A 54,212-nucleotide genomic window follows, 5' to 3' on the forward strand; every position below is an offset into this window, starting at 1 on the left:
TCCCGGCGGCTTCGGAACGATGGACGAGCTCTTCGAGACGCTGACGCTGATCCAGACCCGCCGCATGGCGCGCATTCCGCTCATCCTCTTCGGTGAGCGCTTCTGGCGCGAGATCATCGATTTCGACTCGCTCGCCGATTTCGGCACCATCGCGCCGGAGGATATCGAGCTGCTGAACTTCGTGGATACGGCGGCGGATGCCTGGCGCATCATCCAGGACTTCTACGAGATCATAGAGGAATGATGCCATCCACGGAAAAGCCCGCCTCCCTTGCGGGGGCGGGCTCTCTTCCGGGCTTCGACGGATGGGGTCCGTCGCGAAAGGGCAGGGCGGGCCTGTCCTCGGGGTGGCGGCATCAGCCCGGGAAATCGTCGATGGAGACCGAGCCGTCCTGGTTGGTGTCCATGCGCTTCACCAGATTGGCTGCGCCGGCTTCCGCCTCCGCCTTGCTGATCTGGCCGTTTTCGTCCGTATCGAGGGCGCGCATCATGCCCGGTCCCATCATGCCGTGATGGCCCTTGCCGTGGTGGCGCATGCCCTTGCCCCAGCCGTGCTTCATCGGCTGTCCGTCGGGACCGGCCATGCTGTCCGGACCGTCACCGCCATCCGGGCCGCCCATGGCATCGTCCGGCGCATCGGACCCGCCCTTCATGGCGGCCTTCATCTCCGCACGACGGGCCTCGCGCCACGCGCGAAGTTCCTTCGGCGTGACGGCGCCGTCCTTGTCGGTATCGATCTTGGCGAACAGGGTATCCGCACCCGCCTTGGCTTCGTCTGCGGTGATCGTGCCGTTCTTGTCGGCGTCGAAGTTCTTCAGCATGAAGACGAAGGCCGCCGGACGCGCCATCGGCGGCAGGGGGCGATCGGCGTTCTGGCGTGCAGCAAGGGCGGCGGTGCCGAAGGCGCCTGCCACCAGGGAGGCCGAAAGAGCAGCCAGAATGAGTTTCCGCGTCATGTTGTTTCTCCTCGGGTTATTCGTTAGCCCACGGAGAAAACCTAAGGCCGGGCTTCGTTCCGGCCAACTTAACGATCGGTAAGGCAGATTAAATCTGCGTCATGTTGGGCGTTTGCCCTCAGGCCATGATCTCCGCGAGGAAGGCCCGCAGGTCGGCGGTCGCGTAATCGATGTAGTCGTCCTCGTCGGTCAGCCGCTCCCAGCTTTCTGTCACGACTTCCTCGAGATTGCGCGGCACCAGCAGAACGGTGCGCATGCCCAGCGCCTTCGGCACCACGAGGTTGCGCGGCAGATCCTCGAACATGGCGGCATGGGCCGTGTCCACGCGGTTGAGGCTCATGAACTTGTCATAGGTGCTGCTTGCGGGCTTCGGCGTGTAATCGGCAGCGACGATGTCGAAGATGTCGTCGAAATGCTCGAGGATGCCGAGCGCCCCGGCAGCCTTTTCCGCATGGGCGACGGTGCCGTTCGTCAGGATGAACTTGCGACCCGGCAGGGCCTTGATCGCCTCGCCGAGCTCCGGATGCGGCAGCAGTGCGCTGTAGTCGATCGCATGCGCCCGTTCCAGGAATGCCTGCGGATCGATGCCATGGTGCAGCATCAGCCCCGCCAGCGTCGTCCCGTGATCGTGATAGTAGCGCTTCTGCAGCTTCTTCGCCTCGACGGGGTCGAGCTGCAGGAGCTCCGAGACGAAGCCGGTCATGTTCTTGTCGATCTGCGCGAACAGGTCGACGTGGTGGGGGTAGAGCGTGTTGTCGAGATCGAAAACCCAGTCGCGGACGGTTTCGAAATCGGATTTGGCGGGGGTGTTCTTGATCCTGGTCATGCCGGTCTTATGCACTGTCGCGGGCGGGATGGAAATGCCCTGCTGCCGGTGGTGTCAATATTTCTGACGTGACACGGTTGCGGCCACGGTGCTAGCACGGCCTCACCATGGAACTCTGGGTCGTCATCACCATCGCCAGCGCATTTCTCCAGAACATGCGCTCGGTCTTCCAGAAACATCTCAAGGGGCAGATGGGCACGACGGCAGCGACCTTCGTGCGCTTCGGCTTCGGGGTGCCTTTCGCGATCCTCTACCTGGCGATCCTGCATCTCGGCCTCGGCCATCCGCTGCCCGTGCCGAACGGCGCCTTCTTCGCCTGGGGGGTCATCGGCGGGCTGGCGCAGATCGGCGCCACCTTCCTGCTCGTGCATCTCTTTTCCTTCCGGAATTTCGCCGTGGGCACGGCCTATTCCCGCACGGAGCCGATGCAGGCGGCCCTCATCGCCTATCTCTTTCTCGGAGAGCGGCTCAACGCCAACGATCTCGTTGCGCTCTGCCTGTCCATGGCGGGCGTGATGCTCATCTCGGTTGCGCGTACCGATATCAGCCCCCGTTCGCTGCTGGAATCCACCTTCAGCCGCACGGCGCGCATCGGCCTTCTGTCCGGCCTGCTCTTCGGCCTGTCCGCCGTGGCCTACAGTTCCGCTTCGGGATCGCTGGCCGCGGGCCTGCCTGCGCGGGATGCCGCCATGCAGGCGGGCTTCACGCTCGTCTATGTCATCCTGCTCCAGACAGCGGTGATGCTGGGGTGGCTCGCCTGGCGCGAGCCCGGCGAAATCAGGCGTATACGGTCGGCCTGGCGGGTCTCGCTGGCCACGGGCTTCGTCGGCGCCACCGCTTCCTTCGGCTGGTTCACGGCCATGACACTGCAGCAGGCGGCGCTCGTCCGTTCTCTCGCCCAGATCGAGATGGTCTTCACCTTCGCCTCCACGGCGCTCGTCTTCAAGGAGCGGGTGAACCGGCTGGAGGTCGTCGGCTGCGCGCTCATCGTCTCCGGCATTCTGCTTCTCTTCCTGCTGTGAAAAACCCGGCCGCGGGGCCGGGTTCAGAAAGAAGAAAGAGGGAAGGGGAAAGCAGTCAGGGCACCAGAAGCGTGCCCGCGCCGCCCTCGGTGAAGAGTTCGAGCAGCACCGCGTGAGCCGTCTTGCCATTGAGGATCACGACGCCCTGCACGCCGGCCTTGATCGCCTCGATGCAGGTCTCGACCTTGGGGATCATGCCGCCGGAAATCGTTCCGTCCTTGATCAGCGCCCGCGCCTCGGCCACCGACAGTTCCTTGATCAGCTCGCCGTTCTTGTTCAGCACGCCCGGAACGTCGGTGAGGAAGAGGAGACGGGTCGCGTTGAGCGCCCCGGCAATGGCGCCCGCAAAGGTATCGGCATTGATATTGTAGGTGTGGCCGTCGCGGCCGGGGGCTACGGGCGCAATGACCGGGATCATTTCCGAACGGGCCAGAAGATCGAGAAGCGTCCGGTCCACTTCCACCACCTCGCCAACGAAGCCGAGATCGAGCACGCGCTCAATGTTGCTGTCCGGATCGGTCACGGTCTTGGTGGCCTTTTCGGCAAACACCATGTTGCCGTCCTTGCCGCAGAGGCCGATGGCCCATTCGCCCGTCTGGTTGATGAGAGCCACGATCTCCTTGTTGATCGAGCCGGCGAGTACCATCTCCACGATCTCGACCGTCTTCTGGTCGGTGACGCGCAGACCCCCTTCGAATTTCGATTCGATGCCGAGCTTGGTCAGCATGGCGCCGATCTGCGGGCCGCCGCCGTGCACGACGATGGGGTTGACGCCCGACTGCTTGAGCAGTGCGATGTCGGCGGCAAAGGCCCGGCCGAGTTCCGGGTTGCCCATGGCATGGCCGCCATACTTCACCACGATGGTGGTGTTTTCGTAACGCTGCATGAACGGCAGCGCCTGCGCCAGAAGCCGTGCCTGCATTTCGCTTTCGGAAGTCGTCATCGCCTCAAAACCCTTCGCGCCTGGCGGCCTCCGCTTCGGCCGCGTCGAGCGCGCCTTTTATCGCAAGTTTCTGACAGTGGGAATAATCCATGGAAAAACTTTGCCGGCTCGCCTCGTCGGCAGAGGGGGCCTTCTCACGCTGCATTCTTTCCTCTAGGTTGCCCTTGCCGACTTGTAATTTCTACGCAAATCGCCGCCCGGGAGACCCGTTCGCAAGGCATCGGGGAAGGCCCGGCACAAGCATTCTGGAAGGGCGCATGGCCGTCGACGACCTGTCTGAACTCATTTCGCGTGTCGCGCTTCGCGACCGAGCGGCCTTTTCGCTGTTATATCAGCGATCCAGTCCGAAACTTTTTGCCGTCTGTCTTCGTATATTGAAGGACAGGACAGAGGCTGAGGAAGCGCTCCAGGAGGTATTCATCAAGGTCTGGCAACGCGCCGACCGGTTCGCCTCCGAAGGCAGAAACGCGTCGGGGTGGCTCACCGCCATCGCGCGCAACCATTCCATCGACCTCATCCGCACGCGCAAGCCGATCGCCGACCAGATCGAGGAGGAATACGACCTCGCCGATCCGTCGCCCGATCCCGAGCGCGAGGCAGAGCTGTCTGCCGAGGGGCGCCGCATCGATCGCTGCATGAACGAGCTCGATCCGGACCGCGCCACGGCCGTCCGCCGGGCCTATGTGGAAGGCCTGAGTTACCAGGAACTGGCCGACCAGTTCCGCGTGCCGCTGAATACGATGAGGACCTGGCTCAGGCGCAGCCTTATCAAACTGAGAGAGTGTCTGGACCGATGACAACGCCCGATCGCAGCAGTGGAGACCGTTCCCGCGACGAAGTCCTCGCCGGCGAATATGTGCTCGGCGTCCTGTCGGCCATCGACCGGCGAAAGGTCGAGGCGCGGATGGTGCTCGACCAGAACTTCGCCGCCATCGTCCAGCGCTGGCAGGAGAACCTCGCCTCCTTCGAGGCGGAATATGGTACCGAAGCGCCGCCCGCATGGATCTATCCCCGCATAGAACAGCGCCTTTACGGGGCGCCTGCCGCAAAACCCCCGGTGGGGCTGTGGCAGTCGCTGGCCTTCTGGCGGACCGTCACCGCCCTGTCTCTCGTGGTGGCCGTCGGTATCGGCCTCAGCCAGCTCAAGCTCGGCGGTGCAAGCGACAGCGAGCTTGTGGCATCGCTGGTGGGTGAGGGAAATGCCGTCAGCTATGCCTCGTCCTACGACCCCCAGACGGGCCTGTTCCGGATGACGCCGGTCGCCGCCGGCCCGGAGAAGGAGAAGTCGCTGGAACTCTGGCTGATCCAGGGCAGCAATCCCGCCATCTCGCTCGGCGTTCTGCCGCAGACGGGGGAGGGCGAGCTCATGGTACCGGCCGAGTGGCGTGACAAGATCAAGGAAGGCGATCTCTTTGCCATCAGTCTGGAAGCCTTCGGCGGGTCGCCCACCGGCAAGGCACAGGGACCCGTACTGGCGGTTGGTCCTGCCAAGGTCAAGAAGTAACGGACAGGAAAGACGTATACGAAAAGGGGGCTTAACGGCCCCTTAATTTTTTGCAGAAAAAATTTTGATCATTGAAACTAATTTTGAGCGCATCCCGTATATCCAGTATCCGGCACAACAGAATATCCGGATCAAGACATGCGCCATAGGGAGGTCCATGGCGCGTGAACCCCAATCATTACTTATGGAGACGTGCCATGAAGAAGGTATTCCTGCGCGCAATTCTTGCCGTTGCTCTCGCCGGTTCGGCCATGACCGCCGTCCAGGCCGCCAATCCCGAGGTGGGCGGCGCACCGATGTACGAAGACAAGAACATCGTGGAAAATGCCGTCAACTCAAAGGACCACACCACGCTGGTCGCGGCGGTGAAGGCTGCGGGCCTTGTCGAAACGCTGCAGGGCAAGGGTCCGTTCACGGTCTTTGCGCCCACCAATGCCGCCTTTGAAGCCTTGCCGGCCGGCACGGTCGAGACTCTCCTGAAGCCGGAGAACAAGGAACAGCTGACGAAGGTGCTGACCTGCCATGTGGTCGGTGCGGAAGCCATGTCCGACGCGATCGGCAAGATGATCAAGGATGATGGCGGCAAGCACCCGGTCAAGACGCTCGGCGGCTGCACGCTGACGGCGGAAGAGAAGGACGGGAAGATCACCCTGACCGACGAGAACGGCGGCGTTGCCACCGTGACCATCGCCGATGTCAAGCAGTCGAACGGCGTCATTGACGTCATCGACAAGGTCATCCTGCCGAAGATGTAAGCGAGGAGGCCGCCCGCTGCACCTGCGCGGGCGGCCATCCTTCAGTGTCCGATCGTTTCGAGGATCGCGGCCCGGAGGTCGTCGAGCCCCTTTCCTTTTTCCGACGACGTGGCGATCACGGCGGGATAGGCCGCCGGCCGCTTCTTGATCTTGTCCATGGTCTCCGCGATCAGGCGCGGCACGCCGGCTTCCTTGATCTTGTCCGTCTTGGTGAGCACGATCTGGTAGGATACGGCCGCCTTGTCGAGGAGCGTCAGCACGTCCTCGTCGTTTTTCTTGATCCCGTGCCGGCTGTCGATCAGCACATAGACGCGCTTCAGCGTCGCACGACCCCTCAGGTAATCGAAGACGAGCTTTGTCCAGGCGTCCACCTGTTCCTTGGGCGCCTGCGCATAGCCATAGCCGGGCATGTCCACCAGCGCCATCGGCGGCAGGTCGTCACCCTCGCCGGAATAGCCATCCGGTACGAAGTAGTTCAGTTCCTGCGTCCGGCCCGGCGTGTTCGAGGTGCGGGCAAGGCCCTTCTGGCCCGTCAGCGCATTGATGAGCGAGGACTTGCCGACATTCGAGCGGCCGGCAAAGGCCACTTCCATCGGGCCTTCCGGGGGAAGGAATTTGAGGGAAGGCACGCCGCGGATGAAGATCCACGGGTTTCCGAAGAGCGGCTTTTCGCCCTGCTCCGCATCATTGGCCATCGGCAGTCACTTTCCATGTCCGGCGTTCTTGCCACCGGCTTCACGGTTTTGGCCGGCAAAGTCAAGGATCAATGGCCCTTCAGCATTCGCTGCTGCCGCAGATATTCCGCCCCGAGATAGCTGAGGAGGGCGGCGAGGATGAGCGTGCCGCCGATGATCGCGCGGATATCCGGGACCTCGCCGTTGAAGATCGCGACCCAGACCGGGCTGAGCATGGTTTCCGCCGTGCCGAGGAGAGCGGCGAGCGCGGAGGGCACCAGGCGCGCTCCCGTGACGAAGAGCGCCATGCCGAGGCCGAGATTGAAGACGCCGAAACCGTAGAGGATCGCGAACTGTTCCGGCGAGACCGCCAGACTGACGGCCTGGGTAGAGGCGATGATGCTGGCGATGAAACCGCCCGTACAGGCCGCCGGCGTCATCCGCACATCGGGATAGCGCCGGGTCAGCACGGTGGTTGCTGCGAAGACGAGCGCGATGGCGAGGGCCAGCGCGTCACCCTTCGGCGAAATCGACCCGTCGAAGGATTTCGACATCATGATCGCCACTCCGGCGATCACGGCAGCGATCGCGGCCCAGGTCAGCGCAGAAATCCGCTCCTTGTAGACGATCCGGCTGAGCAGCGCCGCAAAGAGCGGCACGCCCGCCTGGATGAGCACCACGTTGGCAACCGTGGTGTACTGGATCGCCACGATGAAGCAGGTCGTCGCGATCGTGAAGCTCGAGGCAACGACGGCACCGGGCCATCCCATGTTGCGAAAGAGCGTCAGCGTGCCGCGCAGTCCGTCGCGGAACAGCATGAAGAAGAGCAGGAAGACCGCGGCGAACAGGCATCGCCAGAAGATGACGGCCCAGCTGTCGTCCATGGCAAGGAAGCGGGCGATGGCGCCGCCGAAGCTCCAGAAGAAGGCCGAACCGAAGACGAGGAGCGCGCCTGTCTTTTCCTGCGCTCCGAACTGCCCGGCTGCTGCCGGCATCACCTGGGACATGCTTGGCCTCTCCTCATCCTTCCGGCAGACTAGCAGCCGACACGCCGAAAACGGGACCGGCGGCGACATTTCCACGCCGCAGGTGAACAATTCCTTGCCGCAAATTCCTGAAAACGCGGGGTTTCAACGAAAAACCCCGGGCCGGGCCCGGGGTTTTCACGTTTACTCGGCTGGCTTGGGCTTTCGCCGGAAGAGCCCTGCCAGATTGTCGAAGAGCTCGATCTTGGCGCCGTTGCGCTTCATGATGATGCCCTGCTGGATGATGGAAAGGGTGTTGTTCCATGCCCAGTAGATGATGAGGCCGGCCGGGAAGGTGGCCATCATGAAGGTGAAGATGACCGGCATCCAGTTGAACACCATGGCCTGCGCCGGATCCGGCGGTGTGGGGTTCATCCGCATCTGCAGGAACATGGTGACGCCCATGATCAGCGGCCAGACGCCGATATGCAGGAAGGTGGGTGCGGTGAAGGGCAGGAGGCCGAAGAGGTTGATGATGCTCGTCGGATCCGGCGCGGAAAGGTCATGAATCCAGCCGAAGAAGGGCGCGTGGCGCATCTCGATGGTGACGTAGATGACCTTGTACAGCGAGAAGAAGATCGGAATCTGGAAGGCAATGGGCCAGCAGCCCGCCAGCGGATTGATCTTCTCGGTCTTGTAGAGCTCCATGGTGGCCTGCTGCAGGCCCATGCGGTCGTCGCCGAACTTTTCCTTCAGCGCCTGCATCTTGGGCTGCACCATCTTCATCTTGGCCATGGACGCATACTGCTTGTTGGCCAGCGGATAGAAGAGAGCCTTGACGACGATGGTCGTCGCCAGGATGGCGATGCCGAAATTGCCGAAGTAGCGATAGAAGAAATCCATCAGCTTGAACATCGGCTTGGTGATGAAATAGAACCAGCCCCAGTCGATCAGGCGGTCGAACTTCGGCACCTCGAACTTGGCGAAGTAGCCGTCGACGACAGGCACTTCCTTCGCGCCGGCGAAGATCATGTTCTTCACCTCTGCGCTCTGGCCGGGCGCGACCGTAACCGGATCTGCGCGGAAATCCGCCTGGAAGGAGGGCTGCGCCGCATTCAGGTGCACGAAACGCGACGAGAAGGCCACATCCTGCGGGGGAATGAGCGCCGCGGCCCAGTATTTGTCGGTGATGCCAAGCCAGCCGGTCGTGGTCTTGGCGTGCTCGACATTTTCCTTCTCGATGTCGGAATACTTGCTCTCGGTGAGCTTCTGGTCCTCGAGAACCCCGAGGAAGCCCTCGTGGAGCACGTAGACCGATGCGCCCTGCGGCTTGTTGTAGCGCGTCACGCGGCCATAGAGCGAGGCGGCCACCGGCGCGCCGGAGCCATTGGTGATCTTGTCCGTGACTGTGAACATGTAGCGGTCGTCAACGGCAAAGGTGCGTGCAAAGGTCACACCCTTCTCGTTGGTGAAGGTGAGCGTGACCGGCGTCTTGTCCGTCAGCTTGTCGTTGCCGGAGACGGTCCAGGCGGTGTCGGGGCCCGGCACCTTGCCGCTTTCTGGCGTCTCGATGTAGCCGAGTTCGGCAAAGTAGCCATCCTTGGTGTTGGACGGGCTGAAAAGCGTGATCAGCGGGCTCTTCGGATCGACGGTCTCGCGGTAGTTCTTGAGCTTCAGGTCGTCGAGGCGAGCGCCGACGAGACGGATCGAACCCTGCAGGGCCGGCGTGTCGATCGCCAGGCGGGGCGAGGGTGCAGCAGCGTCTGCCGTGCCCGAGGGGGCGGCCTGGGCGGTGTTTCCGGCCGCAGGAGCCGCGGCGGGCGCGCCTGCTGCATCGGCGGGCTTGGCGGCGGTCTGGCTGGTGGTCTGCTGCGCCTTGGCGGCAAGTTCAGCCTTGCGCTGGGCTTCCAATCGCGGGTTCATGTAGAAGAACTGCCATGCCATCACGATCAGCACGGACAGCACGATTGCCACGAGTGAATTGCGTTTGTTTTCCATCATACTTTCCTGGAGCGGCTTTCGCCCGGCCGCTTCGGCTGAGGCTTCGACTGGATGCGCTCTAACAACTGGGCCGTCAATTGCTCGAAGGAGACGTCGAGGACGTCCCGGCGGGCGACGATTACATAATCGTGGCCGGGCTGCATTGCAAACCCTGCCTTGAGGCGTACGGCCTCTCTGAGCCGGCGGCGCATCCGGTTGCGCTCCACGGCATTGCCCTGTTTCTTGGTAACGGTGAATCCGGCCCTCGCGGCCGTCTCGGGTTCCTGGCGGTCCAGCACTTCCAGCAGGAAGGTCCGCCCTTTCCGTTTCTCGCCCTTCTGAACGGCGAGAAACTGCGGCCGGCTTTTCAGCCGCCCGACAGTCTTTTCGTTACGCTTTGCGTCATCGCCCGCCATCGCGACCGGGCAATCCGGCCTTAGGCCGAAAGACGCTTGCGGCCACGGGCGCGGCGAGCAGAGAGGACCAGACGGCCGCCCTTGGTTGCCATGCGGGCGCGGAAGCCATGACGACGCTTGCGAACAAGCTTGGAGGGTTGGTAGGTACGCTTCATTTATTTGATTACCGCGGAGTGCGGCCCTTCTTGAATCTGTTCCCTGGGGAACAAGGAGCGTTTCGGATATTCATCAAGCCTGTTTCGCTGTCCTTGGACGGCTGAACTTGACGTGGCCGGGCTCTTAAGGGAGGAGCGGGCAAAAGTCAATCGCGCCCGGCCCTGTCGCAGATTCGGTCTCTCCTTCGCGATGTCCGGCATTGCCTCTCCGGCAGGGCGCCTATACCGTCGGATGTGACCCTCGCGCAACTGCGCGGGAGGGGTGCTGCATGACAAAGGGATCTGGTTCGGGCATGGATGGGCGAGAGTCAGCGGGAGTTGCGGCAGGTGCGCCGCGCCGGAAGGCTTTCCGCAGCCTTTCCGCCAAGCTTCTGGGGCTCACCATCCTCTTCGTGCTTCTGGCCGAAGTGCTGATCTTCGTGCCGTCCGTCTCCACGATGCGTCTGCGTTGGCTGAACGACCGGCTGAGTGCCGCCGCTGCCGCGGGCATCGTCATCGATGCCCTTCAGCCGGCAGACCTGCCCGAGAAGGCCCGGAACGAAACGCTGATGGCGGCCGGTGCGCGGGCGATCGCGCTTCGCCGCCAGGGTCAGTCCCAGCTTCTCGCGGCAAGCCCCATAGACCAGCCGATCGAAGGGGTTTTCGATCTTGGCAATACCCAGCCATTCGATGCCATGGGGGAGGCGGTGTGGACGCTGCTTTTCGGCGGGAACCGTCTGATCCGCGCCTTCGGGCCCGTCGGGGATAGCCACATGATCATCGACATGGTGCTCGACGAAACCGCGCTGCGACAGGCGATGCTCGTCTATTCCCGCAACGTGGCGCTGCTCTCCATCCTGATCTCGCTGATTACCTCGACGCTGATCTTCTTCGCCATCGACCGCCTCATGATCAGGCGCATCCGGCGGCTGACGCTGAACATGCAGACCTTCGCCCGCAACCCCTCCGATCCGTCCGCCGTGCTGGTGCCCGAGACGGGTGCGGACGAGCTTGCTCTTGCCGGCCGTCATCTCGCCAGCATGCAGTCGGACATGCAGGCGACGCTTTCGCAACAGAAGACTCTGGCCGAACTCGGGCTTGCCGTCTCCAAGATCAATCATGACATGCGCAACATTCTGGCGACCGCGCAGCTTCTGTCCGACCGGCTGACGGATGTGGACGACCCGATGGTGAAATCCTTCGCGCCGAAGCTGATCCGGACCCTCGACAGGGCTGTGGGCTACACGAGCGAGGTTCTCGCCTATGGCCAGATGGCGGAATCGGTGCCGCGCCGGACGCGCCTTGCCCTGCTCCCGCTTGTGCAGGAGGTCCGGGACAATCTCGGCCTGGATCCGCAAGGTCCCATCCGCTTCGTCGATTCGATTGACCCCGCGCTCGAGATCGATGCCGATGGCGAGCAGCTGTTCCGGGTCCTGCACAATCTCTGCCGCAATGCGCATCAGGCCCTGGCCTCAATGGGCGGCGGCTCGGATCTCGTGATCGAGGTCTCGGCAAGCCGGGATGGGCAGGGCGTCCGGCTGATCATCGACGACACCGGACCGGGAATGCCGGCGAAAGCGCGCGAGAATCTCTTCCTCGCCTTCCGGGGGGCGGCTCGCAGCGGGGGAACCGGTCTCGGCCTCGCCATCGCGCGGGATCTGGTGATCGCCCATGGCGGCACCATCGGCCTGGTGGAGAAGGACAGCCGGGGCACCCGATTCAGCATCTACATCCCGGACAGGCCCGGCGCCTAATTTCTGGCTGAGGGTAACCGGTTGTAAAATAAAAGCAAATTTCCTCCCTTCGAAAATCTCGCGGTCAAAATGGCACTTTTTTGAAGAAAGTCTCTTGCATTCGGGGGGTAACCGATTTAGAGGATCGCCACGCAAGCGGTTCCGCCGCACGGCACGCACCCGTAGCTCAGCTGGATAGAGCACCAGACTACGAATCTGGGGGTCAGGAGTTCGAATCTCTTCGGGTGCGCCATTTCCCCTCTTTCATAATTCGCTGCATGGTGCGCTTGAGGCTTCTTGTCTCAGCTCGCTTCCACAGCTGGCGTCTGCATGCCGGTATTGCGGGAAGCAGCCGGCGCAGGGCGAGCCGTCGCCCCGTCTGACGGTCACGCGATCCCGGACGAAATGCCCGATCCTTCTGTCGCGGATGGAGGCGCGGGGCGCACGCATCAGAATCCGGGTGGATTGATCTCCGTCCTCCAGGACATGCGGAAAAATCTTTTCCATTAATGTCTATAAAAAAGATAGAAAAACTGTAATTCCAGTCCCGTTCTGCCATTCTGCTGGCATCGAAACCCGGTGACGCCGGTCACCCGTTGCTAGCGAGGATATCCATGGGAAGCCTGAACGAAACCAGGATTGATTATTCCGTCCATCCCCGAGTGAATTCGACCGATCCGGTTCCGCCGCGGCCGCGCCCGTCGGTACCCGCACATGTCATCTCCTCCGATCAGGAAGCGATCGAGGTTGCCGAAGGGCTGGCCGCCCGCTTCCGGGAAGGCGCAGCGCTTCGGGATCGGGAAGGGCTTCTTCCCATCGCCGAGCTGGATGCCTATTCCCAGTCGGGCCTGTGGAGCATCAACGTGCCGAAGGCCTATGGCGGCCCGGAAGTATCCTATGCGACCCTCGCCCGTGTCATCGCCATCATCGCTGCCGCCGACCCGGCGATTGCGCAGATCACCCAGAACCACCTCGCCATCGTCGCGACGGTCGATCTCGACGGGACGGAAGAGCAGAAGAGGTTGTTTTTCGGCCAGGCGCTGGCCGGGCTGCGCTATGGCAATGCCTTCTCCGAGCTGAAGAGCAAGACGGTCGCCGCCTTCGAGACGAAGGTGCATTTCGATGGCGATGAGGCCGTGGTGAACGGAGAGAAATTCTACACCACCGGTGCGCTTCTTTCCCACATCGTGCCCATCGTCGGCGTGGACGAGGCTGGCCAAGGCTGGCTTGTCTTTGCCGATCGGGATCAGCCCGGGCTGACGGTCACCAACAACTGGTCGAGCTTCGGGCAGCGCACCACCGCGTCCGGTTCGGTGCGCATCGAGAATGTGCGGGTGCCGAAGGTGCGGGCGCTCAAGGTCACGTCCTTCGACCATCCGACGGTGGGTGGACCGGTCTCGCAGATCATCCAGTCTGCCATCGATGCGGGCATTGCCCGCGGTGCCATCGATGACACCATCGCCTTCGTCTCGACGCTCAGCCGCCCCTGGATCGACAGCGGCAAGGACAAGGCCGGCGAAGATCTGTTCACCATCGCCGCCATCGGCGATCTGAAGATCCGGCTGCATGCGGCGGAGGCACTGCTCGATATCGCCGGTCGGGCCATCGATGCGGCGCGGGCGGACTCGACCCTCGAGAAAGTCTCCAATGCGACCGTCCGGACGGCGGAATCCAAGGTTCTCACCACGGAGATCGCCATCCTCGCCACCAACAAGCTCTTCGAGCTTGCCGGCACCCGCTCGACGCTCGCCGAACATGGTCTCGACCGGCACTGGCGCAACGCCCGGGTCCACACCTTGCATGATCCGGTCCGCTGGAAATTCTTCCATGTGGGCAACTGGTACCTGAACGGCACGCATCCGCCGCGCCATGCGTGGAACTGAGGGGGCTGCCATGACGGAAAACGACCGCAGGCTCCACCGACAGGCCGCCCTGGTCAAGGGGCGGCCGGCGCCGCACATCGCGCCACGCCAGAAGGAGGCGCATCGCATCCGCGACGATGCGGAGGCCATCGCCATTGCCAGGGAGCTTGCCCGCGACTTTGCCGCGGGTGCCGTTGAACGCGACCGGGAACGTCGCCTGCCGCTCGACGAAATCGAGCGCTTCTCGCAATCGGGACTGTGGGCCATCACCGTGCCGAAAGAATATGGCGGGGCGGGGGTCTCGGCGGCGACACTGGCCGAGGTGACGGCGATCATATCGGCGGCGGACAGCTCGATCGGGCAGATCCCGCAGAACCATTTCTACATGGTGGAAGCCCTCCGTCTGGCGGGGAGCGAGGAACAGAAGCGGCACTATTTCAAGCGGATCCTCAAGGGCGACCGGCTGGGCAACGCCTTCACCGAAATTGGCACCCGGACACCGGTGGATTTTCGCACCCGCTTCGCGGAGAGGGATGGGCGGCTGCTGCTCAACGGGCAGAAGTTCTATGCCACCGGCTCGCTCTTTGCGCATGTCGTCGTGGCCGTCGCCAAGGACGCCGCAGACCGTGTCCACATCGTCTTCATCGACCGGCAGACGCCCGGACTTGACCTCGTCGACGACTGGTCGTCCTTCGGCCAGCGTTCGACGGGAAGCGGCACCGTCACCTTCGACGAGGTGGAGATCGAACCCTTCCAGGTAGTGGATCACGACGGTGTCTTCGAACGGCCGACGCCGATGGGGCCGCTGGCACAGATCATCCATGCGGCGGTCCAGGTCGGGATTGCCCGCGGTGCTCTGGAAGAGACGGTCGCCTATGTCCGGGCGCATGCGCGGCCCTTCTTCGAGCTCGACATCGAGCACGGCTATGAGGATCCTCATTCCATCCATGCCCTGGGCGACGTCGCAATCCGGGTTCATGCGGCGGAGGCGCTTCTGGCACGCGCCGGCGCCTTCCTGGACAGGGCGACAGCAGCTCCCGACGAAGCCACGGTCGCCGCGGCTTCCATCGCGGTTGCGGAAGTGAAGGCCTATGGCACGGAGGCCGCGCAGCTGGCGGCCAACAAGCTGATCGAGCTTGGCGGTGCCCGCTCCACGCTGGAAGGCTATGGCCTCGATCGGTACTGGCGCAACGCCCGCACCCATTCCCTGCACGATCCCGTGCGCTGGAAGTATCACCACATCGGCAATTTCTATCTCAACGGAACGCTGCCGCCCCGTCACGGCGCCCTTTGAGGGACGTGCGAAAAAGGATCAAATCGATGACATCAGCACCAAAGCCCCTCGATTTTCTCTGGTTCATACCCTCCTCCGGGGATGGGCGTTACCTGGGCTCGGACGATCAGTCCCGACCGGCGGATCCCGCCTATCTCAAGGAAATCGCGGTTGCGGCCGACCGGCTCGGCTATTCCGGCGTCCTCATTCCCGTCGGTGTGGCCTGCGAGGAAAGCTTCGTCCTGGCCGGCCATCTCGCGGCATACACGGAGAAACTGAAGTTCCTGGTCGCGATCCGCCCCGGCACGGCCTCGCCAGCCTATTATGCGCGTCTGGCGGCCACACTCGACCGGGTGTCCAACGGACGGCTGCTCCTCAATATCGTCGTGGGCGGCAGCGCGCAGGAACTCGCAGGCGATGGTGTGTTCCTGCCCCATGACGAGCGTTACGATCATGCGCAGGAATTCTTCCAGGTCTTCAACGATCTGCTGGAGAAGGGGCATGGTCATCTCGACGGAAAGTATATCAAGGCGCACGATGCACGGCTCGGCTTTCCGCCCGTGCAGGCACCGCGCCCGCCGCTCTATTTCGGCGGCTCCTCCGATGCGGCCATCGATTTTGCCGGTGGCCTTGTCGATACCTACCTGACCTGGGGGGAGCCGCCGGCGCAGGTCGCGGAAAAGGTTGCTGCGGTGCGCAAGGCCGCTGCTGCCCGGGGCCGCAGCGTCAACTTCGGCATTCGCCTGCATTTCATCGTGCGCGAGACGGACGAGGCGGCCTGGGCGGCCGCGGACGAGCTGATCTCGAAGCTCTCCGACGAGGCGATCGAGGCTGCGCAGGACGTGTTCCGCAAGCAGTCCGATTCCGTCGGCCAGGCGCGCATGGTGGCGCTTCACAATGGCCGGCGCGACAGGCTCGAGGTTTCGCCCAATCTGTGGGCCGGCATCGGGCTGGTGCGCTCCGGTGCGGGCACGGCACTGGTGGGATCACCGAAGACCGTTGCCGCTCGCCTGCGGGAGTATCAGGCGCTCGGCATCGATACGGTGGTCGCCTCGGGCTACCCGCATCTGGAGGAAGCCTACCGCGTATCGGAACTTCTGTTTCCCGAGCTGGGGCTCGAAAGCCCGCGCCACCAGATTCGGCATTCCTTCGGCGAACGCCAGGTGTTCGGTGGCGGCGGCCATGGGGGCAACGTGAAGCTGGCCTCGGGTTCGTAAGCGGCGGTCCCGCGTCGTTCCCCGGATGATGCGTTCGCGTTTCCGCCTGCCGGTAGAAGACCATTTCTTCCGGCAGGCCCGCCGTTCTGCAACAAGTCGGACAAGGAGACTGTGCCATGGGAACCATCTCTCATCTGCCACGCCGGGACCGTCCGCAGCCCGTCCGCCTCGGCTCGGACCGGGAGGCGGAAGCCGCGCTTGCCGCCCTCGTTGACGGCTGGCAGGGGGCGGAGCCCAGCCTTGCCCAGCGTCGCGAAGCCCTGAAGCTGAGCGGCTTGACCGCGATCAGCCTCTGCGCCGAAGCGGGCGGCCTTGATTGCTCGACGGCCCTTCTGGCCCGGGTGGTGCGGCAGATCGAGTCCGTCGATCCCGGCGCCGCGGAGGCACTGCACCGGCACTTCGTTCTCATCGACATGTTCCGCGAGGAGGGGGACGAGCGCTTCTACGGGCAGCTTGCCGAGCAAAGCCTTGCCGGCGATCTGCTGATGGGCGAAGCCGATGCAGCGCGGGGAACGCTCGACGTGCGGCAGGAGGATTTCCAGTCCACCGCGAGCGGTGAGGTCCTGCTTCCGCAGGCTGCCCTTTTTGCCGACTGGCTCTGGCTTCCGGCCATCAACGATGCGGCGGGTCATCTGGTGGAGGGATCGGCGCTGGTGCCCGTGCGTGCCGCCACCCTTGAAACACGGGTGGATGGCGAAGGCCGCGAGCATCTGGTCGCCCGGTTCCGATCGGCGCCCGTTGCGCACGGGCTTTGGGCGCGCGCCCGCCCCCGCCTGCGGACAGCCGTTGCGCTGGACCACCTTCTCGAGGCGGCACGGGCGAGCGTGCAGCTGGATCTTGCGGGCGGTGGCGCCTCGCCGCAGGCGGCCCTCCGGCTTTCGCTGGCACGCCGGGCCCTGCTCGCCCTGGTGCAGGAAGCTGCCGCCGCACTGGATCATGCACAGGTCGCCCCGTCCGTCGACAGCCTCGGCCAGGCTGACAGCCTCTGCCGGGACGCCGCGCTCTTCGCCGCCGATCTGACCGGGCACGAAGGGCGCTTCGAACACCTTGCAACCCTTGCCCCGGGACAGTGCTGACACCTGTGCCAACCGCACGGACGGAAAAATATTCCGCCCATAAATCTATAAAAATGATAGAATAACTGTATTATGGGGCCCGCCCCTCTATTCTGCCTGTGGAGCCGGTTGATCCGGCATCGTCACCAGTAAGAGGAGCCGGACGCCATGAGCCGTCACATCCGTTTCAATGCCTTCGACATGAACTGCGTCGCCCACCAGTCCCCGGGCCTGTGGCGGCATCCGAACGACCGGTCCCATGCCTACAAGGACCTGGACTACTGGCAGGATCTCGCCCGCACGCTGGAGCGCGGCATCTTCGACGGCATCTTCATCGCCGATGTCATCGGCTATTACGACGTCTACAAGGGCGGCAATGAAAACGCGATCCGCGAGGCGGCGCAGATCCCGGTCAACGATCCGCTGCAGCTTGCCGCGCCGATCGCGCTCGCAACCGAGCATCTGGGGATCGGCATAACCGCCTCCACCTCCTTCGAACATCCCTACACCTTCGCCCGGCGGCTCGCGACGGCGGACCACCACACGAAGGGCCGGATCGGCTGGAACATCGTGACCTCCTATCTGGAAAGCGGCGCGAAGAACATTTCGCAGGGCGGGCTTCGCCGCCACGACAACCGCTACGAGGTGGCAGCCGAATATGTGGAAGTCCTCTACAAGCTTCTGGAAGGAAGCTGGGAGGAGGGAGCGGTCATCCGCGATCGCAACCGGCGTATCTTCACCGATCCTGCCAAGGTGCACGAGATCGGCCACAAGGGCACCTATTTCGAGGTGCCCGGCTATCACCTTTCCGAACCTTCCCCGCAGCGAACGCCCGTGCTCTACCAGGCCGGCGCTTCCGGGCCGGGCAAGGCCTTCGCGGCGCTGCATGCGGAATGCGTCTTCGTGGCCGCACCCACCAAGTCGCTGCTGAAGCAGTATGTGAAGGAGATCCGCACGCTGGCCGCCGCGGCCGGGCGCGACCCGAAGAAGATCCTGATCTACAATCTCACCACGCTGATCCTCGACGAGACCGATGCCAAGGCGGAGAAGCGCTTCGAGGACTATGCGAGCTACACGTCCTATGACGGCTCACTCACCTTCATTTCCGGCTGGAGCGGCATCGATTTCGGCCAGTATGCGCCCACCGACCTGCTGAAGAAGGTGGAAACCAATGCCATTGTCTCCGTCGTCGAACATTTCGCCGGCAAGGACAAGCAATGGACTGTCGAGGAGCTGGCAAAATGGGGCGGCATCGGCGGGCTTGGCCCGGTCTTTGTCGGGTCGCCCTCGACGGTGGCCGATATCCTGCAGGACTGGCAGGAGGAAACCGACGTGGACGGCTTCAACCTCGCCTATGCCGTCACGCCGGAAAGCTTCGAGCAGGCCGTCGACCTGCTGGTTCCCGAATTGCAGAAACGTGGCGTCTATCCGACCGCCTACCGGCCGGGCACGCTGCGCGAGAAGCTGTTCGGGGAGGGGCGGCTCCTGCCAGCGACCCACCCGGCCGACCGGTATCGCGACATCGAGGCCTGGAAGGCCCGGGAAGCGGAGGCCCGGAAGGCCTCTGCCGGCCTGAAGGCCGTGCCCTGAATCCAGCGAAACGCAGCGGGCGGCAAAAGCTTTTCCTATAATGTCTATAAAATAGATAGACATACCTGATAAAGCGCCGCACCGCCCTGTAGCTTTGATCCATCGCAGAAGAGCGGTGGACCCCGAAAAACCACAAGGTGTTGTCATGAATATCAAAAATGCAATCGCAGCACTGGCTGCAACCGTTGCCGTCGCGCTTGGCGCCGTGAGCGCCGGAGCGGCGGACAAGAAGGTCGTCGTCGCCTACCAGACCGACGCGTTGCCCTCGTCGGTCGCCATCGCCAATGGCGACTTTGCCAAGGAAACCGGCTACGAGATCGATTTCCGAAAGTTCAATTCCGGTGCGGAGATCTTCGCCGCCATCGCCTCGGGTGACGTGCAGGTGGGCTATGTAGGCTCCAGCCCCTTTGCCGCCGCAACCTCCCGCGGGCTCGACGTGAAGGCCTTCTATCTCGCCTCCATCTCCGGCATCGACGAAGCGCTGGTCGTGCGCAACGGCTCCGGCATCGAGAAGCTCGAAGACCTCAAGGGCAAGAAGCTCGCCGCCGCGCCTGTCTCCACCGATCACTACCAGCTGCTGGCGCTGATCAAGTCGCTGGGCCTCACCGAGCAGGATGTGCAGGTGCTGGCCATTCCGCAGCCGGAAATCGTTGCCGCCTATAATCGCGGCGATATCGATGGCGGCTTCGTCTGGGATCCGGCACTGACCGAGCTGAAGAAGAACGGCAAGGTGCTGGTCACCTCGAAGGAGGTCGCCGAAAAGGGCGCGCCGACCTTCTCCGCCTGGGTGGCCGCCGGTGGTTTTGCCAAGGATAACCCGGAATTCCTGACCAAGTTCGCGGGCGTCATCAACAAGTATTATGCTTCCTTCCGGAACGACAAGGCGGCCTGGGGCCCGGACAGCGAGAATGCCAAGGCGCTGGCCGGCCTTCTCGGCGGGACGCCGGAGCAGCAGGCCAATGCGCTCGGCAACCTCAACCTGCTGACCCCAGAGGTTCAGGCCTCCCGCGAGTGGCTTGGCGGCGGCGAAGGTTCCGGTGCGGCAAAGATCCTGAAAGCCACCGCCGAGTTCCTCAAGGCCCAGGGCAAGGTCTCCGAGGTCCAGCCGAGCTATGCGGCCTTCGTCACCCCTGACGCCCTTCAGGTCACCAACTGATCCTCCCGAGCGTTGTGACCATCCTCCCGCCGGGCTTCTCCCCCGGCGGGATTTTCCATGAAGGGAATGATGCTATGCTGAAGATCGAAAATGCCTCCGTCTTCTTCGAGGGCCGCGGGCGCATCGTCCACGCGCTGGACAGGCTCAATCTGGACATTGCCGACGGCGATTTCGTGGTGGCGCTCGGCACGTCGGGATGCGGAAAGTCCACGCTGCTGAATGCCATTGCCGGCTTCCTGCCGCTGTCCGAGGGAAGGATTACGCTCGATGGCCGCGCAATTGCGGGGCCCGGCGCGGATCGGGGCGTGGTTTTCCAGAAGGACACGCTGATGCCCTGGCTGGATGTGGCGGACAACGTCGCGCTCGGCCTGCGCTTTGCCGGGCTGGCAAGGAAGGCAAGACGCGAAAAGGCGGAAGGCCTGCTCGACCTGGTCGGGCTCAGGGACTTCGGGCGCAGCTTTCCCCATGAACTCTCCGGGGGCATGCGCCAGCGTGTGGGTATTGCCCGCGCGCTTGCCACCGATCCGGACATCCTGCTGATGGACGAGCCCTTCGGTGCGCTCGATTCCATGACCCGCGAACAGATGCAGCAACTGCTGGTCGATGTGTGGCATCGGACGGGCAAGCGGATCTTCTTCATCACCCACTCCATCGAGGAAGCGCTTGTGCTGGGCACGCACATCATCGTGATGTCGCCGCGGCCCGGCCGTATCGTGGCCCGTTACCGGGCGGATTTCGTCCGGAGGCTGGCAGAAGGCGCGTCCCTTAAGGAGATCCGCCTCTCGGACTCCTTCGGCCCCCTGCGCGAAGAGATCCGCGACATCCTGCACCGGGACCCCGAACCGAAAGAGGAAGCCGCATGACCGTGATCGACAAGCTTGCCGCCTTCGAGGGCGAGGTTCCTTCTTCCGGGGCAACGGGGCCCCGCACGGTCCGGATGCCCGCTTTCGGCATTTCGGGACAGCCGACGACGCTGATCAGCCTGGTGACGGCAAGCCTGCTTGTCGGCGCCTGGTGGTTCGTCACGGAATACGGACTGGTGTCCAGCCTGTTTCTTCCCCGTCCGGCCGAAGTGCTGCACCAGTTCGTGGTGGTCGCACGGGACGGCTATGCGGGCGCTCCCCTGATCGATCATGTGGGCGCAAGCCTGTTCCGCATCGGGCTTGCCGCGGCGCTTGCCATCCTTGCCGGCATTCCGCTTGGCCTTCTGATGGGCCTCAACCGCTTTGCCAAGGGCATTCTCGACACGCCGATCGAATTCTACTGGCCGCTGCCGCCGCTGTCCTACCTGCCGCTGATGATCATCTGGCTGGGGATCGGGGAAACCTCGAAGGTGACGCTGCTGTTCCTCGCGATGTTCGCGCCGATCTGCCTGGCCGCGCAATCGGGCGTGCGCTCGCTGCCGGTGGAACGGGCGCAGGCGGCAAGAACGCTCGGGGCGACCAGGCTGCAGCTCTTCGCCCATATCGTGCTGCCCGGTGCCTTGCCTGAGATCCTCACCGGTATCCGCATTGCGCTGGGGGTCGGCTGGGGCACGCTGGTGGCTGCGGAGCTGATCGCCTCGACGCGCGGCATCGGCTTCCTCATCATGTCCGCGGCCCAGTTCCTGGCGACGGACGTGGTCTTTGTCGGGATCGCCATCATCTCCGTCTGCGCCTTTTCCTTTGCCCATGCGGTGCGCCTCGCCGAACGGCTGCTGGTGCCCTGGCGGGGGAGGGGCTGAGCATCTGCCGGGCCGCGAAACCGAAAGCCACCGCCCCCGGGACGGTGGCTTTTTTCATGCCCCTTTTGCGCCGATCTTCGAAAAAGGTTTCCGCTTCCCCGACGATCGGAAGAAAGACCCTTTCTTTAAATATACAATATCTATGGATTTAATAGATATATCGTCGCTTCCAACGGAGATCCCCTATGAGCCAGTTCTTCTTCAACCGCCGCTCCCTGCTGAAAACCCTCGCCACCGGTGCGGCCTTGCCGCTCGCCGCCCGTTATGGCGCTCTTGCCGCCCATGCGGCGGAGAACAGGTTCGCCGGTCGAACCGTGAACCTTCTCATCATCCAGCCGCATGTGGTGACCGGCAACAAGATTGCGGAGGACTTCGAGAAGCTCACCGGGGCAAAGGTGAAGGTGACCGCCGTTCCCTATGATCAGGTCAGCGTCAAGGCGACGCTCGACTTCCAGTCCGGCGCCAACGAGTTCGACGTGATCGATTATTTCTACACCTACAAGGGCCAGCTTGCCGAGGATGGCGTGATCGATGACGTGACCGACCTCATCGAGCGCGACAAGGCGGAGATCAAGCCGGAGGACTTCATCAAGTCCATCTACGACCAGTACACGCTGCATGACGGCCGCCGCTACGGCCTGCCCTATGATGGCGACAGCCATGTGCTGTTCTACAACAAGGAGCTGTTCGACCGGCACGGCCTGAAGCCCGCCACGACCTGGGACGAATATACCGAAAACGCCAGGGTGATCACCGAGGCGGAGAAGAAGAACGGCATCTATGGCGCAGCGGTGCTGGGTGCGAAGATCCCGGTCATCATCCTGTCCACCTATGCGAACCGGCTTACCGGTTTCGGTGGCAACTTCCTCAAGGCCGACGGCAGCTCCGCCCTCGACAGCGAAGAAGCGGTGGCGGCGCTGGAAAGCCTCCTGAAGTCCGCCCCTTACGCCTTGCCCACGCCGCTCGAAACCCGGTTCGAAGAGGGCCTGCCCGCCTTTCTCGGCGGCAAGGCGGCGCAGATCGACTTCTGGACCGATCTCGGTGGCTATGCGCAGGATCCCAAGGGCTCGCAGATCGTCGACAAGTGGGGGGTCACCCGCATTCCCGTCGGCGGCAAGAACAGGACGCCGCGCCTTGCCTTCAACGCCGGCTTCGGCTTCGCCATCACCGCCGGCTCGAAGAACAAGGACATCGGCTGGGAGCTGATCAAGTTCGCCACCAGCCAGGCCTATCACGAGGAGCTGCTGGCGCTGACCGGATCGGGCATCGATCCCGACCGCTATTCCGGGCTTGCGTCGGAAAAGTACAAGGCGTTCCAGCCGCTGGTGCAGCCACTGCTCGATGGCGGGGCGCTGGAAAACAGCCTCGCCTGGCCCACCGCCGCCTATGCGCCCAAGCTCGAAAACGCGCTGACAGACGAACTGGCCCTGGCCCTGGCCGGTACGAAGAGCGCCGAGCAGGCCATTCGCGACGCCCATGCCGCCTGGTCCGAGATCATCGATGCCAATGCGTGAGCGGCATGCCTTTTCCTCTCCCCGGGATGCCGGGGAGGGGTTCATCCTCAAGGAGACGACCATGGCCCTCGGTTATGCAGCAGATGCCCTGACCACCCCGGAATTTGACGCCGACGGCTTCCGCAGGCTGGGCCGGTTTCTCCTGCGCCCGCTCTGGCTGGCGCCGGTGGCCTGCGCGCTCATCGTGACGACCCTCTACCCGTTCGTCTTCCTTGTGGCGCTGTCGCTGTCGAAAAGCTCGCTGGGCAAGCCGTTCCGCGCCTTTGCCGGGCTGAAGAACTATGCTCTCGCCCTTGGCGACGGGGAGTTCATCGCCTCTCTCCTCAGAACGGTCGCCTATGCCTTGCTGTCCTCGGCGATACAGGTGGCGGCAGGGCTGGCCCTGGCGCTCTTGCTGTTCACGCTCCTGAAGGGGGGCCGGTTTCTCCTCAGCCTGTTCCTGCTGCCGCTCATGACGCCACCGGTCATGGTGGGCGTCGCGTGGAAGCTCATCCTCGCCCCCGCCGGCGGGCTGCTGAACGGCACGCTCCTGCGCCTCGGGCTGGTCGATGAGCCCGTGTCCTTCCTGGGGTCGGCGGCCCTGGCATGGGCCTCCATCGCCCTTGCCGATCTCTGGCAGTGGACACCCTTCGTCGCCATTCTCTGCTTTGCGGCCCTCTCCTCGCTGCCGGAGGGCGTGGACGATGCGGCACGGCTTGACGGAGCAGGGCCGTTTGAGCGGTTTTGGTACATTACCCTGCCTCTGATTGCCGCTCCCCTGGCCGCCATCTTCCTGATCAAGCTGATCTTTGCCTTCAAGCTCTTCGATCTCACCTACATCCTCACCTATGGCGGGCCGGGCTTTGCGACCACCACCACGGGCTTTTCGATCTTCCGCCTCTCCATGCAGCAGTTCGAGGTGGCGCGCGCAGCGGCCGAGACGCTGATCTTCGCAGCGCTCATCGGCCTGGTGACACTTCCGGTGGTGCGGCTTCACCGCGCTCTCGAACGGCGGGAGGCATGAGCGATGCGACGCAGGTTCGATCACCGTCTGCCCCTGGCCGCCATTGCCCTGGCCTTCTTTGCCCTGCCGATCCTCTATCTCGCGTCGCTGTCCTTCAAGACGAAGGACGACGTGCTGTCGGGTGCCTTCCTGCCCGGCACGGTGACGCTCGCCAACTGGGCTCAGGCCTTCGAGGCCGCGCCGCTTTCGACCTTTACCGTGAACTCGGTCACCGTCGCCCTCCTGTCGGGCTTGCTCACGGTGCTGATCACCGTTCCCGCAGCCTATGCGGTGCTGCGGCTGCGGTACGGCTGGCAACGGCTCTCCGATGTGACGCTGTCCAGCTTTATGGCGCCGCCGATCGTCGCCATCATACCGCTTTTCTATCTCCTCAAGGGCGCGGGCCTGCTGAACACCGTGGCCGGGCTGGTCCTCGTCTATGGCATGGTCAACGTGCCCGTTGCCTACTGGCTGATCACGCCCTTCCTGCGCCGGGTTCCGGTGGAGCTCGAGCAGGCTGCCGAGCTCGATGGAGCCGGACCGCTGCGCCGCCTCGTCTCGATCGTTCTTCCGCTGATTGCGCCCGGCCTCGCCGCCACGGGACTGATCGTGACCATCCTTGCCTACAACGAGTTCCTGTTCGCCTCGGTCTTCACCTTCGGCAACGAAACCCGCACCCTCCCGGTCGGCATCTCCCTGTTTCAGGGCGACCGGCTGGTCAATTTCGGCCAGATGGCCGCCGCATCGCTGACCGGCATCGTTCCCGTCTATCTGGTCGCGCTCTTCCTGCAACGCTTCCTCGTCCAGGGCCTCGCCCATGGCGGCATCAAGTGAGGATCTGACATGAGTGCCATTTCTCTTTCCGGTCTTGCCAAATCCTACCGGGATGTTCCGGTGGTGAAGGGTGTGGACCTCGATATCGCCGAGGGCGAATTCGTCGTGCTCGTAGGTCCCTCGGGTTGCGGCAAGTCCACGCTCCTGAAGATGATCGCCGGCCTTGAGGAGCTCAGCGCCGGCGACATTCGCATTGCCGGCCGCTCGGTGGTGGATCTGGCGCCGGCCGAGCGCGAGCTCGCCATGGTGTTCCAGTCATACGCCCTCTACCCGCACATGACCGTGGCCGGAAACATCGGTTTTGCACTGCGGATCGCAGGGCTGCCGCGCGCCGAAATCGACCGGCGGGTGCGGGCTGCGGCAGCAACGGTCAAGCTGGAGGGCCTTCTCGATCGCTATCCGCGTGCCCTTTCGGGCGGCCAGCGCCAGCGCGTGGCGATCGCCCGGGCACTCGCCCGCCAACCCAAGGTGCTGCTGTTCGACGAGCCGCTGTCCAATCTCGATGCGGCGCTTCGGCAGGAAACCAGGGTCGAGATCGCACGCCTGCACAAGGCGCTGAAGGCCACGATCCTCTATGTAACCCATGACCAGGTGGAGGCCATGACACTGGCGGACCGTATCGTGCTCATGAACAACGGGCGGATCGAACAGGCGGGCACGCCGCTCGATCTTTACGAGCGGCCGGCAACGCTGTTTGTCGCGCGCTTCCTCGGAACGCCGGCGATCAACCTTTTCGGGGCGGCGCGTATGGGCCTGCCGGGGGCCGCGACCGTCGGCATCCGGCCCGAGCATTTGCTGCTGGAAGATGCCACCCATCCGGGCGGCCTCGCGGCACGGGTGGAATTCGTCGAGGAACTGGGGGACGTGCGCCTGATCCACCTGCTGACGGAAGCCGACGAGAAGATCGTCGCCAAGCAGCCGGCCGGATCTCCCTGGCAGGCCGGCCAGAGCGTCCGCGTCTCGTGGCGCACGGAGCACCTGCACCGGTTCGATCTTGCCGGCCAGCGTCTCGATGACGCCCCGGAACAACGGCCGGAAAAGGCTGCCTGAGGCCTAGCCGAGCACCGAGATGGACGGCGTGGAGCGGAGTGCTTCGGCCCGGGTGAACTGTTCGAGCGACATGTTGTCCAGAATGTCGGAGATCGCGTCGCGCACCGTGGTCATCGACAGGCGCACCTGACAGGCCTCGGGGTCATCGCAATCGTCACAGGGCTGGTAGGCCGTCCGGCTGGCGCAGAGGATGGGCGCCAGAGGCCCGTCCAGCGCGCGGATGGCTTCCCCGATCCGGATTTCGGAGGCCGGCTTGGCCAGGCTGTAGCCACCGCCGGCGCCCTTCTTCGATTTCAGGATGCCGTTGTTGCGAAGCTCCAGAAGGATCGCGTCGAGGAACTTCTTGGGAATGTTGTTGCGCGCCGCAATGTCGGACACCACGCTGGACTCCCCGACGGGCAGCTGCGCCAGATGAACCAGGGCCTTCAGCCCGTATTTTCCCTTTTTCGTCAGCATGCCATCTCCTCAGCCGCGCTTCGCACCGATCCTAATCGGCAAAGCATATGAATTCTATGTTTTTCCTGTGTCATCGCACGTGGTCCAGACGTTTCTGCGACCCCGGGCTCCCCGCACGACGCCATCGGCAGGGGGACGATTTTTTCCCGAGCTGCCCCCGGAACGCAAAATCATAACTCTACAAAATATATAGAAATTATAATCTGCCATCGCAAGGGCGGTCACCAGAGACCGATCGCCGCGCATGTTGAGAGAGCAGAAAGGGTTCGACACCATGTTTCCCATCGTTTCCGCATTCGGAGCCGGCATTTTCCCCGTCGGCCTCGATGTCCCCGCGCCTCCCTCCGTGGAGCCGGCGGCCCTCAAGGCGGCCCTGCGCCATCTGGTGGGCAGCGTGTCCGTGGTCACGTCAGGCGAGGGTGCGGAGAGGACCGGGGCGACGGTCACCTCGGCCTACGGCCTCTCGGTCGATCCGGCAGCGATGATCGTGGCGATCAACCGGGATTCCTCCAGTTACCAGACCATACGCCGGTTCGGCCACTTCTGCGTCAACGTGCTGGCGGAAGGCCAGGAGGATGTGGCAAACCGCTTCGCCGGGTTTGGCGGCATAAAGGGCGCGGAGCGATATCAGGGCCGTTCCTGGACGGTGCGGGCGTCAGGCGCGCCTGTCCTCGAGGACGCCCTTCTGTCCATCGACTGCGTGCTGGAGGATGAAATCCGCAAGTTCAGCCATGCGATCTTCGTGGGGCGCGTGGTGTCGGTGGACGTGCGCGAAGGCCGCGCCCTTCTTTACGGCAATGGCGCCTATGGGGCGCTCGAAAGGCCGGCTGCCGCCGAATAGACACCGGCCGCCGGCAATCCGTTCTCCCTCAGGCAGGAGATGGCCATGACCATCAGCGAAAGAAACGGGACGGTGGTCCTCACGGTTGCGATCGTCGGGGGCGGGCTGACCGGGGCCGCCGTGGCGCTCCATCTCCGCAACAGCTGGAAGCGCCCTCAGGACGCCCTCGAGATCCTGGTCTACGAGCCGCGTGCCGAGATCGGTCGCGGTCTTGCCTATGACACCACCGACGGCGCCCACAGGGTAAACGTGCCCGTCGGCAAGATGAGCCTCGATCCGCAGGACGAAGGCGCCTTCGAACGCTGGTTTTTTGCCGAGGGCGAAGATCGGGCAGACCCGGGGGCGCTGGCGGAAGATGGCCGCACCTATCCGCGCCGGGAGGCCTTTGGCCGCTACGTGCACGCCAGGCTGCTTCCCCATCTTCGTGCCGGCCGCATCCGCCACGTGCAGCAGCGGGTGGAACGCGTGGGCTTCGAAAGCGGCCACTATGTTCTCGGAACCGTCGACGGCGGCGAACAGAGGGCGGATGTCCTGGTGGTTGCCACCAGTCATCCTCCGCCCAGCCCCCCGGCGCGCCTGTCCGTGCTGGGCGGCGACGGACGCTTCATCGCGGATCCAACCCGCCCCGACGCCCTTGACGGCATCGGCCCCGAAGACCGGGTGCTCGTCGTCGGCTCCGGGCTGACCGCGGCCGATGTGATCGCGTCGCTGGATGCAGCCGGCCACAGGGGCGCCATCACCGTCTTTTCCCGCCGCGGGCTCCGGTCGCGGGGGCATGCGCTGGAAACACAGGCGCCGCGAGGCGATTTCGTCAGCCGGCCTGCGACAACGGCGGCGGCGCTCGTTCGCCGGGTACGTACCGAGGTGAGGGCCGCTGCAGCCGAGGGGATCGGCTGGCAGGCGGTGTTCGATGCCCTGAGGGCTCAGGGCGGGCAGATATGGCGCGCGCTCCCGCTCGCCGAACGCCAGCGGTTCGTCCGGCATCTCAGGCCCTTCTGGGATGTCCATCGCTTTCGTATCGCGCCGCAGGTCAGGGCCGTTGCAGACAGGCTGACGGAAGAGGGGCGGCTGCGCTTTCTGGCCGCCTCGCTGGCCCATGTCGATTACGCGGGCCCGCAATCCCCCATATCGGTCGGTCTCAGGCTGAGAAACGGAGGCGCGATCGACGAGGCGGATTACGACGCCATCGTCGTCACCACGGGGCCGGCGCATCGCAGTGTCCTTGCCGGGCAACCCTACTTGCAGAGCCTCAACGGTCTTGGCCTGCTGCGCCTCGACGACACGGGCCTTGGGCTCGCCTGCAGCGACAATTCCCGTGCGCTGGATCTGTGGGGTGCTCCGGTGCCCGGTCTCTACATTGCCGGACCGCTGGCGCGCGGCACGTTCGGCGAACTCATGGGGCTGCCCCAGGTGAACGAGCACGCCGTCCTCGTCGCCGGCGAAATCCGCCGCGAGCTGGAAAAGCGGCTGAGCTGGCTTGCAGTGCAGAAACCTGCACTTTCGCGGTAAGCCACGGACGGAATTTGCGGCCGGTACACGGGAGACCGGTTTCGCTGTCCGGCGAGGGCCGCGGCGTCACTGGCTGTCCTGATCCTTCCCCGCCGCGACCAGGCAAAAACGCAGGCTGCAAGCCGCAGCGCCGGTGCAATTGATTGCTTTAAGCTTGAAATTCCTCTTGTCGGCCTCCCTTCTCGCGTGTTGAATGGGCCGCCGGCGCGCTGCGACGGCGGATGACCGCAGGCGGAGGCGGTCTTTTGGCGGAGGAAGAGCATGCTGAAACCCCATCCCTTGCGCAACGGACGCAAGCTGAAGCTCGGCGTCTTCTCGGCGAATGCCGATGGCGGTCTGGCGATCACCGACGTGCCGGAGCGCTGGCGGGCCGGGTGGGACGACAACCTGACCGCCGCGCAGATCGCGGATCGCGCCGGGCTGGAGTTCTTTCTTCCGATTGCCCGCTGGCGCGGCTTTGGCGGCAAGAACCGCGTGCGCGAATGGTCCTTCGAAACCTTCACCTGGGCAGCAGGGCTCGCCGCGGCGACCGAGCAGATCGGCCTGTTCATGACGGTGCATGTTCCGCTTGTCCACCCGCTCTATGCGGCCAAGGCGCTGGCGACCGTCGATCACATCTCGCGCGGTCGCGCCGGCCTCAACATCGTCTGCGGCTGGAACCCGAAGGAGTTCGGCATGTTCGGCGTGCCGCTGGTCGAGAAGGGCTACGACCAGGCGTCCGAATGGATCGAGATCATCGAGAAGGTCTATGGCAGCGACGAGCCGATCGACCACGAAGGCACCTATTATCATCTCAAGCAGGCGGTCAGCCGCCCCGCAAGCCTGCAGACGCCGCGGCCGGTGACCATGAATGCCGCCTTCGGCGGTCCAGGTCGCGATTTCGCGGCGCGCTCCTGCGATTATCTCTTCACCACCTTCACGGACATCAACGATGCGGGTAACGCCATCGACGATATCGGCAGGCGCGCAGCCGCGGTCGGGCGGGAGGTCGGCGTCTATACGGTCTGCCACGTCGTCTGCCGCGAAACGCAGAAGGAGGCGGATGAGTATTATCGGCGCTATGCGCTGGAGCTTGCCGATCATGCCGCCGTCGACGATCACATGGCCGGCAAGAAGGAGTTCTCCGGCTCGCATGATCCGGCTGCCTACGAGCGCTATCGCCAGCGCTTTGCAGGCGGCGCCGGCACCTATCCGCTGATCGGAACGCCGGAGAAGATCGCTTCGGAAATGGCGGCGATCTCCGCCAGGGGCTATCAGGGGATTGCCCTGTCCTTCGTGAACTACACGCAGGAACTGCCCTTCTTCTGCGATCGCGTGCTGCCGCTGCTGGCCCAGGCGGGCCTGCGCTGAGGCCTCAGTCTTTCGGGCAGAAGGATTCGTAGAGGGCCCGGACCACATTCTCGGCCGGTCCGCTTTCCAGACGGTACCAGATCGTCTGGCCATCGCGGCGGCCGGCGATCAGCCGGTCGCGGCGCAGCAGCGCCAGGTGCTGGGATACGGTGGAATCGCGAATGCCGAGGAATTCCGCGAGCTGCCCGACCGAATGTTCGCCTTCGATCAGCCGGCAAAGAATGAGAAGGCGATGGCGGTTCGCCATGGACTTCAGGAGTTCGCTGGCCTCGTCGGCGGCGGTCTGCATCGGATCGATGGTCATGGTGCGTCGGGCTTGGGCTCTGGCTTGTCAGGGATGCATTTCACAGTCGGGGCCGGCCGACAATGGGGATTCTGCCGGCCAACCCTCCATATTGTGATTTTTCGGCTGGATATCCAGTGCGGATGGAATAGGTATGAAGGTCAGTCTTCATGCTGTTCAGAGTGTATCCGTTGTCCGCATCCTCCGTCAGGCCGCCGCTCGGCCGTATCGCTCTTGTCCTGGGTCTCGTGCTGTCGCTCGGGACAGGCTGTGTCAGCCGGGCGAGCGGCGTCATGGTCCCGGTTTCGGAAAAGGCCGCGGGGGCAAGCCGCGTCGACATGCTGGTGGCGACGACACGGGCCCCTTCCGGAGACCCTGCAACGCTCTTCAGCGGCGAGCGCGGCACCGACCTCAAGGTCGATGCCGTCACCATCTCCATTCCGCCGGACAGGATGCGCCAGGCCGGGCAGGTGCAATGGCCGAAGAAAGTGCCTGCCGATCCCTCCCGTGAATTTGCGACCCTCGGGGTCGAGCCGGTGGAAAAGGTGGACGAGCAGCGCCAGTGGATGCGCGCGCACGGCGGCCGCAACAGGCGGGTGATGATCTTCGTCCACGGCTTCAACAATACATACGAGGATTCCGTCTATCGGTTTGCGCAGATCGTCCATGATTCGCGCGCCGACGTGGCGCCTGTCGTCTTCACCTGGCCCTCGCGTGCCTCCGTCTTCGACTATGCCTATGACCGGGAAAGCACCAACTATTCCCGCGATGCGCTCGAAGAGCTGCTGCAGCGGGTCGCGGACGATTCCTCCGTCGGCGAGGTGACGATCATGGCCCATTCCATGGGCTCCTGGCTTGCCGTGGAGGCAATCCGCCAGATGGCGATCCGCGACGGCAGGGTATCGCCGAAGATCACGCAGGTGCTGCTGGCCTCCCCGGACCTCGATGTCGACGTCTTTGCGCAGCAGATCCGGAGCCTCGGGCCGCAGAAGCCCCAGTTCACGGTCTTCGTCTCCAGCGACGATCGCGCCCTCGATCTCTCCCGCCGCATTTCCGGCAATGTGGATCGCCTCGGACAGGTGGACCCCACCGTCGAACCCTATCGCACTGCCTTCATGAATGCCGGCATCCGTGTCATCGATCTCACGCGGCTGAAGGGACAGGACGGTCTTGGGCACAACAAGTTTGCCGACAGTCCCGAGGTCGTCCGCCTCATCGGGGAGCGCCTGCTCGAAGGGCAGACGATCACCGATCAGCGGGTCGGACTGGGAGACGGCGTCGGGCTCGTCGCCATGAACACCGCGACCACCGTGGGCGATGTTGCCAGCATTGCGGTGCGTGTTCCGATCGCGGTCTTCGATCCGGTATCGCGCAATTCCTTCCACCTGAAGAAGGGGCAGGGCAAGCGGAACGCGGATCGCGGCATCAACCGCTGAGACCGCCTTCCGCCCGGTCAAGGGCGGTGCGCGCCCGCGCGGCAATCTCGAAGTCCTCGGTATGAACCTGCAGGCCGTGCGGCGTCGTGACCACGATGCCGTAGGCACCCGGCTCGTCGACGGAACTCGACGTGTCGTCGATATCGAATGGCATCGGCTGCTGGTGAAGCGGGCTCTTGAAGATCGAGAACGGAATGCCTCTGTGAGACCCGCCGATCGTGCGGTGCACATGGCCGGCAAAGAGGTGGCGCACGTTTCCGTGGCGGCCGACCAGGTCGTAGAAGGCATCTCCGTTGCGAAGCTTGATCGCATCCATGCCCTTGAAGCCGGTATCGTGCGGCGGATGATGCATGAAGATCAGCACCGGCCGCTCGCCGGCGTCGAGGAGCTGGCGGTCGAGCCAGTCCAGCCGCTTCTCGCACAGCAGGCCGGAGGCATAATCGGCCTCTCCCCTCCGGGTCGGAATGTAGGTGTCGAGGATGACCAGCCGCGCGTCGGGCAGATCCACCGTCTCCTGAACGAAGCCGTTCTCGTCCCGCGCGGCCTGCGAGAAGACCGACAGGAAGGTCTCCCGCTCGTCATGATTGCCGATCGTAATGGAAACCGGCACCGGCAGCCCGTCCAGCAGCGCCTTCAGGCGCAGATAGGACTCCCTGTCGCCGTGATGGGTCAGGTCGCCGGTGATGATCAGCCGGTCCGCATCCGGATGAAGCCGCAGCGCATGGGCGAGGCCGGCGGAAAACCGCTGCACCGGGTCGAGCCCGATGATGGTCTTGCCCTCCGGGAGCATGTGGAGGTCGGTGAATACGAGAAGCTTCGCCATGATCAGTCCTGTTCGAAGGTAAAGAGCGCCTCGCCATAGCCGACACCCGTGTCATCCGCTTGACAGGCCTGGCCGATCGAGCCGTCCCCCGGGGAAAGCACCGGCTGGCGGGCCAGACCGCTCGTCACGAATCCGACGATCTCGCCCTTTGCGACACGCCGCGGAAGGGCTCCGGGTGCGGCCCGGAAGCGGCCGACGCCGGGCGATGTGACGAAGCGTGCGGGCTGCGATCCGCCAGCGGCAGGCGGGAGCACGGGTGCCGCCTGAGCCGCAACGGAGCGAGCGAGCACGAGATCGATTTTCCGCTCCGCGTCCTGATAGCTGAATTCCGCGATGTCATGCCGTTCGAGAAGCCGGATCAGCCTGTCGGCGAGATCGGCCGTGTCGCCGTCCTTGCGCGCGCCCTCCGTCATGCCGGCCTCAGCGAAAACAGCGGATCCCCGGCCTCAACCATCGCACCATCCTCGGCATGGACCGCGCTGATCGTGCCATCCCCGTCGCATTCGACGGGATTGAAGGTCTTCATTGCCTCGAGGAGCGCGAGCGTCTGTCCGTCCCGTACAGCGGCGCCAGCCTCCACGAAAGGCGGAGCACCGGGGGTGGGCGAACGGTAGAAGGCGCCGGTCATGCCCGCCCGGATGATCCGTTCGGCTGCTTTGCCGGCGGCCGGTGCGGCAGGTCGGGTCTGCTCCGGGTGAGGGCTTGCATCCGTCCCCGCCCCGGCAACGGCCGCAGGCGCGGGGACGACAGGCATGGGGGCGGCAGGCATGGGGGCGACAGCCGCCCGCGCGGCCCCGTGCCTGGCGATGCGGATCGTCACGCCGTTTTCCTGAACCGTCAGTTCCTCGGCGGTCGAGCGGTCCATCAGCTCCAGCAGTCTTTCGATAAGCTTGAGATCCACGGGCCTCATTCCCCCTCATGGAAGGGCCGGACGGCAATGCCTGCCGCCTCCAGCCCCTCGCGCACGGCGCGTGCGATGCCGACCGCCTCGGGCGTATCGCTGTGCACGCAGATGGAATCGATCGGCGTTTCGAGCAGCTTGCCGTCGATGGTTTCGATGGCACCCTGCTTTACCATCCGCACGGCGCGCGCCGCGGTTTCCGCCGGATCGTGCAGCACCGCGCCCGGCAATTTCCGGTTCACCAGATGCCCCTCGGCCGTATAGGCCCGGTCGGCAAAGATCTCCGAACGGCAGCTGAGGCCCATCTCCCGCGCCTGCCGTTCCTGATGGCCGAGCGCAATGGTCAGGCAGACAAGCGTGGGATCGACGGCCCGGATGGCGCGATTGACGGCCATGGCAACCTCCGCGTCCTGCTGCGTCAGGTTGCCTAGCGCGCCATGGGCCTTCACATGGGTGATCCGGTGGCCGGCATAGGCGGCCAGCGCCTGCGCCGCGCCGATCTGATAGGCGACCAGCCGTTCGATCTCCCCGGCCGAAAAGGGGATGATCCGCCGCCCGAACCCCCAGAGATCGGGGAAACCCGGATGCGCGCCCACGGCAACGCCCTTTTCCCTGGCGGTGCGGAAGGTTTCCACCATCACCTCGGGATCGCCGGCGTGAAGGCCGCAGGCCACGTTCGCGGAGGTGACGATCGACAGCATGGCGGCGTCGTCTCCCATCTTCCAGGGGCCGAAGCCCTCGCCCATGTCGGAATTCAGATCCACTCGCACGCTTGCACTCCCCTTCATTCTCGGGCCCTATTCATCACGGAGGCCCGCCTCGCGTCAATTCACCCGATCATTCCCTTCGCGCGGCACCGGCACGGGGATGGTCAAAGCGGTGCAACTGATATATCAGGCACGTGGTCGAACCGGGAAGTGACATGACGAGCGATTCCATTCCGTCGCTGACAATAAGCATGGAGGGTGCGGGCGCCCTGCTGGCGGATGCGGCTGGCCCTGTCTTCAGCGATGCCTGTCAGCAGCGGATCTGGGCGCTCGCGGATCGGCTCCGGGAAGAGCCGGGCGTCGAGGAAGCGGTTCCGGGAATGAACAACCTGATGGTTGTCTTCGATCCGCTGCGCCTCGATCCGGCGTCGCTGGAGGCCATCGTCGCCAGGCGCTGGAAAGAGCCCGTGACCGGGCGCGCGGAAGGCCGGCTGATCGAGGTGCCCGTCTCCTATGGCGGGAGCGCCGGCGAGGATCTCCTCGCGTTCTCTGCCGCCAAGGACCTGACACCCGAAGAGGTGGTGGCGCGCCATACGGCGCCGATCTACGGCGTTGCCGCGGTGGGGGCCATGCCCGGCTTCGTCTATCTCTCGGGCCTCGACCCCGCGCTTTCCATGCCGCGCCGCGCTCAGCCCCGCATGGCGGTGCCGAAGGGCGCCGTCATCGTCGGCGGCAGCCAGGCCGGCATCATGCCCGTCACGGCGCCTTCGGGCTGGCATATCCTGGGGCATACCGCGCTTTCCCTTTTCGACCCGCTGGCCGAACCGCCTGCGGCCTTCCGGCCCGGCGACCGGATCCGTTTCGTGGCGAGGGAGATCCTCCGATGATCGAGATCCTCACCACCGGGCACGGCAATTCCGTGCAGGATCGCGGCCGTTACGGCTATCTCGATGCCGGCGTCGGACGCTCCGGCGCCATGGATCGCCTGGCTCTCGACATCGCCAATCTCATGGCCGGGAACGGGGCGGATGCGGCCGGGATCGAAATTTCCGTCTTCCCCTTCCGGCTGCGCTTTCACGCCGATTGCCAGGTGGCCTTTGCCGGCGCGGACTCCCCTGTGACGCTCGCGGGGCGCGCCCTGCCGTCCCTCTGGTCTGCCCCTGCCAGGGCGCGGGACGAACTGCGCATCGAACCGCCCACAGCCGGCGCCCGCGTCTATCTGGCCTTCGAGGGGGGGCTGGACGTGCCTCTCGTCCTCGGATCGCGCTCCACCGATCTGAAAAGCGGCTGGGGCGGCCACGAGGGAAGGGGCCTTCATCGCGGCGACCGCCTCAACCTGCTTCCTGTCGCAAATCGCCCCGACCGCAACCACCTTCCGGCCGGCTTCGGCCTTGATGTCACGGCCCTCAGGGGCAGCATGGACCATCCGGGGCACTTGCGCGTGCTGCCCGGCGCGGAATGGGCAGCCTTCGGCGAGGCGGGCCAGCGCCTGCTGTGCGAAACCCCGTGGCAGGTCGGCAAGAAAGCCAACCGTCAGGGCTACCGCCTTCTGGGCCCCGAGCTGCAGCCCGAGAGCAAGCGGGAGCTTTTCTCGCATGGAATCATGCCCGGCACCGTTCAGGTGCCGCCTAACGGGCAGCCCATCATCCAGCTTGCGGAGGCCAACACCTGCGGCGGCTATGCAAAGATTGCCCATGTGGTGGAAGCCGATCTCTGGCGGCTGGGGCAGCTGAAGCCCGGCGACCCCATCCGCTTCCGGCCGATCAGCCGGGAAGAGGCCATCGAGGCACTCCGCGAGGAGTCCCGCGCCTTCTCGGCGCTCCGGCGCGCAGTCCGGATGATCACCCGAAACTATGCCGCATTCGAAGGGGCCGGAGCGTGATGCGCCCAGCCCGAGCATTCTTCTTCAGGAGACCTGAACCATGAGATGGAAACGCACGATCCAGCTGCTGGATGTCCATTGCGAGGGGGAGATCGGCAAGGTCGCCATCGGTGGCGTGCCCAAGATCCCGGGCAACACCATTGCCGAGCAGATGAACTATCTCAACACCAAGGACGACAGCCTGCGCCGCTTCCTGTGCCTCGAGCCGCGCGGCGCGCCCATCGGTTCGGTGAACCTGCTTCTGCCCGCCAAGCATCCGGAGGCGGACTGGGGCTTCGTCATTCTCCAGCCGGATCAGGCCCATGCCTCTTCCGGATCCAATTCCATCTGCGTCACGACGGCGCTGCTCGAAAGCGGCATCGTCGAGATGAAGGAGCCGGAGACGGTCGTCACGCTGGATACGGCTGCCGGTCTCGTCCGGGCCGTCGCCACCTGCCGGGACGGGCGCTGCGAACGGGTCAAGCTGACGCTCGTTCCCTCCTTCGTCCACGAACTCGACGTGGCGCTCGAGACGGCCCGCTGGGGGCGCATCACGCTGGACCTCTGCTATGGCGGCATCTTCTACGCCCTGGTCGACGCAGAGCCGCTGGGCCTGCGCATAGAGCCGGGTCAGGCGCGCGCGCTGGTCGAGGCGGGGATGGAGATCAAGGAGCAGATCAACCGCGAAATGCCGGTCGTGCATCCCGAAATCCCGGAAATATCCGGCGTCGCCTATGTCATGTTCCGCAGCAAGGACGAGGATGGCGCGGTGCGGACCTGCACCACCATGTGGCCGGGCCGCGCGGACCGGTCGCCCTGCGGCACGGGAAGCTCGGCCAATCTCGCCGCACTCCACGCCCGGGGCCTGGCGAAGGTGGGCGATGTCTTCAAGTCGCGCTCCATCATCGGCTCCGAATTCGAGGCGTCGATCGCCGCGGAAACGACGGTCGCCGGCAAGCCCGCGATCATCCCCACCATTTCCGGCCGCGGCTTCACCTTCGGCCTGCATCAGGTGGCGCTCGATCCCTTCGATCCGCTTGGCGAAGGCTTTGCACTGACCGATGTCTGGGGCGAGGCTGCGGCCGGTATCGCCCGAAGCAGGACGGCAGGCTGATCAGCCTGCCGGATAGACGACGCCCTTGCGCAGGATGATGTTGCCGTAGAGGCGCGGCTCGCTGGTCTGCACGACCGCATGGGCCGCCCTCACGCGCGGGTAGAAATCCTTGCCGAGGAGCGGCGTCACCGCAAAGCCCGGCGCGTGGCGCGCGCAGGTGTCCACCATGTCCCGGTGCACCGGGTCGAGCAGATCGGGATTGTCGCGGACGGTGGCCCGGAAGATTGCCGCCGGCACGAAATCGTCCACGGGCATCACGCTGAGGATCGCATTGAGCACGGGGATGACGCCGTGGCCATCCATGCGGATCAGCCGCCGCCCATGCTCGAGCCCCGGATAATTGCCGTCGACCAGCGCAATCTCGTCTCCATGTCCCATTTCGCGCAGGCAGGCCAGAAGGGCCGGGCTCAGCAACGGGTCAATTCCCCTCAGCATGCGTATGTTCTCCCATTCGTTCCCGTCTCTCCTTCGGGGAGAGGGTGCTTCTGCATCAAGTCCGCCGGATAATTAATTCACATCGAATTAATTATCCGGCGGACGGCGATATTCGCGCGCGCCCTTTCTCAGGCCAGTTCGCTGGTGCGCGTCTCCTTGAAGAGAACGTTCTGGTCCAGCAGGTAACGGTCAAAGATCGGCAGGCTTGCACCGCCGATGGCGCGCGCCTGCGGCCCGACCCGCCCTTCGACGATCTCCGGCCGGATGATGCCCTGGAGGTCCAGCCGGTCCACCTCCTCGATGGTAGCCTGCACCAACCGCGTCTTCACCCAGCCGGGGAAGCCGCCTTCGATCACGGCTGCGGAAAAGTCGATGATGGAGGAGGCCGCGACGATCGCCTGTGCCAGCGCGCCTGCCGTATCGCGGATCCAGGTTTCCAGCGGTTCGCCGAAGTCCACCCAGTCGTCCGCCGAATACCAGAGCGGCTCCGGATCGATCCCGCGTTCGCTGAGCAGGTTCTCCAGAACGAAGATCGAGGCGATGTCCAGCAGCTGGCGGGTCGTGCCGCTGCGGTCGCGCACCGGCAGCGGACCGATCGCGCCGGCGGTTCCCGTGCGTCCGGCAAAGACGGCGGAATTGAGTACGATGCCGCCCCCGATGAAGGAGCCGATGAAGAAATAGACGAAATCCGGATAATTGGATCCCGCGCCGAAGACGAGCTCCGCGCCGCAGGCGCTGGTCGCATCGTTCTGCAGGAAGACGGGGTAGGGGAGGGCGGCCTCGGCCTCGGCATGCAGATCGAAGCTGCGCCAGACATCCATCGCACCCTCGGGTGCGCCCACCTCGTCCGCCCAGTTCCAGAGCTCGAAGGGTGCAGCGATCCCCACCCCGGCCACGCGCGAAAGCTCCTGTGCGGTCATCCGGGCGGTGATTTCGGCAATGCCTTCCTTCAGCAGTTGCATGATCTTGTCGGGCAGCGGATAGCGATAGGTGCGGTGGACCTGATGGCGGATGGTGCCGACAAAATCCATCAGCACCAGATCGGCGCTCCGGCGGCCGATCTTGACCCCGAAGGAATAGGCGGCATCGGGATTGAGATGCATGGGAACGGATGGCTGGCCCACCCGGCCCCTGACGGGTTCTCCCCGGATCAGCAGCCCGTCCTTCTCGAGCGATCGCATGATGACCGAAACGGTCTGTGCCGACAGGCCGGTGCGTTTGGCGATTTCCGATTTGGCCTGGCTGCCGTGGCGCCGCACGAGGGATAGCACGAGACGCTCGTTGTAGGCGCGAACGCGCACCTGGTTTGCCCCACCCCCCGGATCGAGCACGGCCTGTGCCGCCGTGAGGGCGTGCATCTCCTCCGTAGTCGTCATGCGTTTCCTCCCCTTGAAGCGCCGCCAGCGGGGCAGCTGCTACAAGCATGAATGATTCCCCCGGTGCAAGGCCGCCATCACTCTTCCCCTCTCTCCCGCCGAAGGAAAGCGGCGCGCACCTTTCACACAGAATGCCACATCGAATTAATAATTCAATTGGATTTATTTATTGACAAGCCTGCAATGATGATGTTGTAAATGTGCAGGCTCAGCGTCTGGCGGCCGTCGAAGGGGGGAGCCTCTGGAGCTTTCAGACGCTTTTGTCCGGCCATCCGGCTCAAGCCGGGTCAACAATTCCTTGGGAGGAAGACTTCATGAAGAAAACGCTTTTTGCCGCCTCGTTCGCCGCTCTCGCGATGGGCGTGGTCTTTGCTGCACCTGCAAGCGCCGCAGACGTTTCCGCCTGCCTGATCACCAAGACCGACACCAACCCCTTCTTCGTCAAGATGAAGGAAGGTGCAGAAGCCAAGGCCAAGGAACTCGGCATCACCCTGAAGGCCTATGCCGGCAAGATCGACGGCGACCATGACAGCCAGGTGGCTGCCATCGAAAGCTGCATCGCCGATGGCGCAAAGGGCATCCTGATCGCCGCTTCCGACACCAAGGCAATCGTCGATCCGGTGAAGAAGGCCCGCGACGCCGGCCTGCTGGTCATCGCGCTCGACACGCCCCTCGATCCGATCGATGCGGCTGACGCAACCTTTGCAACGGACAACCTCGAAGCCGGCAAGCTGATCGGCGCCTGGGCTGCCAAGACCATGGGCGACAAGGCCAAGGATGCCAAGATCGGCTTCCTCGACCTGACCCCCTCGCAGCCTTCGGTCGACGTCATGCGTGACCAGGGCTTCATGATCGGCTTCGGCATCGACCCGAAGGACGCCAACAAGATCGGCGACGAAGATGATCCGCGCATCGTCGGCCACGACGTGACCAACGGCAACGAGGAAGGCGGCCGCAAGGCCATGGAAAACCTTCTCCAGAAGGATCCCGACATCAACGTCATCCACACCATCAACGAGCCGGCTGCCGTTGGCGCCTACCAGGCCCTGAAGGCCGTCGGCAAGGAAAAGGACGTCCTGATCGTTTCCGTCGACGGCGGTTGCCCGGGCGTGAAGTCGGTTGCCGAAGGCGTCATCGGTGCGACCTCGCAGCAGTATCCGCTGATGATGGCCGCCTACGGCATCGAAGCCATCGCCAACTTCGCCAAGGACGGCACCAAGCCGAAGCCGACCGAAGGCAAGGCCTTCTTCGACACCGGCGTGAACCTCGTCACCGACAAGCCGGTCGATGGCGTTCCGTCGATCAGCGTCAAGGAAGGCACGGACAAGTGCTGGGGCTGATGCACTGAGGATTGCGCAGGGGCTCCGGCCCCTGCATGATCCCCTTGGGAGTTGAGAAGGGCGGCTCTCCAGCCGCCTTTCTTGTAAGTGGGGCTTGCCGGCCCGGCCGGCAGGGAATGTCATGGGAGGGAATATGAGCCAGCCTCAGGAATTCGAAAAGGTTCTGACCGGAAGCGCGTCGAATGTCGCGCATTTCGAGGAACCGAAAAGCGGCCTGCGCCGCCTGCAGCACTTCCTGCACTCCAATCCGGCCATGGTGCCGCTCATCGTGCTGGTCGCCTTGGTCGTGTTCTTCGGCATCGCGCGCGGTCCGAAGTTCTTTTCGGCCTACACGCTGACGCTGATCATGCAGCAGGTGGCCGTGGTGGGCATCCTCGCCGCCGCGCAGACGCTCGTCGTGCTCACGGCAGGCATCGACCTTTCCATCGGCGTGGTCATGGTCTTCTCCTTCGTCGTGACGGGCAATGCAGTGCTGACCTACGGCCTTCCGGCGCCGCTCGCGATCCTTGCGGGCTTCGGCATTGCCGGGCTTTGCGGCTGGGTCAACGGGTTTCTGGTTTCACGATTGAAGCTGCCACCCTTCATCGTGACGCTCGGCACCTGGAATATCATCATGGCGGTGTGCCTGATCTACTCCGAGAACGCGACGCTGCGCGAGGCGGATCTGACGGCAGTCACATCGATGCTTCATGTCTTCGGCAACAGCTTCAAGATCGGCGGCGCCGTCGTGACGCTCGGCGTCGTGGCCATGATTCTGCTCTACATCGCCCTCTGGTACATGCTGAACTACACCGCCTTCGGCCGGCACATCTATGCGGTCGGCGACGATCCGGATGCGGCCGACCTCGCGGGTATCCGCACCAAGAACGTGCTCTTGAAGACCTATGCCCTCGCGGGTGCGATTGCCGGCCTTGCCGCCTGGGTATCCATCGGCCGCAATGGCTCCATCTCGCCCTCGACGGTGGTGACGGACTTCAACCTGCAGGCCATCACCGCGGCCGTGATCGGCGGCATCTCGCTCTTCGGCGGGCGCGGATCGATCCTGGGCGTGCTGTTCGGAACGCTGATCGTCGGCGTGATGAGCATGGGACTGAACATGCTGAATGCCGATCCGCAATGGAAGGTGCTGCTGACGGGCGTGCTGATCATCGGCGCCGTTGCCATCGACCAGTGGATCCGCAAGGTTTCGGGCTGAGGGAGGACAAACCATGGAACCCATTCTTACCGCTCGCGGTCTCGTCAAGCGCTACGGCCGCGTGACCGCCCTCGACCAGGCCGACTTCGATCTCTATCCGGGCGAAATCCTGGCTGTCATCGGCGACAACGGCGCCGGCAAGTCGTCGCTGATCAAGGCCATCTCCGGCGCCATCGTTCCGGATGAAGGCGAGATCCGTCTCGAGGGACAGCCCGTGCACTTCACCAACCCGATGCAGGCCCGCGACGCCGGCATCGAGACAGTGTACCAGAACCTCGCCCTTTCGCCGGCGCTTTCGATCGCCGACAACATGTTCCTCGGACGCGAGATCCGCAAGCAGGGGCCCATGGGCTCGCTCTTTCGGATGCTCGACCGGAAGAAGATGGAAAAGATTGCCCGCGACAAGCTCTCCGAGCTTGGCCTGATGACGATCCAGAACATCAATCAGGCGGTGGAAACGCTCTCGGGCGGCCAGCGCCAGGGGGTTGCGGTGGCCCGTGCCGCCGCCTTCGGCTCCAAGGTCGTCATCATGGACGAACCGACGGCTGCGCTCGGGGTGAAGGAAAGCCGCCGCGTTCTCGAGCTGATCCTCGACGTGCGTTCCCGCGGGTTGCCGATCGTGCTCATCTCGCACAACATGCCGCATGTCTTCGAGGTGGCGGACCGCATTCACGTCCACCGGCTCGGCAAGCGTCTCTGCGTCATCAATCCGAAGGAATACTCCATGTCGGATGCGGTGGCTCTCATGACGGGTGCCAAGGAACCGCCGAAGGAACTGGTTGCCGCATGAGCCTTGAAGTCGAGGATCTGGCCCGGCGGATCGCTGCCGCGGCCTCGGGCCGGTCCCGCTTCATCGTTGCGGTGGCGGGACCACCCGGCTCGGGCAAGTCGACGCTTGCCGATGCCCTTGCCGCCCGGCTTGTCGCCGCCGGCGAACGGGCCGTCGTGCTTCCCATGGACGGCTTCCACCTCGACAACGGCCTGCTCGAAGAGGCCGGCCTTCTTGCACGCAAGGGCGCTCCCGAGACCTTCGACGTCCGGGGACTGCGCGATATCCTGGCGGCCGTCCGGGGCGCCGAGGAGGATGTGCTGGTTCCGGTCTTCGACCGCTCCCGCGAAATCGCCATCGCATCGGCCCGCCGCATTGCGCGGGACGATCGCATCATCATCGCGGAAGGGAACTACCTTCTGCTCGACCGGGCGCCCTGGTCCGGTCTCCGGCCGCTGTTCGATGAGACCGTGCTCCTCGTCGAACCCATCGAGGAGCTCGAGCGCCGGCTTCTCGCGCGCTGGAACGGCTTCGGTTATCCGGAAGAAACCATCCGCGCCAAGGTTTACGGCAACGATCTGGTCAATGCCCGTCTCGTGCTCGAGGAGAGCGCGGCCCCTACGCTCGGCTCCTCCGCGCGCTGATTTCCCCCCGCATCCCGCCTTTTCCCGCGCGGCAGGCAGTATGAACCGCCCCCGGGCGGGCTCCTGTCGCGGTTCCTTTCTCGCAGCCATCCGATCTGTGCCGTTTCGACACGCATCCGGGCTTAAGAAAGGATTAAGATCCCCTTCGATCTTCCTGTGGATTCATTCCTGATTCACCATTCCGTAAGAAGCTAAAACTTTATATTATTGATTCAATATATCGAAGAGCCTTCATGTTATAAAACCATTCAAAGCCAGCGCGAATGCCCTTCACGGGCACGGCATGATGCGTACGCGCTGAACCGGATGGCCGGATCTGTTCCAAAATGGGGAATTTAACCTTGTCACGCGCTCTTGAGGCGGCGTGGCACAGGTGTCTCCGCGTGGCGCAGAAGCATGGCGGTCTCTGGCAGCGCTGGTGGTGAACCTGGAACACGAAGGACCGCACGAGGTCCCGGAAGGCAAGGAAAGGAATTCGACATGAAGCTTATCGCCGGTGCCGCCCTGTTGTGCGCGGCACTGATCGCCGCACCCGCCTCGGCACTCGACAAGCCCGCGGGTGAGCCCGTCCTCACCGTCACGGGCGCAGTCAGCCAGACCAATGACGGCGGCAATGCCGTTTTCGACATGTCCATGCTCGAGGCACTGCCCGGCCGCTCGGCGAAGATGGAGACGCCCTGGACAACCGGTGCCGCGGAATTTTCCGGACCCTTCCTTCGCGAAGTCCTGAAGGCAGCGGGCGCCCGGGGCGCGCATCTGAAGGTAAAGGCGCTGAATGATTATGCCGCCGATGTGCCCGCCGAGGACGCCGAACTCGACACCATCCTTGCCACGAAACTGGACGGCAAGCCGATGTCCGTCCGCGACAAGGGTCCGTTGATGCTGGTCTATCCCTTCGACCAGGACAAGGGTCTCTACAACGAGAAGTATTTCGGCCGCTCCGTCTGGCAGATCAAGGAAATCGAGGTCCTGCCGTGACGATGGGATTCAGCCCGGATGGCTCATTCCTGCGGGATGCAGGCAAGAAGACCGTGATCCTTCAGGGGTTTGCAGTCGTTCTCACCTGCATACTCGTCCTGCTCTTCACCGATCTCGCCCGCCGGTATCGGTTGCTCGAGGACGGGATCCGCGAGAATGCCCTCTGGTCTGTCTTCCAGCTGGACCGGGAGGCCAGAACCCTGTCGTTCCAGCTGAAGGATATCGTCCGCGACGTCGAGCCGGGTCCGAAGAAGATCAAGGATCTCAGCCTTCGCTACGATATCCTCTATTCCCGCATCAACATGCTCAAGGACAGCCGGTTCGACGAGACGTTCGAACACGATCCGGCTGTCCGCGAGGCGCTGCTCGAGGTCCGCGACAAGATCATCGGCTATGCGAGCCTGTTCGACCGCATCCAGAGCGGCTACAAGCCGACGGATGCCGACCTTCTGGGGCTCAACGACCAGGTCGAGACACTCGTGCGCGACACCGGTGACTTCCTGATCAGCGCGAACAATCATTTCAGCACCGCGCGTGCCGACAACCGCGACATGATCATACGCCTGGAGGGCACCACGGCGCTGTTCCTGTCGCTGCTTCTCGCCAGCGTCGTCTTCCTTGTGGTCAATCTCCGCCGCCAGCTGAAGGTCGTCCGCGAGGCCGGCCGGAACTTCGAGCTCATGGCGGAGGAGCTTTCGGACGCCTACAAGGCTGCCGACGCCGGCAACCGCGCGAAGTCGCAGTTCATGGCGACGATGAGCCATGAGATCAGAACACCTCTCAACGCCATCCTCGGAACGGCCGAGCTGCTCGAGCTGTCCGACCTGCCCGCCGATGCGGCCTCGCTCGTCCGCACCATTCATTCCTCCGGCGAGGCGCTCCTCGAGATCATCAACGAAATTCTCGATTACTCGAAGATCGAGAACGGCAAGCTGGAACTGGAGCTGCGCAGCGTCAATCTGAAGGCGCTCTCGAAGAGCACGCTCGAAATCGTCCGCGGCCGGGCGGAGGAACACGGCAACCGCATCGTGCTCGATGTGCCGGAAGAACTGATGGTGCCCTATGTCCGCACCGACCCCACGCGCCTGCGTCAGGTGCTGCTGAACCTGCTCAGCAATGCCGTGAAGTTCACCCGCAACGGCACGGTCACGCTCCGGCTCAGGGAATTCGTCCGCGACGACGTGCTCATCGTTCGCTTCGAGGTGCAGGATACCGGCATCGGCATCGACGAGGCGGGGATCGCGAAGCTCTTCCAGCCCTTCACCCAGGTGGATGCCTCCATCAGCCGCAAGTATGGCGGCACCGGCCTCGGCCTGACCATCTGCAAGCAGATCATCGACAAGCTCGAGGGCGAGCTCGGGGTCCGGAGCGAACTCGGCGCCGGCAGCACCTTCTGGCTCGAAATCCCCACCAAGATTGCGGAAGTCATTTCCGACCAGCCCCCCGCCGCCCGCTCGCCCAACGAGCTCGCAAACCTTCCCTCGGGCCATGTGCTTCTGGTGGAGGACAACGCGGTCAACCAGCAGGTCGCGACCCGTTTCCTGGAGCGGCTCGGGCAGAAGATCACCATTGCCAACAATGGTGTCGAGGCTGTCGAGATCGCGCGGCGGGAGCGCTTCGACATCATTCTCATGGACATGCAGATGCCGGAGATGGACGGGATCCAGGCCACGCGCCGCATCCGCGCCGAGGTGCCGGACGTCGCCCCCATCATTGCCATGACGGCCAACGCATCCGACGACGACCGCCGGCGCTGCATCGAAGCAGGCATGGTCGGCTTCGAGTCGAAGCCGATCACGCTCAAGCGCCTGCGCCACGTGCTCGAAACGCATCTCAAGCCGGGGGATCTCCCCGCAGCGGTGGAGGAGATTGCCGCCGCCACGCCTGCACCCGTCGAGGAGGCGGATGGCTTCAGCGAGGCCCGGCGCAACGAGCTCATCGAGGCGCTCGGCGAGGATGTGTTCAACGAGCTCGTCGAGACCTTCTTCGAGGATGCGGGCCAGATCATGGAATCGCTGCAGCATGCGCTCGGCGGCGAGGATGCAATCCTCATCGACCGGCTCCTTCACACGCTGAAGGGCGCCGCCATCAATGTGGGGCTGAACGACGTGGCCGACCTTGCCCATTCCATGCGGGACAGCAAGCCCACGATTGCAGGGGTGGAAATCCTGAATGACCGGATCAATGCGCATCGGCGACTTCTTGTTGCCTGAAAGGATGGATGACGATGAAAATCCTCGTGGTCGATGACAACAATACCAACCTGAAGCTTCTGACGAAGCTCGTCGCCCGCCTGAAGAACTGCGAGGCCCTGCCTTTCTCGTCGCCGGACCAGGTGCTGGCCGCGCTGCCGGACCTCGATTTCGACGTGGCGATCATCGACTACCAGATGCCGGTCTACAACGGCGTCGAACTCTATACCGAGATCGTCCGCTTCGAACGCTATGCCGCGGTCCCGGTCGTCTTCGTCACCGCGGACAAGGACATGACCACCCGCATGGCCGCGCTGAACGCAGGTGCGATCGACTTCCTGACGAAGCCGGTCAATCCGGTCGAGTTCATGGCGCGGATGCAGAACATCGTCAGCCTGGCGGAAGCCCGCAGACAGCTTGCCGAGCGCGCGGAATGGCTGCGCCGGGAGGTGGACAAGGCGGTCAAGGAGCTGCGCGAGCGCGAGGAGGAAATCATCCACCGCCTGACGCTGGCCGCCGGTTACAAGGATCCCGATACGGCCCGCCACACCATGCGCGTCGCCCTCTATTCCGAGGCCATCGCAAAGCAGCTCGGTCTTTCCGACGACCGCTGTCACGACATCCGGCTTGCCGCACCCATGCACGACATCGGCAAGGTCGGCATTCCCGATACGGTCCTGCTCAAGCAGGGCAAGCTGACGGAAAGCGAATTCCGCCAGATGCAGCGCCACGCCCAGATCGGCTCGGACATCCTGGCCAAAAGCCATTCCTCCCTGCTGCAGCTGGCCGCCGAGATCGCCGGCAGCCATCACGAGCGCTGGGACGGCCAGGGATATCCCAACCGCCTCGCCGGCGAGGATATTCCCCTTTCCGGCCGCATCGTCTGCATCGCCGACAATTTCGATGCGCTCACCACCGAGCGCCCCTACAAGCCGGCCTGGTCCTACGAGCAGACGGTAGCCCATATTCTCGACCGGGCAGGCACCCAGTTCGATCCGGTCTGCGTGGCCGCGTTCAAGCGGGCATTGCCACGCATCCAGGAGATCATGGAGATGGACCGCCAGCAGCGGGCGCAGGAACTGGCAGAGGAAATGGCGGCCAATTCCGCAGCCTGATTTTTTCCGGACGATGCGGAAAGACCTGTTCGCTCCCGTCCGCCGGTGATATGGGCTCTGGCAGAGAGACCATCGCCGGAGTGTTCCCACCATGACCCAAACGCTCACCCTTCGCCGTCCCGACGACTGGCACCTCCACCTGCGAGACGGGGCCATGCTCGAAGGGGTGATCGGCGATACCAGTCGTACCTTTGCCCGGGCGATCATCATGCCCAATCTCGTTCCGCCGGTGGTAACCACCGCCGATGCGGAGGCCTATCGCAGCCGCATCATGGCCGCGCTTCCGGAAGGCCATCGCTTCCAGCCGCTGATGACGCTCTACCTCACCGAACATACCGCGCCCGACGATGTGGCGCGCGGCAAGGAAAGCGGCCTGATCACCGCGGTCAAGCTTTATCCGGCGGGCGCTACCACCAATTCCCACGGCGGTGTGCGCGACATGAACAAGGCCATGCCCGTGCTCGAGCGCATGGCGGAGATCGGCCTGCCGCTCTGCGTGCATGGGGAGGTGACAGACCCCGCCGTCGACATCTTCGACCGCGAGGCGGTCTTCATCGAAACGGTGCTCGATCCCCTTCGCAAGCGCCTGCCGGAACTCAAGGTCACCATGGAACACGTGACCACGAAGGACGGGATCGACTATATCCGTTCCGCCGGGAAGAACCTCGCCGGTTCCATCACCACCCACCACCTCATCATCAACCGCAATGCCATCCTCGTCGGCGGCATCAAGCCCCATTACTATTGCCTGCCGGTTGCCAAGCGCGAGCATCATCGGCTGGCGCTGCGGGCGGCCGCGACATCCGGCGATGCCCGGTTCTTCCTGGGCACCGACAGCGCACCGCATGTGGATCCGCTGAAGGAATGCGCCTGCGGCTGCGCCGGCATCTATACCTCGATCAACACCATGAGCTGCCTTGCCCATGTCTTCGAAGAGGAGGGCGCTCTGGACCGGCTGGAGGCCTTCACCTCGCTGAATGGTCCTGCCTGGTATGGGCTTCCCGCAAACGAGGAACGCATGACACTGGTGAAGCGGGCAGAGCAGGTTTCCTTCCCCGCGAAGATCGAAACAGGAGCAGGGCCGGTCACGGTCTTCGACCCCATGTTCCCCCTTTACTGGGACGTCGCCTGACCACTTGCGAAATGGCTCGTTTGGTTGTTTGTTACCGGTGTAACGAACAACATGTGATTGTCGCCAAAGACGAATCACAGCGAGGGGCCTCTTCATGACTTTTGCAGAATCCGTCACGACCTGCTTCCAGAAATACGCCACCTTCTCCGGCCGGGCCACGCGGTCCGAATACTGGTGGTTTGCGCTTTTCAACATCATCGTATCGGTGGTTCTGAACGTCGTGGTTCAGGCGGGAGGCGGGGACAGCCTTGTGCTCAATCTGGCGGCGGCGGTGGTGTCGCTTGCCCTTTTCCTCCCGGGTCTCGCCGTCAGCGTCCGGCGCTTGCACGACATCGACAAGGCCGGCTGGTGGCTGCTCATCGCGTTGATCCCGCTCATCGGCTTCATCCTCCTGCTCATCTGGTTCTGCACCAAGGGCTCCGTCGGCGAGAACCGCTTCGGTTTCCCGCCGGAGAAGTGACATTCGGGCAAGCGCCGGGCTAGGCCCGGCGCTTGCCGCTTGAATGCGGCCCGGTGCGTGGCTAGAAGCGGGGAAGCTCATTCATTCTCCAAGCCCGAGGAGTCGCCCCATGTTCCAGACCACCTTTGCCGAACCCGCCGTGATGGCGTCCGAGATGGCGAAAATGCTCTGGGAGATAAAGGCCGTCCATTTCTCCGCGGACAAGCCCTACAAGCTTGCATCCGGCATGATGAGCCCGGTCTACATCGATTGCCGCAAGCTCATCTCCTACCCCCGCATCCGCTCCGCGGTCATGGATTTCGCCGCCGCGACCGTCCTGCGCGAGGCAGGATACGAGCAGTTCGACTGCGTGGCCGGGGGAGAGACGGCGGGCATTCCCTTTGCTGCCTTCCTTGCCGAGCGTCTCGGCCTGCCGATGATCTATGTCCGCAAGCAGCCGAAGGGCCATGGGCGCAACGCGCAGATCGAGGGTCACATGCCCGAGGGTGCGCGCGTGCTCGTCATCGAGGACCTGACCACGGCAGGCGGTTCCATGTTCAAGTTCATCGATGCGATCCGCGCCGCCGGCGGCACTGTCGATCACGGCATGGCACTCTTTTATTACGGCATCTTTGCCGATGCCGAAGCCCGCTTTGCCAATGGAAAGGTGTCCCTCCATCACATCGCCACCTGGCGCGACGTGCTGGCGGTGGCGCGGGACAAGGCGCTCTTCGACCCGCAAACGCTGGCGAGCGTGGAATCCTTCCTCGATGCGCCGCTCGCCTGGTCCGAAGCGCACGGGGGCGTCGGTTCTCTACCCACGGCATGATGGGCATTTGCCTCCCTCAAAGGCAAATGCTCGTAGTTCGCTCTGGCTTTCCATCCGGAAATGGAATAAATCGATTCAAGTGATTTATTCCATGCCGGGGAGGCCAAGCCTATGATCGTCTGCTGTGGGGAAGCGTTGATCGACATGTTGCCGCGTGAGACGACGCTTGGCGAGCGCGCCTTTGCGCCCTATGCAGGCGGTGCCATCTTCAACACGGCGATTGCGCTCGGCCGGCTCGGGATCGAGACGGGTTTCTTCAGCGGCCTTTCCGACGACATGCTGGGCGACATTCTCAGGGAAACGCTCGAGAAAAGCGGCGTCGATCCCCGCTTTGCGGCCATTTCCTCCCGCCCGACCACGATTGCGCTGGTGAAGCTGGTGAATGGCCAGGCCAGCTACGCCTTCTATGACGAGAATACGGCCGGCCGGATGCTCGACATCGACGATCTGCCGAGCTTCGGTCCGGAGGTAAACGCCCTGCACTTCGGCGCGATCAGCCTCATTCCCGAACCCTGTGGAACGGCTTACGAGACGCTTCTCATGCGTGAGGCCGATGCGCGGGTGATCTCGCTCGATCCGAACATTCGCCCCGGCTTCATCCGGGATGCGGACGCCCATGAGGCCCGCATCCGCCGCATGGCGGCAAAATCCGACATCGTGAAGTTTTCCGACGAGGACCTCGCCTGGTTCGGCGAGGAGGGCGACGAGGAAACGCTCGCCCGCAAGTGGATTGCGCGCGGCGCCAAGCTGGTGCTGGTGACCCGGGGAGCCGAAGGCGCAACCGGCTATACGGTGCGTCACAAGGTCAGCGTTCCCGTGGTAAAGGTCGAAGTGGTCGATACGGTCGGCGCCGGCGACACGTTCGATGCGGGTGTTCTTGCCGCGCTGGATCGCAAGGGCCTCCTGACCAAGGGCGCCATCGGGGCGCTCACCGCACCCGATATCGAGGACGCGCTGACCTGGGGGGTGAAGGCGGCAGCCGTTACCGTGTCGCGCGCAGGCGCCAACCCGCCGACCGCGGCCGAAATCGGTTTCTGAACCTCAGCGTCCTTCTTCGGCCGGTTCTTCGGGCCGGTATTCGAGAATGTCTCCCGGCTGGCATTGAAGCGCCTCGCAGATCCGGTTCAGCGTGTCGAACCGGATCCCACTCACCTTTCCCGACTTCAGCAGCGAAACATTCTGCTCCGTGATGCCGATCCGCTCGGACAGTTCGCGCGAGCGCATCTTGCGCCGGGCCAGCATGACGTCAAGCGTAACGACAATGGGCATGGTCAGACGAAGCTCCTGTTTTCACGCTCGATGTCCGAGGCCAGCGCAATGACATGGCCCATTGCGTAAAGCAGCGCGGAAAGCAGAAGAAGCATGCCCTCGCTGCTGCCGAAGCCGATCAACAGGATTTTCTCCCCCGGCGGATTGTCGTAGGTGGCAATCAGCGTCGCAAGGGTGCGGGACACCACCGTGCTGATCGCGCCGGTGAGGGCAAGCGCCCCTGCAAGCCGCAGCAATTCTCCGCTCTGGCGGGTGAAGACCCTGCCTTTTTCCAGCCTGTCGAATAGCCGCCACACGGTCCAGATGGCCGCCGCGGCGATTGCCGCGTTGATGATCCCGAGAGCCGCAAGGCCGGCAATTGCCCGCCCGCTCAGCGTGATGGCGGGGGCCTCTGTTCCGAGCCAGGCCTTGATCTCGCCGGTGAACCCCGGCAGGTCCGCACTCACCTTCCACACAAGATAGATAGCGCCCCCCACAAGGCCGGCGGAAATGATGGCCAGCAGCGCCTTTGCGCGCCTGCTGATGGTCCTGATGGCAGCCAAAGCATCGTCTCGCATCTTTTTCAGAATCCTGTATTGCAACTAAAAATTATTGTAATACGATAAAAAATAAACGTCAATCACTCAGGAGTCTGTTTATGCGCCCGTTCCTTGGCCCCCTTTTGGCCGCTTCTCTGGGTCTCTGCACCGTTGCCTGCACCTCGATTCCGCCGTCCGCCATGGCGCAGCTCGCGCTTCTCGACCCGCTGACCATGAAGCCTGCGGATATCCGAGTCGTGGTGACCTTTCCGGATGGCATCCGCTTGAAGCAGGGCGATGTGGTGATGGATATCGTCTGGAAAAATGCCGAGACCGGCGCGGAAACGAAGCGGCACTTCGCGTTGGAACTGGTAACAGGCAATGCCGTGGCGCCGAAGATCGGCCGCATGTTGCGCGAGGACGAGCGCCTTTACCTGCTCATGCTCAACGCGGCGGATGCGGAGCGCTTCCAGGAGATGCAGGCCGAAGTCCTGAAGGCGAGGAGTGCCGGTGCGGAAGGCACCGGCTCGCTCTCGGTCGGGTTTGCCGGCGGCTGCACCGCCGATCCCTCGCTGAAGTCGGGGCCCGTCAGGACGAGCGTCCTGCTGCGGCCCGATGGGGAATCCGGATACATCCCGGTCTTTGCCGACATGGACCTGATGGGCGTGCTGAAAACGGCCGGCCTCAGGGAGGTTCCCGCCTGCGAGGACGGCCTGGCCGGCATGGTCACTGCGCCCGCGACCCCCGATGCAGCGCAGTGAGCGTCTTCACTGCCTGAGCGAGGCCACAAGGCCGGCGGTGGAGCTGTCCAGTCCCTCCGTCCCGGCCTTGCCTTCCACGACGGGAAGAAGGCCGGTCGCCAGCTCCTTGCCGAGTTCCACGCCCCACTGGTCGAAGGAGTTGATGCGGAAGAGCACGCCTTCGACGAAAACCCTGTGTTCGTAGAGCGCGATCAGGCGTCCCAGCGCAAAGGGCGTCAGCTGGTCATGCATGAAGGTGATCGACGGACGGTTGCCGGTGAAGACGCGATGCGGTGCGATATGGTCGGCCCTCGTTGCATCCATGCCTTGCCGGTCCAGCTGTGCCCGAGCTTCCTCGAGCGTGCGCCCCTTGAGCAGCGCCTGCGACTGCGCGAGGCAGTTGGCGATCAGCAGGCGATGCTGGTGGGCAAGATCCGGCTCGAAGCCGCGCCGGGCGATGAGAAACTCCGCCGGGATGATGTCGGTGCCCTGGTGGATGAGCTGATAGAAGGCATGCTGACCGTTGGTGCCGGGCTCGCCCCAGACGATCGGGCCAGACCGTCCCTCGACCGGCTTGCCGTCGATGGTCACGCTTTTGCCGTTCGATTCCATGTCGAGCTGCTGCAGGTAGGCCGGAAAACGGGAAAGCCGCTGATCATAGGGCAGGATCGCGCGGGAGGGATAGCCGAGCACGTTGCGCTGATAGTAGCCCAGCAGGCCGAGCAGCATCGGCAGGTTCTCGCGGAAGGGGGCCGTCTCGAAATGCCGGTCCATGGCATGGGCGCCATCGAGAAAACGGCCGAAATCCTCGGGTCCGATGGCAATCATCAGCGGCAGGCCGATGGCCGACCAGATGGAGTAGCGCCCGCCGACCCAGTCCCAGAAGCCGAAAACGCGGTCTTCCTCGATGCCGAAATCCGCAACCTTGGACAATGCCGTGGAAACGGCAGCGAAATGGTGGCGAACGGCTGCCTCCCCCAGCGCCTCGGCGATGAAGCGCCGCGCCGTCTGGGCATTGGTCATCGTCTCGATGGTGGTGAAGGTCTTGGAGGCGACGATGAAGAGCGTCGTTTCCGCAGACAGCACCTTCAGCGTGTCGGCGACGTGGGCCCCGTCGACATTCGAGACGAAATGCAGGCGCGGGCCGTCATGGAAGGGGGCCAGCGCCAGTGTCGCCATGACCGGGCCGAGATCGGAGCCGCCGATGCCGATGTTCACGACATCCGTGATCGGCTTTCCCGTTGCGCCGCGCAAGGCGCCGCTGCGGATTGCATCCGCGAAGACGCCCATGGCCGAGAGCACGCCGTTGACGTCAGGCATGACATCCCTGCCATCGACCATGACAGGACGATTGGAGCGGTTGCGCAGTGCCGTATGCAGCACAGAACGGCCTTCCGTGAAATTGATCGGCGCGCCGGAGACCATCTGATCCCGCTTCTCGGCGACCCCGCCTTCCGCGGCGAGCCTTTCCAGCAGGGCCATGATCTCGTCGTTCACGGCGCATTTGGAGTAGTCCATCAGGAGATCGTCGAAGGCGGCGCTGAATTTGCCGAACCGATCGCCATCGGCCGCAAAGGCTGCCCTGATGTCGGTTGCGCGGGTCGAGGCGACGGCGGATTTCAGTTGTTCAACAAGGGCTTGCATCGGCAGCGATTCCTAATCGTCAAAAATCGCCCGCACCTTACTGCATTCGTGCACGGATCGAAATCCACGATTTCGGCTTTTCGCCGCCCATGACGCAAAAGAGCCAGCGGCCAAGGGCCGCCGGCGGGTCTGGCGGTGGTCTCAGGCCTGGG

General features: G+C 64.1%; 58 protein-coding genes and 1 tRNA gene (2 of these 59 running past the window's edge). 38 read left to right on the forward strand and 21 right to left on the reverse strand.

Annotated elements, in window-relative coordinates:
- On the forward strand, positions 1–244 hold the 3' end of the coding sequence (locus tag GGR23_RS05070) for an LOG family protein (protein WP_183365040.1). It extends 626 nt beyond the left edge of the window; 244 of the gene's 870 nt are visible here — the last part of the coding sequence; the start codon falls outside the window, past its left edge; its stop codon occupies positions 242–244.
- Positions 245–356: 112 nt separating this feature from the next.
- On the opposite strand, the gene GGR23_RS05075 is transcribed toward GGR23_RS05070, so the two are convergent.
- Entirely contained in the window at positions 357–956 is a 600-nt protein-coding gene (locus GGR23_RS05075; protein ID WP_183365041.1) for an EF-hand domain-containing protein, read from the reverse strand.
- A gap of 118 nt (positions 957–1,074) precedes the next feature.
- Positions 1,075–1,782 (reverse strand): pyrimidine 5'-nucleotidase, encoded by a 708-nt coding sequence (locus GGR23_RS05080; RefSeq protein ID WP_183365042.1) that lies wholly within the window; start codon positions 1,780–1,782, stop codon positions 1,075–1,077.
- Between the two features lie 107 nt (positions 1,783–1,889).
- Between GGR23_RS05080 and GGR23_RS05085 the strand changes: the two genes are divergently transcribed.
- The gene (locus GGR23_RS05085) at positions 1,890–2,804 is read left to right on the forward strand and encodes a DMT family transporter (RefSeq protein WP_183365043.1); all 915 of its coding nucleotides are present in this window, start codon (positions 1,890–1,892) and stop codon (positions 2,802–2,804) included.
- A 55-nt stretch (positions 2,805–2,859) separates the two neighbouring features.
- Here the strand turns inward: GGR23_RS05085 and argB are convergent, their stop codons facing one another.
- The gene (argB, locus tag GGR23_RS05090) at positions 2,860–3,747 is read right to left on the reverse strand and encodes an acetylglutamate kinase (protein ID WP_183365045.1); all 888 of its coding nucleotides are present in this window, start codon (positions 3,745–3,747) and stop codon (positions 2,860–2,862) included.
- Between the two features lie 4 nt (positions 3,748–3,751).
- The gene (locus GGR23_RS05095) at positions 3,752–3,892 is read right to left on the reverse strand and encodes a hypothetical protein (protein ID WP_183365047.1); all 141 of its coding nucleotides are present in this window, start codon (positions 3,890–3,892) and stop codon (positions 3,752–3,754) included.
- A 112-nt stretch (positions 3,893–4,004) separates the two neighbouring features.
- On the opposite strand from GGR23_RS05095, the gene GGR23_RS05100 reads away from it, so the two are divergent.
- The 3 genes from GGR23_RS05100 to GGR23_RS05110 all read left to right on the forward strand — a co-directional run bounded on the left by GGR23_RS05100 (position 4,005) and on the right by GGR23_RS05110 (position 6,006).
- Positions 4,005–4,544: a sigma-70 family RNA polymerase sigma factor gene (locus GGR23_RS05100; protein WP_183365049.1), complete on the forward strand. Its 540-nt coding sequence runs from the start codon at positions 4,005–4,007 to the stop codon at positions 4,542–4,544.
- Positions 4,541–5,251, forward strand: a complete 711-nt coding sequence (locus GGR23_RS05105; RefSeq protein ID WP_183365051.1) for an anti-sigma factor — start codon at positions 4,541–4,543, stop codon at positions 5,249–5,251. The genes GGR23_RS05100 and GGR23_RS05105 overlap by 4 nt, the downstream gene beginning before the upstream one ends.
- Before the next feature lie 197 nt (positions 5,252–5,448).
- On the forward strand, positions 5,449–6,006 hold the full coding sequence (locus GGR23_RS05110) for a fasciclin domain-containing protein (protein ID WP_183365053.1): 558 nt from the start codon (positions 5,449–5,451) through the stop codon (positions 6,004–6,006).
- A 41-nt stretch (positions 6,007–6,047) separates the two neighbouring features.
- Here GGR23_RS05110 and yihA read toward each other — a convergent pair whose 3' ends face one another.
- The 5 genes from yihA to rpmH all read right to left on the reverse strand — a co-directional run bounded on the left by yihA (position 6,048) and on the right by rpmH (position 10,196).
- Entirely contained in the window at positions 6,048–6,701 is a 654-nt protein-coding gene (gene yihA, locus GGR23_RS05115) for a ribosome biogenesis GTP-binding protein YihA/YsxC (protein WP_183365055.1), read from the reverse strand.
- A 68-nt stretch (positions 6,702–6,769) separates the two neighbouring features.
- Positions 6,770–7,687, reverse strand: a complete 918-nt coding sequence (locus GGR23_RS05120; RefSeq protein ID WP_246364979.1) for a DMT family transporter — start codon at positions 7,685–7,687, stop codon at positions 6,770–6,772.
- 162 nt (positions 7,688–7,849) lie between these two features.
- Complete coding sequence (yidC, locus tag GGR23_RS05125; RefSeq protein ID WP_183365057.1) at positions 7,850–9,643, reverse strand: membrane protein insertase YidC; 1,794 nt, start codon at positions 9,641–9,643, stop codon at positions 7,850–7,852.
- Entirely contained in the window at positions 9,643–10,041 is a 399-nt protein-coding gene (gene rnpA / locus GGR23_RS05130; protein ID WP_183365059.1) for a ribonuclease P protein component, read from the reverse strand. The genes yidC and rnpA overlap by 1 nt, the downstream gene beginning before the upstream one ends.
- Positions 10,042–10,061: 20 nt before the next feature.
- Positions 10,062–10,196, reverse strand: a complete 135-nt coding sequence (gene rpmH, locus GGR23_RS05135; RefSeq protein ID WP_183365061.1) for a 50S ribosomal protein L34 — start codon at positions 10,194–10,196, stop codon at positions 10,062–10,064.
- 269 nt (positions 10,197–10,465) lie between these two features.
- Between rpmH and GGR23_RS05140 the strand changes: the two genes are divergently transcribed.
- From GGR23_RS05140 to GGR23_RS05205, 14 genes are all read left to right on the forward strand, one after another.
- On the forward strand, positions 10,466–11,929 hold the full coding sequence (locus GGR23_RS05140; RefSeq protein WP_183365063.1) for a sensor histidine kinase: 1,464 nt from the start codon (positions 10,466–10,468) through the stop codon (positions 11,927–11,929).
- A 155-nt stretch (positions 11,930–12,084) separates the two neighbouring features.
- Positions 12,085–12,161: transfer RNA gene (locus GGR23_RS05145), tRNA-Arg, on the forward strand.
- 361 nt (positions 12,162–12,522) lie between these two features.
- Positions 12,523–13,791 carry an SfnB family sulfur acquisition oxidoreductase gene (locus tag GGR23_RS05150; RefSeq protein WP_183365065.1) on the forward strand — a complete coding sequence of 423 codons (1,269 nt, stop codon included), beginning with the start codon at positions 12,523–12,525 and terminating at the stop codon, positions 13,789–13,791.
- Positions 13,792–13,801: 10 nt separating this feature from the next.
- Entirely contained in the window at positions 13,802–15,064 is a 1,263-nt protein-coding gene (locus GGR23_RS05155; RefSeq protein WP_183365067.1) for an SfnB family sulfur acquisition oxidoreductase, read from the forward strand.
- A gap of 26 nt (positions 15,065–15,090) precedes the next feature.
- Positions 15,091–16,260, forward strand: a complete 1,170-nt coding sequence (ssuD, locus tag GGR23_RS05160; RefSeq protein ID WP_183365069.1) for an FMNH2-dependent alkanesulfonate monooxygenase — start codon at positions 15,091–15,093, stop codon at positions 16,258–16,260.
- A gap of 116 nt (positions 16,261–16,376) precedes the next feature.
- Positions 16,377–17,336 (forward strand): acyl-CoA dehydrogenase family protein, encoded by a 960-nt coding sequence (locus tag GGR23_RS05165; RefSeq protein WP_183365071.1) that lies wholly within the window; start codon positions 16,377–16,379, stop codon positions 17,334–17,336.
- Positions 17,337–17,483: 147 nt separating this feature from the next.
- A complete protein-coding gene (locus GGR23_RS05170) occupies positions 17,484–18,905 on the forward strand; it encodes an LLM class flavin-dependent oxidoreductase (RefSeq protein WP_183365073.1) in 1,422 nt (473 codons plus the stop codon).
- A 145-nt stretch (positions 18,906–19,050) separates the two neighbouring features.
- Positions 19,051–20,061, forward strand: coding sequence for a taurine ABC transporter substrate-binding protein (gene tauA, locus GGR23_RS05175; protein ID WP_183365075.1), 1,011 nt, complete (start codon positions 19,051–19,053; stop codon positions 20,059–20,061).
- 74 nt (positions 20,062–20,135) lie between these two features.
- Entirely contained in the window at positions 20,136–20,924 is a 789-nt protein-coding gene (locus GGR23_RS05180) for a taurine ABC transporter ATP-binding protein (protein ID WP_183365077.1), read from the forward strand.
- A gap of 74 nt (positions 20,925–20,998) precedes the next feature.
- A complete protein-coding gene (locus GGR23_RS05185; protein WP_183365754.1) occupies positions 20,999–21,784 on the forward strand; it encodes an ABC transporter permease subunit in 786 nt (261 codons plus the stop codon).
- Positions 21,785–21,969: 185 nt separating this feature from the next.
- The gene (locus GGR23_RS05190; protein ID WP_183365079.1) at positions 21,970–23,298 is read left to right on the forward strand and encodes an ABC transporter substrate-binding protein; all 1,329 of its coding nucleotides are present in this window, start codon (positions 21,970–21,972) and stop codon (positions 23,296–23,298) included.
- A 61-nt stretch (positions 23,299–23,359) separates the two neighbouring features.
- A complete protein-coding gene (locus GGR23_RS05195; protein WP_183365081.1) occupies positions 23,360–24,301 on the forward strand; it encodes a carbohydrate ABC transporter permease in 942 nt (313 codons plus the stop codon).
- Between the two features lie 3 nt (positions 24,302–24,304).
- Positions 24,305–25,114 carry a carbohydrate ABC transporter permease gene (locus GGR23_RS05200; protein WP_183365083.1) on the forward strand — a complete coding sequence of 270 codons (810 nt, stop codon included), beginning with the start codon at positions 24,305–24,307 and terminating at the stop codon, positions 25,112–25,114.
- Between the two features lie 9 nt (positions 25,115–25,123).
- On the forward strand, positions 25,124–26,164 hold the full coding sequence (locus tag GGR23_RS05205; protein ID WP_183365085.1) for an ABC transporter ATP-binding protein: 1,041 nt from the start codon (positions 25,124–25,126) through the stop codon (positions 26,162–26,164).
- Positions 26,165–26,167: 3 nt separating this feature from the next.
- Here GGR23_RS05205 and GGR23_RS05210 read toward each other — a convergent pair whose 3' ends face one another.
- A complete protein-coding gene (locus tag GGR23_RS05210; protein ID WP_183365087.1) occupies positions 26,168–26,620 on the reverse strand; it encodes an RrF2 family transcriptional regulator in 453 nt (150 codons plus the stop codon).
- 274 nt (positions 26,621–26,894) lie between these two features.
- Between GGR23_RS05210 and GGR23_RS05215 the strand changes: the two genes are divergently transcribed.
- The 3 genes from GGR23_RS05215 to GGR23_RS05225 all read left to right on the forward strand — a co-directional run bounded on the left by GGR23_RS05215 (position 26,895) and on the right by GGR23_RS05225 (position 30,320).
- Entirely contained in the window at positions 26,895–27,461 is a 567-nt protein-coding gene (locus GGR23_RS05215) for a flavin reductase family protein (protein ID WP_183365089.1), read from the forward strand.
- A gap of 45 nt (positions 27,462–27,506) precedes the next feature.
- Positions 27,507–28,970: an FAD/NAD(P)-binding protein gene (locus GGR23_RS05220; RefSeq protein WP_246364982.1), complete on the forward strand. Its 1,464-nt coding sequence runs from the start codon at positions 27,507–27,509 to the stop codon at positions 28,968–28,970.
- A 261-nt stretch (positions 28,971–29,231) separates the two neighbouring features.
- Entirely contained in the window at positions 29,232–30,320 is a 1,089-nt protein-coding gene (locus GGR23_RS05225; protein ID WP_183365093.1) for an LLM class flavin-dependent oxidoreductase, read from the forward strand.
- 4 nt (positions 30,321–30,324) lie between these two features.
- On the opposite strand, the gene GGR23_RS05230 is transcribed toward GGR23_RS05225, so the two are convergent.
- Positions 30,325–30,624, reverse strand: coding sequence for an ArsR/SmtB family transcription factor (locus tag GGR23_RS05230; protein ID WP_183365095.1), 300 nt, complete (start codon positions 30,622–30,624; stop codon positions 30,325–30,327).
- Positions 30,625–30,773: 149 nt separating this feature from the next.
- On the opposite strand from GGR23_RS05230, the gene GGR23_RS05235 reads away from it, so the two are divergent.
- The gene (locus GGR23_RS05235; protein WP_183365096.1) at positions 30,774–32,039 is read left to right on the forward strand and encodes an alpha/beta hydrolase; all 1,266 of its coding nucleotides are present in this window, start codon (positions 30,774–30,776) and stop codon (positions 32,037–32,039) included.
- Here the strand turns inward: GGR23_RS05235 and spdA are convergent.
- The 4 genes from spdA to GGR23_RS05255 are packed head-to-tail and all read right to left on the reverse strand — an operon-like array spanning position 32,029 to position 34,533.
- A complete protein-coding gene (gene spdA / locus GGR23_RS05240; RefSeq protein WP_183365097.1) occupies positions 32,029–32,862 on the reverse strand; it encodes a 2', 3'cyclic nucleotide phosphodiesterase SpdA in 834 nt (277 codons plus the stop codon). The genes GGR23_RS05235 and spdA overlap by 11 nt on opposite strands.
- Positions 32,863–32,864: 2 nt before the next feature.
- The gene (locus GGR23_RS05245; RefSeq protein ID WP_183365098.1) at positions 32,865–33,275 is read right to left on the reverse strand and encodes a hypothetical protein; all 411 of its coding nucleotides are present in this window, start codon (positions 33,273–33,275) and stop codon (positions 32,865–32,867) included.
- A complete protein-coding gene (gene accB / locus GGR23_RS05250) occupies positions 33,272–33,763 on the reverse strand; it encodes an acetyl-CoA carboxylase biotin carboxyl carrier protein (protein ID WP_183365099.1) in 492 nt (163 codons plus the stop codon). The genes GGR23_RS05245 and accB overlap by 4 nt, the downstream gene beginning before the upstream one ends.
- Positions 33,764–33,768: 5 nt before the next feature.
- Positions 33,769–34,533: a LamB/YcsF family protein gene (locus GGR23_RS05255; protein ID WP_382342032.1), complete on the reverse strand. Its 765-nt coding sequence runs from the start codon at positions 34,531–34,533 to the stop codon at positions 33,769–33,771.
- Positions 34,534–34,685: 152 nt separating this feature from the next.
- On the opposite strand from GGR23_RS05255, the gene pxpB reads away from it, so the two are divergent.
- Genes pxpB through GGR23_RS05270 form a run of 3 tightly spaced genes read left to right on the forward strand, consistent with a single transcriptional unit; the run spans position 34,686 to position 37,445 of the window.
- Positions 34,686–35,357 carry a 5-oxoprolinase subunit PxpB gene (gene pxpB, locus GGR23_RS05260; RefSeq protein WP_183365101.1) on the forward strand — a complete coding sequence of 224 codons (672 nt, stop codon included), beginning with the start codon at positions 34,686–34,688 and terminating at the stop codon, positions 35,355–35,357.
- On the forward strand, positions 35,354–36,352 hold the full coding sequence (locus GGR23_RS05265) for a 5-oxoprolinase subunit C family protein (protein ID WP_183365102.1): 999 nt from the start codon (positions 35,354–35,356) through the stop codon (positions 36,350–36,352). The genes pxpB and GGR23_RS05265 overlap by 4 nt, the downstream gene beginning before the upstream one ends.
- A 40-nt stretch (positions 36,353–36,392) precedes the next feature.
- Positions 36,393–37,445 carry a proline racemase family protein gene (locus GGR23_RS05270; protein ID WP_183365103.1) on the forward strand — a complete coding sequence of 351 codons (1,053 nt, stop codon included), beginning with the start codon at positions 36,393–36,395 and terminating at the stop codon, positions 37,443–37,445.
- On the opposite strand, the gene GGR23_RS05275 is transcribed toward GGR23_RS05270, so the two are convergent.
- The gene (locus tag GGR23_RS05275) at positions 37,446–37,880 is read right to left on the reverse strand and encodes an RbsD/FucU family protein (RefSeq protein ID WP_183365104.1); all 435 of its coding nucleotides are present in this window, start codon (positions 37,878–37,880) and stop codon (positions 37,446–37,448) included.
- A gap of 128 nt (positions 37,881–38,008) precedes the next feature.
- Complete coding sequence (locus GGR23_RS05280; RefSeq protein ID WP_183365105.1) at positions 38,009–39,256, reverse strand: ROK family transcriptional regulator; 1,248 nt, start codon at positions 39,254–39,256, stop codon at positions 38,009–38,011.
- A 314-nt stretch (positions 39,257–39,570) separates the two neighbouring features.
- Between GGR23_RS05280 and GGR23_RS05285 the strand changes: the two genes are divergently transcribed.
- From GGR23_RS05285 to GGR23_RS05335, 11 genes are all read left to right on the forward strand, one after another.
- A complete protein-coding gene (locus GGR23_RS05285; RefSeq protein WP_183365106.1) occupies positions 39,571–40,596 on the forward strand; it encodes a sugar ABC transporter substrate-binding protein in 1,026 nt (341 codons plus the stop codon).
- Between the two features lie 133 nt (positions 40,597–40,729).
- Positions 40,730–41,791 (forward strand): ABC transporter permease, encoded by a 1,062-nt coding sequence (locus GGR23_RS05290; RefSeq protein ID WP_183365107.1) that lies wholly within the window; start codon positions 40,730–40,732, stop codon positions 41,789–41,791.
- A gap of 13 nt (positions 41,792–41,804) precedes the next feature.
- Complete coding sequence (locus GGR23_RS05295; protein WP_183365108.1) at positions 41,805–42,581, forward strand: ATP-binding cassette domain-containing protein; 777 nt, start codon at positions 41,805–41,807, stop codon at positions 42,579–42,581.
- Positions 42,578–43,204, forward strand: coding sequence for a nucleoside triphosphate hydrolase (locus GGR23_RS05300; protein WP_183365109.1), 627 nt, complete (start codon positions 42,578–42,580; stop codon positions 43,202–43,204). Before GGR23_RS05295 ends, GGR23_RS05300 begins: the two co-directional genes overlap by 4 nt.
- A gap of 480 nt (positions 43,205–43,684) precedes the next feature.
- Entirely contained in the window at positions 43,685–44,182 is a 498-nt protein-coding gene (locus GGR23_RS05305; RefSeq protein ID WP_183365110.1) for a putative pterin-binding protein, read from the forward strand.
- Positions 44,183–44,184: 2 nt separating this feature from the next.
- Positions 44,185–46,395, forward strand: coding sequence for an ATP-binding protein (locus tag GGR23_RS05310; protein ID WP_183365755.1), 2,211 nt, complete (start codon positions 44,185–44,187; stop codon positions 46,393–46,395).
- 8 nt (positions 46,396–46,403) lie between these two features.
- Positions 46,404–47,489 (forward strand): HD domain-containing phosphohydrolase, encoded by a 1,086-nt coding sequence (locus tag GGR23_RS05315; protein WP_246364985.1) that lies wholly within the window; start codon positions 46,404–46,406, stop codon positions 47,487–47,489.
- Between the two features lie 91 nt (positions 47,490–47,580).
- Positions 47,581–48,621, forward strand: a complete 1,041-nt coding sequence (gene pyrC / locus GGR23_RS05320) for a dihydroorotase (RefSeq protein WP_183365111.1) — start codon at positions 47,581–47,583, stop codon at positions 48,619–48,621.
- Positions 48,622–48,715: 94 nt separating this feature from the next.
- A complete protein-coding gene (locus GGR23_RS05325; protein ID WP_183365112.1) occupies positions 48,716–49,081 on the forward strand; it encodes a DUF805 domain-containing protein in 366 nt (121 codons plus the stop codon).
- Between the two features lie 109 nt (positions 49,082–49,190).
- Positions 49,191–49,889, forward strand: coding sequence for an orotate phosphoribosyltransferase (locus GGR23_RS05330; protein WP_183365113.1), 699 nt, complete (start codon positions 49,191–49,193; stop codon positions 49,887–49,889).
- 111 nt (positions 49,890–50,000) lie between these two features.
- Positions 50,001–50,927, forward strand: coding sequence for a carbohydrate kinase family protein (locus GGR23_RS05335; RefSeq protein ID WP_183365114.1), 927 nt, complete (start codon positions 50,001–50,003; stop codon positions 50,925–50,927).
- A 3-nt stretch (positions 50,928–50,930) separates the two neighbouring features.
- Here GGR23_RS05335 and GGR23_RS05340 read toward each other — a convergent pair whose 3' ends face one another.
- Together GGR23_RS05340 and GGR23_RS05345 are read right to left on the reverse strand one after the other, a co-directional pair.
- Positions 50,931–51,158, reverse strand: coding sequence for a helix-turn-helix domain-containing protein (locus GGR23_RS05340; protein ID WP_183365115.1), 228 nt, complete (start codon positions 51,156–51,158; stop codon positions 50,931–50,933).
- A 2-nt stretch (positions 51,159–51,160) separates the two neighbouring features.
- The gene (locus tag GGR23_RS05345) at positions 51,161–51,715 is read right to left on the reverse strand and encodes a DUF2975 domain-containing protein (RefSeq protein ID WP_183365116.1); all 555 of its coding nucleotides are present in this window, start codon (positions 51,713–51,715) and stop codon (positions 51,161–51,163) included.
- A gap of 80 nt (positions 51,716–51,795) precedes the next feature.
- Between GGR23_RS05345 and GGR23_RS05350 the strand changes: the two genes are divergently transcribed.
- Entirely contained in the window at positions 51,796–52,437 is a 642-nt protein-coding gene (locus GGR23_RS05350) for a hypothetical protein (RefSeq protein WP_183365117.1), read from the forward strand.
- Positions 52,438–52,443: 6 nt separating this feature from the next.
- On the opposite strand, the gene pgi is transcribed toward GGR23_RS05350, so the two are convergent.
- Complete coding sequence (gene pgi, locus GGR23_RS05355) at positions 52,444–54,060, reverse strand: glucose-6-phosphate isomerase (protein WP_183365118.1); 1,617 nt, start codon at positions 54,058–54,060, stop codon at positions 52,444–52,446.
- Positions 54,061–54,201: 141 nt separating this feature from the next.
- Positions 54,202–54,212 carry the 3' portion of a long-chain-fatty-acid--CoA ligase gene (locus tag GGR23_RS05360; RefSeq protein WP_183365119.1) on the reverse strand. 1,696 nt of this gene lie beyond the right edge of the window, so 11 of the gene's 1,707 nt are visible here — the last part of the coding sequence; its start codon lies beyond the right edge, outside the window; the stop codon is at positions 54,202–54,204.

The sequence above is a fragment of the Gellertiella hungarica genome, assembly GCF_014197145.1.
Lineage (GTDB): Bacteria > Pseudomonadota > Alphaproteobacteria > Rhizobiales > Rhizobiaceae > Gellertiella > Gellertiella hungarica.

What these genes read in the sequence shown, in the direction of transcription:
- GGR23_RS05280 (WP_183365105.1), bottom strand. Translation starts at nt 39,256, where the DNA reads ATGACGACTACGGAGGAGATGCACGCCCTCACGGCGGCACAGGCCGTG.
- GGR23_RS05110 (WP_183365053.1), top strand. Translation starts at nt 5,449, where the DNA reads ATGAAGAAGGTATTCCTGCGCGCAATTCTTGCCGTTGCTCTCGCCGGT.
- GGR23_RS05270 (WP_183365103.1), top strand. Translation starts at nt 36,393, where the DNA reads ATGAGATGGAAACGCACGATCCAGCTGCTGGATGTCCATTGCGAGGGG.
- GGR23_RS05230 (WP_183365095.1), bottom strand. Translation starts at nt 30,624, where the DNA reads ATGACCATCGATCCGATGCAGACCGCCGCCGACGAGGCCAGCGAACTC.
- rnpA (WP_183365059.1), bottom strand. Translation starts at nt 10,041, where the DNA reads ATGGCGGGCGATGACGCAAAGCGTAACGAAAAGACTGTCGGGCGGCTG.
- pxpB (WP_183365101.1), top strand. Translation starts at nt 34,686, where the DNA reads ATGACGAGCGATTCCATTCCGTCGCTGACAATAAGCATGGAGGGTGCG.
- GGR23_RS05315 (WP_246364985.1), top strand. Translation starts at nt 46,404, where the DNA reads ATGACGATGAAAATCCTCGTGGTCGATGACAACAATACCAACCTGAAG.
- pgi (WP_183365118.1), bottom strand. Translation starts at nt 54,060, where the DNA reads ATGCAAGCCCTTGTTGAACAACTGAAATCCGCCGTCGCCTCGACCCGC.
- GGR23_RS05210 (WP_183365087.1), bottom strand. Translation starts at nt 26,620, where the DNA reads ATGCTGACGAAAAAGGGAAAATACGGGCTGAAGGCCCTGGTTCATCTG.
- GGR23_RS05325 (WP_183365112.1), top strand. Translation starts at nt 48,716, where the DNA reads ATGACTTTTGCAGAATCCGTCACGACCTGCTTCCAGAAATACGCCACC.
- GGR23_RS05100 (WP_183365049.1), top strand. Translation starts at nt 4,005, where the DNA reads ATGGCCGTCGACGACCTGTCTGAACTCATTTCGCGTGTCGCGCTTCGC.
- argB (WP_183365045.1), bottom strand. Translation starts at nt 3,747, where the DNA reads ATGACGACTTCCGAAAGCGAAATGCAGGCACGGCTTCTGGCGCAGGCG.
- GGR23_RS05105 (WP_183365051.1), top strand. Translation starts at nt 4,541, where the DNA reads ATGACAACGCCCGATCGCAGCAGTGGAGACCGTTCCCGCGACGAAGTC.
- GGR23_RS05345 (WP_183365116.1), bottom strand. Translation starts at nt 51,715, where the DNA reads ATGCGAGACGATGCTTTGGCTGCCATCAGGACCATCAGCAGGCGCGCA.
- GGR23_RS05195 (WP_183365081.1), top strand. Translation starts at nt 23,360, where the DNA reads ATGGCCCTCGGTTATGCAGCAGATGCCCTGACCACCCCGGAATTTGAC.
- GGR23_RS05305 (WP_183365110.1), top strand. Translation starts at nt 43,685, where the DNA reads ATGAAGCTTATCGCCGGTGCCGCCCTGTTGTGCGCGGCACTGATCGCC.
- tauA (WP_183365075.1), top strand. Translation starts at nt 19,051, where the DNA reads ATGAATATCAAAAATGCAATCGCAGCACTGGCTGCAACCGTTGCCGTC.
- GGR23_RS05180 (WP_183365077.1), top strand. Translation starts at nt 20,136, where the DNA reads ATGCTGAAGATCGAAAATGCCTCCGTCTTCTTCGAGGGCCGCGGGCGC.
- GGR23_RS05155 (WP_183365067.1), top strand. Translation starts at nt 13,802, where the DNA reads ATGACGGAAAACGACCGCAGGCTCCACCGACAGGCCGCCCTGGTCAAG.
- rpmH (WP_183365061.1), bottom strand. Translation starts at nt 10,196, where the DNA reads ATGAAGCGTACCTACCAACCCTCCAAGCTTGTTCGCAAGCGTCGTCAT.
- GGR23_RS05200 (WP_183365083.1), top strand. Translation starts at nt 24,305, where the DNA reads ATGCGACGCAGGTTCGATCACCGTCTGCCCCTGGCCGCCATTGCCCTG.
- GGR23_RS05185 (WP_183365754.1), top strand. Translation starts at nt 20,999, where the DNA reads ATGCCCGCTTTCGGCATTTCGGGACAGCCGACGACGCTGATCAGCCTG.
- GGR23_RS05220 (WP_246364982.1), top strand. Translation starts at nt 27,507, where the DNA reads ATGACCATCAGCGAAAGAAACGGGACGGTGGTCCTCACGGTTGCGATC.
- GGR23_RS05080 (WP_183365042.1), bottom strand. Translation starts at nt 1,782, where the DNA reads ATGACCAGGATCAAGAACACCCCCGCCAAATCCGATTTCGAAACCGTC.
- GGR23_RS05330 (WP_183365113.1), top strand. Translation starts at nt 49,191, where the DNA reads ATGTTCCAGACCACCTTTGCCGAACCCGCCGTGATGGCGTCCGAGATG.
- yihA (WP_183365055.1), bottom strand. Translation starts at nt 6,701, where the DNA reads ATGGCCAATGATGCGGAGCAGGGCGAAAAGCCGCTCTTCGGAAACCCG.
- pyrC (WP_183365111.1), top strand. Translation starts at nt 47,581, where the DNA reads ATGACCCAAACGCTCACCCTTCGCCGTCCCGACGACTGGCACCTCCAC.
- GGR23_RS05075 (WP_183365041.1), bottom strand. Translation starts at nt 956, where the DNA reads ATGACGCGGAAACTCATTCTGGCTGCTCTTTCGGCCTCCCTGGTGGCA.
- GGR23_RS05335 (WP_183365114.1), top strand. Translation starts at nt 50,001, where the DNA reads ATGATCGTCTGCTGTGGGGAAGCGTTGATCGACATGTTGCCGCGTGAG.
- spdA (WP_183365097.1), bottom strand. Translation starts at nt 32,862, where the DNA reads ATGGCGAAGCTTCTCGTATTCACCGACCTCCACATGCTCCCGGAGGGC.
- GGR23_RS05140 (WP_183365063.1), top strand. Translation starts at nt 10,466, where the DNA reads ATGACAAAGGGATCTGGTTCGGGCATGGATGGGCGAGAGTCAGCGGGA.
- GGR23_RS05300 (WP_183365109.1), top strand. Translation starts at nt 42,578, where the DNA reads ATGAGCCTTGAAGTCGAGGATCTGGCCCGGCGGATCGCTGCCGCGGCC.
- GGR23_RS05165 (WP_183365071.1), top strand. Translation starts at nt 16,377, where the DNA reads ATGGGAACCATCTCTCATCTGCCACGCCGGGACCGTCCGCAGCCCGTC.
- GGR23_RS05285 (WP_183365106.1), top strand. Translation starts at nt 39,571, where the DNA reads ATGAAGAAAACGCTTTTTGCCGCCTCGTTCGCCGCTCTCGCGATGGGC.
- GGR23_RS05275 (WP_183365104.1), bottom strand. Translation starts at nt 37,880, where the DNA reads ATGCTGAGGGGAATTGACCCGTTGCTGAGCCCGGCCCTTCTGGCCTGC.
- GGR23_RS05190 (WP_183365079.1), top strand. Translation starts at nt 21,970, where the DNA reads ATGAGCCAGTTCTTCTTCAACCGCCGCTCCCTGCTGAAAACCCTCGCC.
- GGR23_RS05095 (WP_183365047.1), bottom strand. Translation starts at nt 3,892, where the DNA reads ATGCAGCGTGAGAAGGCCCCCTCTGCCGACGAGGCGAGCCGGCAAAGT.
- GGR23_RS05310 (WP_183365755.1), top strand. Translation starts at nt 44,185, where the DNA reads ATGGGATTCAGCCCGGATGGCTCATTCCTGCGGGATGCAGGCAAGAAG.
- GGR23_RS05265 (WP_183365102.1), top strand. Translation starts at nt 35,354, where the DNA reads ATGATCGAGATCCTCACCACCGGGCACGGCAATTCCGTGCAGGATCGC.
- GGR23_RS05120 (WP_246364979.1), bottom strand. Translation starts at nt 7,687, where the DNA reads ATGTCCCAGGTGATGCCGGCAGCAGCCGGGCAGTTCGGAGCGCAGGAA.
- GGR23_RS05290 (WP_183365107.1), top strand. Translation starts at nt 40,730, where the DNA reads ATGAGCCAGCCTCAGGAATTCGAAAAGGTTCTGACCGGAAGCGCGTCG.
- GGR23_RS05340 (WP_183365115.1), bottom strand. Translation starts at nt 51,158, where the DNA reads ATGCCCATTGTCGTTACGCTTGACGTCATGCTGGCCCGGCGCAAGATG.
- ssuD (WP_183365069.1), top strand. Translation starts at nt 15,091, where the DNA reads ATGACATCAGCACCAAAGCCCCTCGATTTTCTCTGGTTCATACCCTCC.
- GGR23_RS05350 (WP_183365117.1), top strand. Translation starts at nt 51,796, where the DNA reads ATGCGCCCGTTCCTTGGCCCCCTTTTGGCCGCTTCTCTGGGTCTCTGC.
- GGR23_RS05205 (WP_183365085.1), top strand. Translation starts at nt 25,124, where the DNA reads ATGAGTGCCATTTCTCTTTCCGGTCTTGCCAAATCCTACCGGGATGTT.
- GGR23_RS05085 (WP_183365043.1), top strand. Translation starts at nt 1,890, where the DNA reads ATGGAACTCTGGGTCGTCATCACCATCGCCAGCGCATTTCTCCAGAAC.
- GGR23_RS05235 (WP_183365096.1), top strand. Translation starts at nt 30,774, where the DNA reads ATGCTGTTCAGAGTGTATCCGTTGTCCGCATCCTCCGTCAGGCCGCCG.
- GGR23_RS05150 (WP_183365065.1), top strand. Translation starts at nt 12,523, where the DNA reads ATGGGAAGCCTGAACGAAACCAGGATTGATTATTCCGTCCATCCCCGA.
- GGR23_RS05245 (WP_183365098.1), bottom strand. Translation starts at nt 33,275, where the DNA reads ATGACGGAGGGCGCGCGCAAGGACGGCGACACGGCCGATCTCGCCGAC.
- GGR23_RS05295 (WP_183365108.1), top strand. Translation starts at nt 41,805, where the DNA reads ATGGAACCCATTCTTACCGCTCGCGGTCTCGTCAAGCGCTACGGCCGC.
- yidC (WP_183365057.1), bottom strand. Translation starts at nt 9,643, where the DNA reads ATGGAAAACAAACGCAATTCACTCGTGGCAATCGTGCTGTCCGTGCTG.
- GGR23_RS05170 (WP_183365073.1), top strand. Translation starts at nt 17,484, where the DNA reads ATGAGCCGTCACATCCGTTTCAATGCCTTCGACATGAACTGCGTCGCC.
- GGR23_RS05215 (WP_183365089.1), top strand. Translation starts at nt 26,895, where the DNA reads ATGTTTCCCATCGTTTCCGCATTCGGAGCCGGCATTTTCCCCGTCGGC.
- GGR23_RS05225 (WP_183365093.1), top strand. Translation starts at nt 29,232, where the DNA reads ATGCTGAAACCCCATCCCTTGCGCAACGGACGCAAGCTGAAGCTCGGC.